Genomic DNA, 57,671 nt, shown 5'->3' with positions numbered 1-57,671 from the left:
GAAAGCCAAGCACGTTGTTCACCTGATTTGGATAATCCGAGCGGCCCGTTGCCATGATGACGGTATCGTCGCGGGCAGCTTTCGCGCTCTCATAGCTGATCTCCGGATCCGGATTCGCCATCGCGAAGATGATTGGATCCGAAGCCATCGATCGAACCATGTCGGGACTGACAATGCCACCAACAGACAGCCCGACGAAAACGTCTTTGCCCTCCATAGCCGTCGAGAGATCGCCACCCGGAATGTCGCGCGCAAACTCGCGTTTGTATGGGTTGAGATCCTCGCGCTCGACGCGATCGGTGGTGATGATTCCCGTCGAATCGCACATCGTGACGTTCTCGGGACGGACACCCAGCGAGACGTAGAATCGAGCGGTCGAGATGGCGCTCGCTCCAGCGCCAGAGATGACGATTTCGAGCTCCGAAAGCTCCTTTTCAACCAGGTCAGACGCATTCAACAGCGCTGCACCAGTGATGATGGCGGTGCCGTGCTGGTCGTCGTGGAACACGGGGATATCCATTCGCTCGCGGAGTTGGCGTTCAATCTCGAAGCATGCTGGAGCAGTGATATCTTCTAGGTTAATGCCACCGAAGGTGGGCTCCATGGCCGCGACGGCGTCAACGAACGCCCCAACGTCGGTCTCTGACAGCTCGATGTCGAACACGTCGATGTCGGCAAAGCGCTTGAACAGCACGCCCTTGCCCTCCATCACGGGTTTCGAGGCCTGCGCGCCGATATCACCCAGCCCGAGCACGGCAGAGCCGTTCGAGACGACCCCAACCAGATTCCCCTTGGCAGTGTACTGGTAGGCTTCCCGTTCGTCCGCTGCGATTTTGCGACACGGCGCGGCGACGCCTGGCGAATACGCCAGACTCAGATCGTGCTGTGTGCTCGTCGATTTCGTCGACGAAATCGCCAACTTTCCGGCCGGTTCCTGACTGTGATAGTCGAGTGACTCCTCTTCGAGTCCCATGGACTCCGATAGGAAGCAATCACCAAAAAAGTATGTCCGAATAACACCCTACGAGTGGCCAATCAACACCGAACGATCCCAGTCGATGATTAATTTCCCTTATTATAGGTAAAGTAAATTAAAATATATTTATTTGATAGTAAGAGAGAACTTGCGTAGGTTTCGCATGACACAGAGCGAACACGCAGCTGAGACCGAGGTGGTTTACGATATTGAGGACAAACCACCGATCGGAGAGTCGCTGGCGCTTGGTTTCCAGCACGTACTCTCGATGATCCTGGGCAACGTTGCAGTTCCGTTGATACTGGCCACGACACTTGGTCTATCAGACGGCGACACAACGTTTCTTGTCCAGATTGCACTGATAATTGCCGGGGCAGCAACGCTAGTACAGGTGTATCCAATCGGACCGATCGGTGGCAAGGTACCGATCATGATGGGAACGAGTTTTGCGTTTCTGGGAACGCTGACGGTGATTGGTAACCAGTACGGACTCGCTGCCATCCTTGGTGCAGCACTTGCTGGATCGGTCGTACAGCTCACCATCGGCGCCACCTACGAGCGGTTTGAGGTGCTGTTTCCACCGCTCGTCAACGGCGTCGTCGTGATGCTGATCGGGCTCACGCTCATCCCAACGGGGATCGACTACGCCGCAGGAGCTTCGGGGGGGCCTGCAACCGTGAGCAACTACGCATCGATGACGGCACTCACAATTTCGGGGACCGTGTTTCTCGTGACGCTGGTGTTAAACCAGTTCTTCCGTGGCATCCTGCGGATAGCAAGCGTCTTCTTTGGCATTCTGATCGGCTATGTGATGGCGCTTTCCTTTGGAATCGTCGATTTCGCACCGGTCGCCAACGCCGGTTGGATCGCCATTCCGGTTCCGATGCAGTTCGGACTGGAGTTCCATCTTGATGCCATTCTCGCGATCGCCGCGGTCTATCTGATCGTCTCGATGGAGACCGTCGGAAATATCTCCGCGACGATCGCGACGACGGGCCGATCGGCAGAAACGAGCGAGCTCCGTGGCGGCGTCTTCGCAGACGGTGCAATGAGTGCGATCGCCGCGCTGTTCGGGGCATTTCCGAACACATCGTTCGCACAGAACGTTGGGCTCATCAGCTTTACTGGCGTCGCTAGCCGACACGTGGTTGGCATCGCCGGGAGCATACTTCTCATTGCCGGGTTCGTTCCGAAGGTTAGCGCGCTCGTGACGACCATGCCCGCGCCAGTACTCGGTGGGGGCGCGACGATCCTGTTTGCAATGATCTTCACGAGCGGGCTACAGATCATCGACCGGGAAGTTCCACTGACGAACCGCTCGTTGACGATACTGGCTGTTTCAATGGCGCTCGGACTCGGTGTGACGTTTCGGCCGGAGCTGCTCGCGAACTTCCCGCAGATGGTTCGAACGTTCTTTGGGTCGGGCGTCGTCACTGGTGGACTGGCCGTGTTGGTTCTCAACCTGCTCATTCCTGAGGATGAAGGGTCACCCTCGGAGGCCACGATGCAGGACGGAACGGTCGCTACTGACGACGACTGATCGATCCAAAAAAACGCGGTTCGGTTCCTTAGCTTCCCCGATACGTGGTGTAGCCACCCGGAGACAATAACAGCGGTACGTGATACGATTCGTCTGGCGCGTCGATGACGAATCTGACCGGAACTGTCTCCAGGAACGACGACTCGTTTTGTTGTTCACGGTAGTACGGGCCGACCTCGAACAGCAACTGATACTGTCCGGCGACCATTGCATCCCCTTCGAGCAGGGGAGAATCCACACGACCGTCGTCGTTGGTGACGGCGGTGGTGATCGTTTCGGGTTGGCCGTCTTCCTCGAGTCGCTGGAGCGTGATCGTGACGCCAGCGGCTGGGCCTTCACGACCCGTATCGAGCACGTGTGTCGTTAGATCACCGCTCATTATTCGTCGTCCGATAGGTCATCGTGAGTCATTGAGAACTGCTGGAATCCGGTCGGGCGTGGTGGCTCTTTGAGCACGCGCGCGTTGCCCTCCAGGTCGTCCCGTTCGGCCAGCCACGTCCGGTTGTTCGCCTCGAAGCTCACGGACTCAAGCTGGTCGAAGCGCTCGAGAACCCGCTGGCCGATCTGGTAGAGCAGATCCTGAATCGAATTGGAGTTACACTCATCGAACACCACGTGGGCGATGTCCCGAACCTGCTCTGCAGGAACGTACTGTCGTGGGGATTCTCCGAGTGCCTCGGACTCGTCCTCGTACGTCCAGAAGATGTCGAGCGAGATGTACAGCGTCCGATCTTCGCGCTCGGGCAGCGTCGTGTACTCGTCCTGGACGTACTCGGTGAACGAGCTCCCGGACACCTTGACCAGTTCGAGGCCAGTGACACCGCTGGTCTGCTCAACGATGGTGGGACCGTCATCCCCGCGGTCGAGCCGAATCTGGCCGTAGCCCGACTCGTCGTCGGAAACACGGAATACGAGTTCGCTCGGTTCGAAACCATCCTCGGTCGGAACCTCTCGCTCATCGAATGGGAACTCCGTTGCAGAAACCTCGATCGCATCGACGTGTCCGTACGTCTCTAAGAACTCCGTGCCGATGAACGAACAGAATCCCTCCACTGTTGCGCCAGTGTACTCACCAGCGTGGTGGAGGACGAAGTTTTTCATCGAATCCGTCGCAACGACCTTGCTGTTGTCGCCTTCACTGAACGAGGGCAAAAACTCCTCGCCCTCTAGCTGAACACGAACATCCAGTCCGAACAGGGTGTTGTTTCGGCCGTCGAACGACGACTCGGGAATTTCTCGAATTCCCGTCAGCGGCGTCGCATACGTCCGATAGACCGCCACTTTCTCTTTGCCGTACGTCATCGTTCGATCTCCGCCGTCGTGTGGGGGCGTCGGCTGGCTCATCGGTCACACACCCCGCGGAGCGAGCCTCGACTGTTCGTCTGCCATACACTATCGGCTGGTTGCGCTATCGATTCCATCCGTTCCTCATTGCTTCGTGGAATGTTATAAGGATTGTCATCATTGGTGATTTTTACCGCTATCAATGACAGCCACAACGGATCGTGTGGCGTTACTCGGTTATGCCAGTTTCGAGCCGGAGTTTTGCGATCGTGTGGACCTGCTCCAGTGCGGTCTGGAACTCCTCCGTTGGATCGTTTTCGACGCGGTCGGCCATAGCGCTCTCTATCGTATCTGGGTCGGCATCCCGCACGGCCATGATAAATGGAAAACCGAATCGATTGCGATACCGGTCATTGAGTCGCTGAAACCGTTCGTACTGCGCTTTAGAGAGTTGATCGAGGCCAGCCGATTCTTGTTCTGCCACGGATGCGTCGGTCATTTCGGTCTGCGCACCGAGATCCGGATGGGCACGCAGTAGTTCGCGTTGTCGATCGGTTGATGCCGAGTCAACCACTGACTGCATCGCCTGGCGAAGTGCAGAGGCAGACTCGAACGGTCGTTCTCCGACTACTCGCTCTGCAACCCACGGCGATGATTCATACACGTCTCCAAATTCCTCAACAAACATTTCTGCATCCATCCGATTGCACTGTTCGAGGGTACACTCAACCATTCGATGTGACAACACCATTCCTTACAGAAAAAAGTTCGCATTCTTACAAAATTATCCACATCCCTGGCGGTGTGAATGGATGGTTGCGCACACGAAAGCACGAACACAGCAAATGTTTGGAAGATCATTCAGTACATCCCCAGATCGGTTGTTATTCACGGATGGGTTAGCAAAATTCCGTCCAGATCCACAGGGTGCCAGCAGCGAACCGAGTAGGTGAGGGACTTTCGAAATGCGAAACGATGCCATCACTATTGGAAATTGAGGGTTACGACAGAGACCATGACAGATGTACAGCTGTCATCCCAGCCTTCAGCATCTCTCTGACCCACGGAGAGCAGCGCTCATATTCGACCGAATAATATAATTTTTTATCTCCATCAACAGTGCCGAAAGCGGATAGCTCCGATAGGAGCTTGCCTCCACAGATCAAAGCATTTGATATCCACCAGTCAGTCAACAACGAGTCCAGAGACAGCTGGTAGCCGCCAGTTACGCCCAATCGCAACGAATCGAACAAATACAGTAGTCCCGGCACAGACTGCGGCTGGAACGGTCGTACTGGCGGTGAATCCCGACACGATCCAGAAGCTAATACCGCCGAGTACCGCACAACTCGCATAAAAGTCTTGGAACAGTATGAACGGTTGTCGGTCGAGACAAATATCAGCGAGCACACCCCCACCCACCGCATTGATTGTCGCAATTGTTACCACACCGAACGCCGATACGCCCGCCTCACTCGCAACAATTGCCCCGGTCGTGGCAAATGCAGCCAATCCGGCGGCGTCTGCACCGACAGTGATGTGATGTTCGTCGGGAACGTCGATCGCATACAGAAGCCCAATCGCCAGCACGACGCCACTGACGCCAAACAGCACGTTCCAATGTGTCTGGAGCACAAGCGGCATTCGATCGACGAGAAGGTCTCGCGTAGTACCCCCACCGAACGCGGTGAGCAGCCCAACGATAAGCACTCCAAAGAGGTCGAACTCCTCACGCACTGCCTTGCTTGCACCGACGAGTGCAAACGCAACTAATCCGATCGCGTTCACCACCTCGAACACCGGATTGAGGATCATCATTCGGAGGTGATAGAGCCGGTGTGATAGCCCCGTTGATCCGGACTGAGAACGATTCCGGTCGTCGGTTATACAACAGTTCGGTCCGTACAACCACACCAACAATGGGTATCAAAAACAAGACGCTGCTGTGGACCTCGCTGGTCGGCGTCGTGGTATCTGGCGGGCTCTTGCTCGCGGTCGGTGGCTATCTGGCACTAATGGTCGGATTGAGCATCGCAAACGGCGCGCCAATCGTGGAGACGCTCGTTGATATTGCCCCACCTGCGATTTTCGGATTCGGCGTGTTGTTCGTCATATTCGGACTCTCGGCCGTCGGATTGCTGTGGTCGATCGTGAAGATGGCCTCGCTCCCAAAGAGCGAACGACTGGCCACGCTGTTCGATTTCGCCGAATCACACAACAGTACGATCCGATCGCTCGGACTCGCCGATCTCCTCCGGCCACCACAGCCAACACCCGAAGAACGAACCGAACAAGCGATCGCAGAGCTCAAACAACAGTACGTGAACGACGAGATCACCGAAGCGGAGTTCGAGCAGAAAGTGAACCAGCTCGTCGATAGCGAACGGATCGACGATACGACGGCAACACGCACACGACAGGAGACGATCGAAACCCGCCGCTAAACAGTTCATACTGTTTACACCGTGAGAACAGTCTGCTGCACCGAGATCAACCTGACTTGATATAGTCCAAAATAGATGGAGTTTAAAGTACACTGGTCGTAACCTCAAGTATGCCGGTCGAACAGCAACAGCGAGCGACATCGACGCTTTCGGCGTCGTACACGGAAATGAGCGAGATACTGATGCCCAACGAGACGAACAATCTCGGTCGTGCGCTCGGTGGGGCCGTGTTGCACTGGATGGATATCTGTGGTGCGATTTCTGGGCGACGGTTCGCCCGGGCACAGGTCGTGACCGCCTCGATGGATCACGTTGATTTTATCGCACCCATCGAACTCGGTGATATCGTCACGATCACTGGCTACGTGTTCGACACCGGTCGAACCAGCCTGGACGTGACGGTGACCGTTTCGGTCGAACGTCCAGCAAGCGCCACAACCGAACAAGCTGCACGCTCGTTTTTTACCTTCGTGGCACTCGACGGGGCCGAAAACGCACAGCCGGTTCCAGCCCTGGAGTGTCCCACAGAAGCACAAGAGGACCTCCGCCAGGAAGCACTCGATCGACGGCGTTCGAACAGGCGTGATCGCGAAGATACCGAGAGTGAATAACTAAAACAAACTTACTTGTACTATTGCAACTCAATTGGAGAAGGCTTAAGGTGTCACCGTTCCCCTGCACAGCTATCGGCTGTCCCAGCGACCCCCGATATGTAGGGGTCGTGCGCGCCGTCGAGTATCACATATGCACTGCCCGGACTGTACACACGAACGGACTCGAGTCGTCTCGACGACGAGCACGTCCGACGGGACGACCGTCCGTCGGCGCCGTGAATGTACGGCCTGTTCGTTTAGGTTCACCACCTACGAGTATCCCGAGTGGGACGCCCTCCAGGTACGAAAACGAGACGGGACGATCGAGCCGTTTCAGCGCGAGAAAGTCCGCACTGGAATCGAGCGGGCCACCGAGAAGCGATCGATAGCATCCCCAACGATCAGCCAGTTGATCGACGAACTCGAAGCGTCGCTGACCGAAGACGGAGCTCGCGTCGTCTCAACCGACACGATCGGCGCGCACGTTGCAGATCAACTGTACGAGCTGGACCGTGTGGCGTACATCCGGTTCGTCTCCGTCTACGAGAAGTTCGCCGATCCGGTGGAGTTCCTCAGTGAACTCCAGGCAGTGCTCGACGACGAAACGGTGTGGCAGGCAGACGATGACCGAAACTCACCATGACTCAGGAAATAACCACCACCGAGATCGAATCAATTTTAGAACGAGCCTGTGCGGACAGTGACGCCACAATCTCCGACACAGAACGCGACGAACTCTGCGAACGAATCCGGCGCGAGAGCTACGCGGGAGCTTCAACCGACGAACGCTATCAGGCAATCATTCAGACGCTTACCGAACGCATTGAGCGCGACCCACAGTACAGCAAGCTCGCTGGAGCAGTGTACAGAGAGCGCTACTATCGGCGGGTCATTGGATCGTTGCCAGAGGGGGCGGATTTCGAGGAGGCGTACCGGGCGACGTTTGTCGCGAACGTAGAGCGAGCCATTGACGCCGACCTGCTCGATGAGCGCCTGCTCGAACGGTTCGATCTGCACGAACTGGCAGCGTCTCTCGAAATCGACCGCGACAATGTGTTCGACCATATGGCAATGTCGACGCTCACGCAGCGCTATTTCCTCCGGGTAGAGGAGGGTGGCGAACCACTTGAGCTCCCACAGGCGTTTTGGATGCGAGTGGCGATGGGGCTAGCGCTCGAAGAGGACGAACCCACCACCCGAGCCTTAGAGTTCTACGACGTGCTCTCGAAGCTCGAGTTCACGCCCTCGACGCCCACCCTGTTTCACAGCGCAACCACCCGTCCGCAGCTCTCCTCGTGTTATCTCACGACGGTAGAAGACGATCTCGGCGACATCTTCGACGCCTACAAACAGCACGCACAGCTCTCGAAATACAGCGGCGGACTCGGTAACGACTGGACGAATCTGCGGGCAGCAGGATCACTCATCGAATCGACCGGCGTCGAATCGACTGGGATCGTTCCGTTCTTGCGGATCAGCAACGACGTAACAGCCGCGATCAACAGATCCGGCAAGCGTCGGGGAGCCGCATGTGCGTATCTCGAGTGCTGGCACCTCGATTTCCAGGCGTTTTTGGATCTCAAGCGAAACACCGGCGACGAACGTCGACGCACCCCGGATATGAACACGGCTGCCTGGATTCCGGATCTGTTCATGAAACGAGTCGAAAATGACGAACAGTGGACGCTGTTCAGTCCGGACGAGGTCGACGATCTACATCACCTCACAGGATCGGCGTTCGAGGCCCGCTATCAGGAGTACGAAATGAAGGCCGACGCCGGCGAGCTCCGACAGTTCGAGCGCGTCGAGGCATCGACACTCTGGCGTCAGCTACTCACCCGACTGTTCGAAACCGGCCATCCGTGGGTGACGTTCAAGACGCCATCGAACGTCCGCTCGCCCCAGGACCACGCCGGCACCGTCCACTCCTCGAATCTCTGCACGGAGATCACCCTGAACACGAGCGAAGAAGAGACCGCCGTCTGCAATCTCGGCTCAATCAACTACGTTACGCATATCGAGGACGGCGAACTGGACACCGACCATCTGGAATCGACTATCGAAACCGCAATGCGGATGCTTGACAACGTCGTCGATCTCTGTTTCTACCCGACGGAGCAGGCAGCCACCTCGAACCGTCGTCACCGACCCGTTGGGCTGGGAACGATGGGGTTCCACGAGGCACTGATGGAACTCGAGATACCGCTGAACAGCGAGGCGGCCGTCGAAAAAGCCAATCGCTGGCAGGAGTTCGTATCGTATCACGCTATCTACAATTCATCAAAACTTGCCGCAGAGCGAGGTGCATACCCCTCGTTTGACGGTTCGAAATGGGACCGTGACCTGTTGCCCCAGGACACGGTTGACCTGCTCGAGGACGAACGTGGCGCGTCGATCCCGACCGACCGCGAGCCTGCGCTCGACTGGGAGCCCGTTCGCGAACGGATCGAAGCACACGGCATGCGCAACTCCAACACGATGGCTATTGCACCGACAGCAACGATATCGACGATCAACGGGACGACACCATCGATCGAGCCGATCTACTCGAACCTCTATGTGAAATCCAACATGTCTGGAGAGTTCACCATCGTAAACGAAGCACTGATCGAGGATCTCAAAGCGCGTGATCTCTGGGACGAGGAGATGCTCGATCGCATCAAGTTCCACGACGGATCGATTCAGGAGATCGACGCGATCCCCGAATCGCTCAAAGAGCGCTATCGCACCGCATTCGAGATCGATCCTCGACACCAGTTGCGATTGACTGCACACCGACAGACGTGGATCGATCAGTCGGTTTCACACACCGTGTTTTTCCCCTCGACCGACGGCTCGTTGCTCGACGACGTCTACCGGACGGCCTGGGAGCTCGGGTTGAAAACCACCTACTATCTCCGCACACTTGGTGCCTCACAGATCGAGAAATCGACGCTCGATATGGCTGAATACGGAAAGACTCAGCACCGTGATGGGAGCAACGGGGTCACCGAAGACGACGAGCTTTGCACTGTCGAAGATCCGACCTGCGAGGCCTGTCAGTAGCGCATTCACAACAACACAATCCAACAGACAGCTATGGCACTCATCGACCACGACGCCGAACACGATCCGAACAAGATACTGCCGATCGAGTACGACTGGGCCCGCGAATACTACCGGGCGGGCGTGAACAACAACTGGGTTCCAGAAGAGATACCCATGCAAGACGACATCACCCAGTGGAACGGCGACGGGCTCACCCAACCAGAACGCCAGCTCGTCGAGTGGAATCTGGGATTTTTCTCCACCGCCGAATCGCTAACGGCAAACAACATCGTGCTTGCTCTGTACGAGTACGTCACCGCTCCGGAGTGTCGACAGTATCTCCTCCGACAGGCCTACGAAGAAGCAATTCACACCGATACGTTCATCTACTGCTGTGACTCGCTTGGCTTCGATCCCGACTATCTCTATGGAATGTACGATACAATTCCGGCCATCGAACAAAAAGACGCCTTCGTCGTTGATCTCACACAGGCGATCGACCGGCCGGGATTCACCATCGACACCGACGACGATCTCCGGGCGTTTCTCCGAGATCTCATCGGCTTTTATGTCATTATGGAAGGGATCTTCTTCTATGCCGGCTTTGCGATGATGCTCGGATTGAAACGACAGCAAAAGATGGTCGGCATCGGCCAGCAGTTCGAGTATATCATGCGCGATGAATCGCTTCACGTGGGCTTTGGTGTCGATCTCATCAACGAACTCCGCACAGAACACCCCGGAGTGTTCACGGAATCATTTGAGGACGAAGTGATCGCGTTGCTCAGAGAAGCGGTCGAGCTCGAACAACAGTATGCACGTGCGGCCTGTCCGGACGAAATACTCGGAATGGGCCCCGAGCAGTTCAGTGAGTACGTCGAACACGTCGCCGATCGACGATTCGAACAGCTCTCGTTGCCGGCACAGTACGGCACTGACAATCCGTTCCCCTGGATGTCAGAACAGGTCGACCTCAACAAGGAGAAAAATTTCTTCGAAACGCAAGTAACGGAGTATCAGAGTGGTGGTTCACTGGATTGGTAAAATTTTGAACCTAATAATTTGAAACAATTCATTAGTAAGCGTGCACCGAACGGTGAGTAATGGACGAGCCGGAAGACGAGTCAGAAGACGCGTTCCGTGACGTGTTCGAACGGTCGCGGAGTGGTGCGCCAGCAGCGGGACGGGTCGTTCGGGATCGATTCTCCGCTGATGAGGTGTTTCAACGCATCGTGGCCGCTGCTGATGAAGAGATCACCTCAGGGAGTCGAGAACTATTTTTCAGCGCGCTGGCAGCCGGCTTTGCCATCACGATCACGTTTTTGTTATACTCCTCGATGACGGCACAGACCGGCGGCGATCCGGTGTTAAGCACGATACTCTATCCACTCGGATTCATTTATATTATTATCGGTAATTATCAACTCTATACAGAGAACACGCTCCCACCGGTCGCATTGACGCTCGATCGGTTGGCGAGTATGCCGGCGTTGTTGCGACATTGGTTCATCGTCCTCATTGGAAACTTCACTGGCGGTGCGATGGGTGCCATGACGCTCACGTGGGGGGGCGTGTTCTCACCCGGAGCCGCACAGGCTGCCCTCGAGCACGCCGAAACTGGCGTTCACACTCCGGTTAGTTCCTTGTTTTTCAAAGCGGCGTTTGCAGGGCTAATCGTCGCCGGTGTCGTTTGGATCGTCTACGCCGTCCAGGATACGATCTCTCGGCTTGTCGTCGTCTATCTGGCGTTTCTTGCAATACCGATGGGAAATCTGTTCCACGTGGTCGTATCGTTTACAGAGATGATCTATCTCGTGCTTGGGGGCCATCTCGCGCTGTCGGAGGGGGTCATACATTTCGTGTTGCCGGTGTTACTCGGCAACACCTTCGGTGGAATAGTGCTGGTAACCGTCGTGAACTACTTTCAAACGACCGAACACCGCCTGGAGTCCGCCCGGTTTGACGGCGCGAATCGGCAGCTTTCACTGCGGGAATGGACGCTTGGGGGGTTCGTCGGCCGATCATACGTCTCGATGATCGACACCGCCGGAGAAACCGTCCGTGATGATGATGCGTATCGGATCTTGCTCCCGATCTATAATCCTCGTACTGAGACACGAATCGCCAAAGTGGCCGCGATCATGGCCACGAATCGACTTCCCGCAACGATTCACACCGTTCACATCGTAGAATCACACCATGGCGGTTACGATCAGGAGCAGTACGAACGCATCATTGAGCGCTCGACCGAGCAGATGACACACATTCGATCGACGATCGAGGAGTATGATATTCCGTATGAAACCTCGACGATTGTCTCTCACCGCTCGTTCGAAGAGATTTACGACGCGGCCAACCGAGAAAATTCGAACCTCATCGTGATGGGCTGGGATGAAAACCGGCCTAGAGGTAGAACGAACACCGAGCGGACGTTCGATGAGCTCACCGGAAAGCTCACGAGCGACATCGTGATCGTCCGCGACCGGGGGCACGACCCAGACTCCGTGCTGGTGCCAACGTCTGGTGGGCCCTCATCAGATCTCAACGCAGAAGTCGCATTGGCGTTCGAAACGGTCACAGATGCGAATATATCGCTGTTGCACGTCGTTGATGGCCCCGAACACCGCACAGACGGCCAGGCGTTTCTCGATTCGTGGTCGAGTAAACACGGGCTCGAATCGGCAGACCTCATTGTCGACACCGATGGCGACGTTGAACGCGCAATCAAACGTCGTGCTCCGGACTATGAGCTGATTCTCATCGGAGCGAGCGAAGAGGGCCTCTTGACACGGCTCGTGACGGATTCGTTGTACTCAGATGTGAGTGAGACCGTCCAGAGTTCTGTGATACTCGCCGAACGACCATCGGGACGGACCCTTCTCGAGAAGTTGCTTGGTGAAAGCTGAGTGCTGTGGCCACCGTCAAGGCGAGATCGGGTCGTTCAGTTCGGTTCCATCGCGTCCAGTTGTTCGCCAGCGGACGGTTTGCCAGCTCCATCAGTCCCGTTCGTATCTGAAGGGAGCACGTGCACGTCGCGTTGTGGAAACGGAATTTCGATGTCGGCCTCGTTCAGTTGTTTGTAGATCGCACGGTTCAGCTCGTGTGTGGCCTTTGGCCCACGCGTCGGTGAGTGGACCCAACAGAGCAGTTCGTACTGTAGCGCCGATCCACCAAACTCGCGAAATCGCATCCGGGGTTTTGGACTGTCGAGGACGAGAGACTCTTCTACGGCGATCTCTTCGACGAGTGATTCGAGTTTGTCGATATCCGTTCCGTAGGCGACGCCAACCGGCACCCGAATCCGTTTTCTCGAATTCGGCGCGGACTGGTTGCGGACCCGAGCAGCGTTCAGCATCGAGTTCGGGACGGTGATCAACACCTCATCGCGTGTCATCAGAGTCGTAGAGCGCACGCCAACCGCAACAACCGTGCCCCGTTCTCCCGTTTCGAGCTCGATGAAATCGCCGAGTTTGTACGTGTCATCGAAATACAGCGCGATGCCGCCAAAGAAGTTGGCAACGGCGTCTTTGCCGGCAAAACCAACGGCCACACCCGCAATCCCTGCCGCACCGAGCAGCGGAGAGATATCAACGTTCCAGATCCGAAGCACCGTTGCCACCGTTCCCAGGGTTACCACGAACGTCCAGACGTTCGAGAAGATCGGTGCAAACTGGAATCGGGTCGTTTCGTCTTTTACCTCGTCGACAAACCGATTGATGATTCGATTGGCAGCCAGCGCCCACGTCCCAACGATGATGGTCAGTGCTGGGTTACCAAAGAAATAATCGAGTTGTTCGGGTCCCAGCACCACACTGTCCGTTATCGACTTGACGTTCGTCAAGACGAAAATTCCGGCCAGCGCCGCGGTAACCACCAGTGGAATCCGAAGCTCTCCAACGACGATGTAATCGAACTGGGTTCGGGTGCGGCTCGTGTATTCGAGCAACGCACGGAGAACCACGAACTCCAGAACGATCGCTCCACCGATCGAGACCGTCAACAACAACAGGGTTGATTCCCAGACGCCAAGACTACTCACCCACCGAGACACCATTCCATCCAGTATGAAATTCATTGCCAGTTACAAACTCACCAGACCAGTAAGCGTTTGCTACACAGAGTTGCCCACTGATCACACATCACAGCGCAGGACTCCAGTTAAAATATGAACATATATGCATTGGATACCAATTATATTCAATACACCACACTATGCAGCCGTCATCCAGAAATTTTTCAGCAGGATTGCTCACGATCGTAGCGGTCGCCGTTATCGGCGTCATTCTGATTTCAGCAGTGCTTTCCTATCACCAGGTTCCCGAGGGCCACACCGGCGTCGAAACGGAGTTCGGTGCAGTCACTGGCGCACAGTTCGCTGCTGGTGCTCACCTCACCGCGCCGTGGAAAGCAGTGCAGACCGTCGAGTGTCGTCCTCGAACGTACACGATGTCCGATCAATCAGGTGAAGGTGAAAAGGAGATACAGAAGGACGCGGTTGTCGTCCAAGCGGTAAACGGCACCACGCATCGAGTCGACATCACGATTCGCTATCGCGTGAACTGTGCGAACAGCTCGGCGTTCGTTTCAGAGTGGAACGACGAACAGCAGATGGAAGAACGGTTGATCAGACCAACCGTTCGTTCACAGCTTCGCGATGAAGCCTCGAGCATTCGAACGTCGCAGATCTACACGGCCACCGGCAGAACGAAACTACAGAAATCGGCACAGAGCGCGCTCACCGAGGAGTTCGTCAGTCAGGCCATCGTCCTCGAAGCGGTGCAGATCCGAGAGGTGACACTCCCCGAAGGCTACCAGAAGGAGCTCACGAAAAAAGAGAACTCGAAAGTGAAGATCAATCGAAAAGAAAACCAGATCGAGGTTGAAAAGAAAGAGGCAGAGCGAAAACGGGTTGAGGCCAATGCTGACGCCGAGGTGATTCGAATCCGCGGAGACGCCCTCGATAACAACTCGATCGTGCTCCGGGACCGGTATATTGACGCGATCAAGTCCACTGACAAAGTGATCACCAGCCCAGATCAGGAGCTCATCATCGACGCACAGAACGACACCAGCAGTTCGGAGTAGCCGCGAACGCTCCGTTCAGAGATGGAGTTGACGAGCAAACCGTCCACACCGGCCGTACACAATCAGTGTGGATTCTGTCGGTCCCAATCCGTCGAATAGTCCGCGGGAGGGACCGTTATCGATCGCCACGAGAACGAGCACCGAGTCCATATCCCTATCGCACGCAACGTCCAGCGAGCGTTGAACGAGTGCCCGGCCGATTCCTCGACCACGATGGGTGGGTTCGACAAACAGCGCCCAGAGATACGCCGTCGATGGGTCGTTCGCGACGGTGGAGTCAAGCACGTCAACGAACACCGCCCTGGTGGTAGAAAGCACCACCGTACCGACGATCGTCGACCCATCGCGGGCAACAACCACCGTATCGTCTGGGGTGAGTTCGGATTCGACGTGCTCGAAGCCGAGCGAGCCATCGAACTGCGAAACCGTTGTCACTGAAAGCGAGATCGCAGGGGGCACTGTGGACACCGACGTTGGGCTGTCACACGAAAATTGGTACTGATACATCACAGCGCCGCTAAAGCCAAGGCGCGCAGTGGCGTCGTAGATGGCCTTTCCAGGACGCTGTCGGAGTTTTGCGAGCCAGTCCATTGACATACCGAGTGCACTGATAGCCAGCGCCTGAGCGTGTGTATTGCGGAATATGTTGCTGGCGTCTGTGGCGGTCTCATCCCAGACTCACGTCAAGATACAGCATGACGACGACGCCAGCCACGGTCCCAAGCGTCGCAATCCGTTCGTTGCCCATGGCGTGGGTTTCTGGGACGATCTCGTCGCTGATGACAAACAACATTGCACCCGCCGCAAAGCCCATGGCGTACGGTAGCAGTGTCGATGAAAGCTGGACGGCACCAGCTCCGATCACCGCGAGTGGAATTTCGACGAGGCCGGCACGGATCCCAGTGAGTACGGCGTAAAAGCGTCGGTTGAGCCCGGCGTTGACGGCGGCGACCGACACCGCGAGCCCCTCAGGGACGTTCTGAATGCCGATCGCGAGCATCAGCGGGATCGCCGTGGTGAGATTCCCGCTGCCAAAGCTGACACCAACAGCGAGTCCTTCGGGCATGTTGTGGAGCGTGATCGCAAAGATAAACAGGATGGTTCCCTCGATTCGGGTGTCAGCCACTGGAAGCCGTCCTGCAGCGCCACCATCGTCCTGTCGTTGTTGCCCGGTGAGCAGAAAATGAGCGTGCGGAACGAGAGCATCCGACTGATCGAGAAAGACCGCCCCCAACACTACACCGATCAACACGGGGATCGGATTCCCGTGTGCGTACTGTTCGATCCCCGGAATGATCAGGCTGGTAAAGCTCGCTGCGAGCATCACCCCTGCGGCAAATCCAAGCGCCCCATCGATCGCGCAACGGGACGGATCGCGCCAGACGAACACCAGCGTAGCCCCTAGCAGATTGAACGCCGTGATGATACACCCACCGATCAGTCCCTGAACGAGCGGCTCGAATCCACCGATCCACTCAAACACGGCGGTTACGACCACGCCGAATCACCCCTATGATCCGACGGCCGCGGAGACGAATGCGTGTGGTGACACCACGAGGAGCCACTGTCGGCCAGTTCGAACTGCACACCAGCCTTTCGAAGACAAACGGTATGAACGCTATTTCAGCCGTTAATACTGTTCAGTTAGAAACTATTCTATCATCGCTCGGTCATCACGCAGACACCACAAAGCGTATTACTATGTGTGATCTTCTGTACGGTGAGTTTGTTCTTTGAACACACAAATATTACAAGAAACCGTCAATTCCACGCAGCAATCATCCATCATACCCATTACAGCCGTACTATCGTAAACAGCGACAATACTGACAGGGGTTTCTCCGCAGCTCCCCCCGGATACAGGAATGCTAGGGGAGTCGGTAGTTTCGCTCCACGACCGACTCAATCGTACGAGACGTTGAGTTCGATGATGTTGGCAGCCTGTTTGAGTCGGTTGGGAATCACCTCACGGTAGCGGTCGCCAACAAACCGACTTCGCGGGCCAGAGACGCTGATCGCCCCCTCAACGGTGTTGTCGTTATTGACGATTGGGACCGCAACACACCGGAGCCCCCCAACGCGTGCCTCATCGTCGAACGCAACACCACGTTCACGGATGCGTTCGAGCCGCTCGAACAGCACATTGCGGTCAGTGATCGTCTTCTCGGTCGTCGCCGGCAACCCATGTTCGTCGACGATGGCTTCGACACGATCTGACGGAAGGTGTGCCAGGATGGCAGTTCCAAGCGCCGTATTGTGAAGGTACACGCGTTGACCGACGTACGAGTCGGTCTCGACGGCGTCGTCTCCATACGCGCGCTGGAGATAGATCCCTCGTCCGTGCTCTTCGACGAGCAGATTCGCCTGTTCGCCGGTTTGATCGGCCAGATTCCTGACGTGTGGTTTCGCAGCGTGATACAGCGCCGTCTTGTGTCGTGCGTGGCCACCGAGGCTGAGAAATCGGAGTCCAACTCGGTACGTATTCCCCGATTTGACGACGTAGCCCTCTGACTCGAGCGTGTTGAGATAGTTGTGGATACTACTCGTCGATAGCTCGAACGACTCGCTCAGTTCGGTAACCGTGGCCGATCCACGACGGCGGAGCTCGTTGAGGATCGTGAGTGTAGTCCGAGCCGACTTTACGGTGGGGCGATCGGTCATCACACTGGTGTATGGTTCAGTAATGATAAAGATGTCCGTGCAATTTGGTAGCCGATCAGAATACAGGCTTGTCTTCTCACCAGGAGGTGACTGTGGTATGACCCAGTGGTTCTGCGAGCGGCACGTCCACGGTCGCACCCAGGTGATGAGAAAGATAGAATCCAACGAGGATCTCGAGCGAGCGAACCGCCGCGCGTCCCGGAGAACGATTGGTTTCTGTCCCATCGAGAAGCCCCACAATGTGTTGTGTGGCCGTGGTGAACGAAGCGGTATAATCGTCTTGCCAGGTCCACGATCCGTCGATTCCTGGCAGCTCTCGTTCGACGTGTTCGCCGTCTTCCAACGACCAGTACCGCCACTCACCATCGTCGTTGTTCAGATACAGCTTCCCGTTGGCTCCGACAAACTGCAATGTCATCGATGAGTGTTCACGAGGGATTGTACAATCAACCGTGACAAACGTTCCATCGTCCATCACGACATAGCCACCGCCGGCACTGTCACTGAGGGCTACGTCAACGTCGAGCGAATCGACCGCTTCGTTCTCATTGATGAGGTGGCCACTCACCGAAGACGCTCGCACGTCAAGGAGATACACCAGGGTGTCAAGCACGTGGGTCGCGTTGCGCAACAGTTCCATACGGTACTGGGTGCTCACAGAATCGACCGGTCCAAGCAGCGATTCGGTGTGAATCAGTTCATAGAGCTGCTGTAGTTTCTTGGTGAACCGAAACGAATGGTTGACACAGAGTTCCGTGTCGGTTGCATCACACACCGCAATCATCCGCTCGGCCGAATGAACCGAGGAGGCAATTGGTTTCTCACACCAGATAACGTCCGGGTCGGCAGCCGATCTGGCGGCGTCTATCGTGTGTTTGTGGTGGAGATACGACGGCGAACAGATCGAGATCACATCGAGTGATTCCGATTCGAGCATCGCTTCATGGCCAACATAGCGTCGTTCGGGTGGTATCTTCCAGGCGGTGCCAAACGTATCCAGCGACTCAGCGTCCACGTCAGCGACCGCCACGAGTTCGATTCCGTCCGTCGATGCGTAGCCTCCTGCGTGACTCGCCTCGATTTTTTCCTCGCCGATCTGTGATTCGTCGTGCATGCCGAGGATTCCCATGCCCGCAATCCCACCAGTTCCGATAATGCCGGCTCTGTAGCTCATTGGATATCACTCACCCTCATGGCGACCACCGAGGTCTGAGCGCACTGCTATCGTCGACACGAAGGCGATACAAAAGCTCGCTTCCACAACCAGTTAAGCGTTGAGTATGTGTCAGTTGCTTCCAACACGGCGGCCAGTCAGCTATCGACACTGATCAGTCCACGAACGTTCGTGTTAACTGACCATCGTCGAACGTCATCGGCAAAGGATCCTCGATCACCCGGAGGTCATCGCGATCGGCGAGTACATCCTCGTGAACGACATCGGCCGAGCCCACACCCATCGCGTTGCCGTGCATGGCGTCTGTCAGCCCCCGAACGTAGATCCGATCGATCGACGGCGTCGACGGTGCGGGTTCGTTCAGCGCAAACTCTCAACGGCCAATCACGTTTGTGTCGATCCCCTGTCCGCTAATATCCTTTCCCTGTCGGTCGAAAACGACCACATCCAGTGTCGAAAACGGCAGCGTCGGCAACATTTCGTAGGCCCGTTCCAGCAGTTCTTGCTCACGATCCAGAAAGCCACTCGGTGGAACACCCTCGATTTTCGATGTGTCATCGTATTGGCCTTCAAGGATCGCGATTCCGCCGGCGATCGGAAGCTCCGCGAGCAGAACTCGCGTAATCTCTGGAATCATGTTGCGAAACGACCAGTCAAGTGCCCACTCGTGTGCAATATTCGCACCCTGCTGTTTTCCCATTCCGATAACGAGCATTTTCGAGAGGCCACTTTCGACGGGCCCATCGAAATCGGTGGGAGGCTTGATTCGATTGATCGGCACGATCGCATCCGCCGCCACAGCGTTTGTATCCGCCACAACCGGAACGTCGCGGTCTGACGTCCGGCCAACTTCTGTGACGTCCATGCTCGAGCGGATCGGACAGCCCAAGCGTGTTTTCAGCAGTCATAGTTGGGTAATATCAATAGTCGTATGTTCAGTACCAGAACGGTCGGTGTGTCTTCGTCGCCCGGCAGAGCCCCTCAACGAAGAAATAATCGCCCCAGATCGTACACTCATCATAGTCGTCCTCTGGGGTGTTGTACGCACCATCGGTGAGCAATCCGTTCGAGGTGGCCGGCGTGGTGTAGGACGCCGCGAGGCTATCGAGCGTCGCAAGCGCAGCGTTACGATACGCTGTCTGTTGCTCGGATGCCAGCGCGAGCACGCGTGAAAGGGTATCTAATCCACAGACAGCAATCGCGGCCGCAGAGCTGTCACGAATTCCGGGCTCCGCTGGGGCGTCGAAATCCCAGTGTGGAACGTGATCTTCGGGGAGAGCATCGAGATAGTAGTTCGCGAGTTTGCACGCGAGCGTCGTGTAGGCCTCCTGGCCGGTGTGCGCCGCCGCGATCGCATAGCCGTACAGCTGCCAGGCCTGGCCTCGCGACCAGCACGACTCAGTGGCGTGGCCCTGGTGGGTTCCGCCCATGAGCGGTTCGCCAGATGCAACGTCGAAATCGAACGTGTGAAAGGTAGACCCATCCGCTCGAACGATCGTCGCCGCGTTGGTGCGTGCATGGGTATCAGCGATGCGTTGATAGTCGTCGTTCCCTGTCGTCTCGCTTGCCCAGTACAATAACGGGAGGTTCATCATCGTGTCAGCGATCATTCGTCCCTGGTTGTCGGGATTGCGGGGATCGTCCATCGAATCCCACGCCTGGATCATTCCGGGGGCAGGCAAAAATCGATCGCACAACAGATTAGCGGCCGACAGTGCGGTTGAACGGTACGCCGGCGTTCCAGTCAGCTGGTGGCCAGCGACTGCCGACAGCGTGTAGAGAAACCCAAGATCGTGCGTGGCTATGGCTCCCGATTCGAGCCGGCGATCGAACGTTTCGAGTTGGGCCTGAGCACTCCTCCGAAACCGCTCTGTGCCAGTAATTTCGTAAGCGAGCCAGCAGAGTCCCGTCCAAAAGCCCTGTGTCCAGCCGTTGGTGTTTGGAACCGTTCCGTACCGATACTCAGTGCTCGACGGTGTCGGAAAGCGATCGCAGTACCCCTCAAGATTCGAATCGATCGTTTCGACCGCAGTCGAACGCGCCTCCTCAAGCCTCCGTCGATCGACAGCGACCGGTGTGGAATACCGAGACGGAACACCCTGATCGGACACAGCAGCCGCGACTGCTCGTGGTAATCGGTCCATATGGCCACATTTCAGCAAAGACGAGTAATAAGTCTACTGACGGTTCACTCCCAGGGAGCACCGTCTCGAGTGATAAACCGCTCAGTTCGTTCGATCGAATTAATCTGTTCGATCTCAGCGTCGGTTAACTCAAGATCCAGCGCATTTAAATTGTCTCGAAGATGGGACTTGCTGCTCGCTTTCGGAATCACCCGAACGTTTGCTTTCGAGAGCAGCCATGCGAGACTGACCTGTGCTTCGCTCACGTCGTGGGCGCTGGCGATCGCCTGCAGTTCTGGGATTTCGAATACCGCACCACGGGCAAGCGGTGAGTAGGCGACGAGATAGTGATCGTGTTCCTGGGCATACTCCAGGAGCGTAGACTGATCGAGCAGAGGATGCATTTCGACCTGGTGGGCAAACAGCTCGGCATTCAACTGTGCCCGGGCATCATCGAGAAGCCCAACGGAAAAGTTGCTGAGACAGATCTCCCTGATCACGCCACGGTCGCGGAGTTCATCGAACGCCGCCATGGTTTCGGCTGGATCGTAGTCACCGACCGGCCAGTGCACGTAGAGCAGATCGATATACTCCACTCCCAGTCGCTCCAGACTGGCCTCTGTACCCTCAATGATCGCCTCGTACGTGAGGCCAAACCGTTCTGCGTGGACCTTCGTCCCGATCGTTAGCTCATCGCGCGGAACGTCCGCCTTGGCGAGTCCCTCACCAACGTGTTGCTCGTTCTCATAGAAGTGGGCCGTGTCTACGTGTCGGTACCCCAGTTCGAGTGCGGTTTCGACACTCGAACGACAGTCCGCAGGATCCGTATTCTGCCACGTACCCAGCCCTATCTGTGGTAGCTCGCTCACAGCAAACTGATTTACTGTTGGTAGTAAAATATTTTTGGACTGGTATCCATCTCGAAAACTGAGGCCGAACCGTTCAGTAGAGACCCTTATGATGGAATATATACAATAAAACAATCATCAATTCATCAATAAAGCACTCACGCTTTCGGCCGAATATATAATTTCACCTCTTTCCGTGTAATCACCATTACTGTCCGGAAACAATCTGCTTGTGATTGAGTCAAGACATTCTGTTCAAACGGCGGATTTATGCTCAAACACAGTATATAATAAAACAGTAGAAACTGTTTGTACAGTATACACTGCTTTTACTGTTCTAACAGTAATAATATGATCACAGTGCCATTCGATCCCACAAACGACAGATCACCGTGAGAACTATTGTCGTGTTAGGCGGGACGCCAGCGGATGAGCACGAGCGGGTGCAACGGATTCGCACCGATCACGGTCACTGGCCGTGTGTTTGCCATACCAGTTTGATGATAAACCAGCACAAATTGGTTCTGGCACCCTTCCCAACCAGCAGTATCGGTGGGGAGACACTCTGCTTCGACGCCCATTTGTTCGTTGGGTTCGAACAGTCTGCAGCAACCAGTAGTCCATTTCCATCAAATGAGATCGATCATTCCGAGTGAGCGAACGCGTCTCGCAATTATCGTCTGGAGTGTCCTGGTTTCGCAGGTACTGCTCTATCCAGGACTTGACGAGACCGTCAGCGCGCTTGGTGGCGCTGACGTGGCCTTTGCAGAAACGTTGTTTCTGGTGACGGAGTTTGTGGCGTTCGTCGTGTTCGCGGTCGCGTGGGGAACTGCGAGCGACGTGCTTGGCCGACGGACGCCACTCGTTGTGGTCGGCGGCGCTGGAGGAACGCTGAGCTATCTGGCAGTTGTGAGCGCACCGTCGATCGGCCTTGGCTTCGAGATCGTCCTGCTCTGTCGATTCCTCGGTGGGGCGTTCACGATCGGTGCGTTCTCGCTGTCGATCACGATGTTGATGGATCTCACCGGTGGCCACGGCCAGAACATGGGCGTCGCCGGCACTGCAATCGGACTGGGCGCAGCTATCGGCTCAGTGGTCGGCGGCCAGCTCGCCACTATTACGCCGCTGACACCGCTGTACGGCGGTGCTCTGTTGCTCGCGCTCAGTGCGCTCCTTGGAATGACGATACCGGACCACACACCCGAACGCGGTGGTGACATGAGCGCGCTGTTCGAACGACTCCGAGACAAGCCAGTGTTCGCGGTTCCGTACGCCTTTGGCTTTATCGACCGGCTGACAGCGGGCTTTTTCGCGTTGACTGGCGTCGCATTCTTCCGGGATACGTTCGCAATCGATCCCGCACAGGCGGGGCTCACGCTCGCATTATTTTTCATTCCATTCGCATTGTTACAGTATCCCGCCGGGCTGCTTTCCGACAGCATCGGTCGGTTCATCCCGGTGGTGGTTGGTTCGATCATGTACGGACTCGGAATCATCGCTGTTGGAATGGCCCCCAGCTATCTCGTTGGGGCAACGCTGATGGTTGTCGTTGGCGGATTCGGCGCGCTCGTCTCACCAACGACAATGGCGCTCGTCACCGACGTCGCCGCAGCAACCGAACGCGGTGTGGCAATGGGAGGATTCAACGTCTTCGGAAGCCTCGGAATGTTGAGTGGATTCGTGCTGGGTGGCGTTCTCTCGACGACAGCCGGCTATCTTCCGGCGTTTCTGGCAGCGGGTGGCCTTGAACTCCTGATCGCAGTGATCGCAGCGCGGCCAGTTCTCATGCTTGCCAACCAAACGGCTCCGAGTTCTCCTTGAACGCAGCCCGCGGTCATCGCCGTCGTTCGATGAGACCACCAGAGACCAACCCGAAGCAAAACGAGAGACCCAGCAGAGGGAAAAACAACACAAATAGACCGGCAACGAGAAGGGCACACGCCGCAATAGAAAACTTGATTGGCGGTGCTGGACGGCGTCGTTCATACTCTGTTCTCTGTTGTGAGGGGTCATACCGTGACATGTGTTCGAGCGGTGCTCCCAACCTGCTGGGAGCGAATCTGAAAATTCAAACGCGATGCGGCCACCGCCAGGGCAACTACGGATCCGAAAATTGCCGTGCTGGAGAGGAGATCAGCGATCCATTGGGATCGACGCAGGTATGTGCGATTTGGGAGCCATTACGTGCGTACTAACCAATCCTATCCACAAAACGATGGTTCGACACTGCGAACCAGTATCACAGAAGAGTGACATAGTTCAAATTTGGGGCAAAGGACCAGCATAGCTATTCGGCAGGTCACCCCACTGCATGTATGGGATATATCGACTGTACACACTCACTCGAAACCGGAATGCCCGTCTATCCAGACAGCCAGCCTGTGTCGCTCTCGACGACAGGAACGGTTGCTTCGGAGGGGGCACACACCACGGGCATAGCACTAGAAAGCCATGTTGGAACGCACGTCGACGTTCCCCGGCATATGGAACGGGACGGCCCCACGCTCGAGGCGTACGACGTCTCCGAATGGGTGTTCGACACGCTTGTGATCGATTGTACAGACACCACCGACCGCGAACCGATCACGACCGCAGCACTCCCAGCCCCCACGGATCACGATCTGTTGTGCTTTCGAACCGACTGGTCGAAGTACTGGGGAACTGACCGATATCGGGATCATCCGTATCTGACGGCCAATGTAGCAAAGTGGTGTGCACAACACGGCTACAACGTCGGGATCGACGCGTTCAGCCCGGATCCAACGCCAAGCGTCGATCCCGAGCGTCACAGTGGCACAGAACCGGACGGATTTCCGGCACACAACGCCCTGTTCGATGCCAACCGACGAATTGTTGAGAATCTCACGAATCTAGCAGCGCTACCGGAGACGTGTGAACTTCACGTACAACCGCTACCGATTCGCGGTGGCGACGGCAGCCCTGTGCGCGCAGTCGCACACACGTCGGATTAATCGAGCAACGGCTCGAGTGCGGCCATCGTTTTGCGCCTGTCTTCGGGGTCCATTCCTCGAACGAATCCGACACGCACGCCGTCAACACCCGGAAGATCCACAAACTGTGAGACGCGTTCCCGAACTGTTTCGGGGGTACCAGCCGCTCCAAGTCGGTCCATGAGTTTCTCGGGAAGTGCCGCGGTCATCGCTTCGGTGTCACGGTCATCCCAGGCCGACCGAATCGCTGTGACTTCGGCCTCGTATCCCTGGTTTGCGACTGAATTGCCGTAATACGGTCCATACGCGCCGATCAAAAAGGCGAGGGTCGAACGCATCGCCTCGCGAGCGCGCTCGGGATCATCACTGGCGAAACAGCGCACGAGTGGCATAACCCGAATCGACTCGACCGACCGATCACCTAGTTGACAGCCGCGCTCAAGGTTGGTCAATCGATCGAGGAGCCCATCGGGCGTAAACAGCTGTGGCACCCAGCCATCGGCAAACCGGCCGGTCAACTCCGTTGCTTTCGGGCCGAGGGCAGCCACATCGATCGGCGGCGGTGAATCCGGAACTGGCCTCTCATAGGAGAGCCCACCAAGATCGTACACCGAGCCGTCGTAGCTCACAGCACCACCCTCGTAGACAGTTCGAATCACTTCGATCGTCTCGCGAAGCCGACGGAGGGGAGATTCAAACGCGTCGCCGTGCCAGCGTTCGGCGATGGCTGGAGAACTCGTACCGAGCCCGAGTCTGAACCGGCCGCCGGTCAGTTCATGCATAGTGAGCGCCGTCTGTGCGAGCACGGTTGGTTTGCGTCCGAACGGCGAGAGCACATCCGTTGAAATGCCGATTTCCTGCGTGCGATCGCCGAGCATCGCAAACGTCGTAACCATATCTCGACCGGTCGTTTCACCAGCAGAGATGCGAGCAAAGCCAACGCGTTCTGCACGATGGGCCAGTGCTGTGAGTTCGTCGAGCGAATCGTACTCGTCAACAGGCAAGACGAGATCGAGCGTTGTCATCGAACAAACAGACACATAGCAGAGGATTAATCGTTGCCCCATCGACACACCGCAAACCAGAAAGCCCAATCAGTCGCCTGTGGTGTCGTCGTCCGCCTGAATCGGTGCGACCGTGGGCGACGACTCCGGTCCAAGCCGGTCGAGGAGTTTGCCAACGGCCACCGAACAGCCATACAGCGCGACGGCAACCAGCACGATAACACCACCCGCCGTCGCCTCGGCGTAGTAAGCGACGCCGATTCCGAGCAACACCGCCAGCTCGGCCAGTGCAATCGAGACGAAGATCGACTCTCTGAAGCTCCGAGAGAGCTGTGTTGCTCCAGCCACCGGAACGACCAGCATCGCCGCAACCAGAATCACGCCCATGATCTGCATCGCACCCACAACGACGAGTGCGGTCAACATCACCATAATGCGGTTGTACCAAGTGACCGAAAATCCGGCAACCGCCGCGGCCGTCTCATCGAACGTCACATACAGCAGCTGATTCCGCGTTATGGCCACCGTAACGACGATGATCGCGAACAACACCAGCAAGATGACCGCGTTGTCAGCAGAGACGGTAGAGAGATTCCCAAACAGATACTGATTGATGCCAACCGCAAGCCCACCAGCATTGAGGGAGATGAGCGTTGAGCCGAGCGCAAAGCCCGTTGAGAGCACGATCGCCATCGAGACATCGTTGTACGCATCGGTCGTTTCGGATATCAGTTCGATACACAGCGCAGCAATGACAGCAACGACGACGGCAGTCAAATACGGCGAAACGCCGATCATGAGCACGCTGTTGAGAAATAGCCCCACCGCGACGCCGGCAAACGCCGTGTGTGCAAGCGCGTCGCCAATGAGTGCAAGCTGACGATGAACCAGGAACGTCCCAATCACGGGAGCCATCACGCCGATACAGAGTCCAACGAGAACCGCCCGGTGCATAAACGTGTACTCGGGACTGATCATCTCGAGGCCAGTCACTTTCCACGCCTGGGTCATCACCCAGTACCAGAGATCAAGCAGCCCGTACAGCAGACCGGTAGCCGCTCCAGCCTGAAGGGTTGATAGGATCATTTCACGCTCACCGCCCCGAACGCCCGATCGAGCGCGTCGCTCTGGACGAACGTCTCAGCTGGTCCATCGAAGTACACCGTTCGATTCAGGCAGATAACGCGATCGACGTGATCAGTGACTGCACTCAGATCGTGTTCGATCAAGAGAATCGTAATACCCTCAGCAGAGAGCAGGTCGAGGAGATCGTAGAACGAGGCGACCGATTCTGCATCCACACCGACGGTGGGCTCATCAAGTACAAGTAGTTCGGCTTCCCCCGCGAGGGCCCGAGCGATAAAGGCTCGTTGTCTCTGTCCCCCCGAAAGCTGTGTAATCCGACGATCTGCAAACGCGCTCATACCGACCCGTTCGAGGGCGCGATCAACGATCTCCCAGTCGGTCGTCGATAGGCCGCTAAAGCCGACATGGGGGAATCGGCCCATCTTCACCACTTCGCGCACTGTGATTGGCATTGCTTTTGTGGCACTGGCGTGCTGTGCGACGTAGCCGAGTCGCTGGCCATCATCGAACGACGCTGCGGGGTCGCCGAACAGCCTGGCGCTTCCATCATCAGGAGACAACAGTCCGAGTGCGAGCTTCATCAGCGTCGATTTACCAGAACCGTTCGGGCCGACAACCGCGGCGTACTCACCGGCATCGACGGTAATCGAGATGTCTTCGATCACAGGCGTCTGTGTGTAACCAAATGTCACACCGTCAAGGTCGACGACTGGCGTCTCTGTCATTCGTAGTTCCTCCATTGATCAGCCCAGCCGTCCGGTCCCGCCGCCGGAGGGGTTTTGTTCCCAAGAACGACATTAAACGTCGGTATATTGATATTATAAGCGATCTCCTCGTATCCCCAGCCCTGTTCGACCCACTCCTTTCGAACGCCAGCGTAGGGTGTCACTGGAAAATAGGCCTCGACAGGAGTTTCTGCAAGCAGCTGTTCGGCCGGTTTTCGGGTTTCGAACACGGCTGCTGCGATGTATCTGATATCGTTTGTCTCGATTACGCGTTTGGCTTCAGTGATGTCCGAGGGTTTAACGTCGCCACTTGCAGCCAGATTGACGACGAGCGGGCGCATTTCGATATCGTATCGAACGCCGAGATACTGGAATGCGTTGTGGGCAGCAAGCTGTGTCACTCGCCTGGGTGGATCATCGAAGACAGTCTGATAGTCCGCATGAATTCGGTCTAAAATACCAGATTTATATTGTGTTGCGTTTTCCGTAATCGTTTGTTCGTGTGCCGGTGCTAGCTCGGTTAGTCCCTGCGTGATGTTATCGACGGCCTGTTTCGCCCGCAGCGGATCGAGCCAGAAGTGTGGATCTTTCGCTCGGTTGTTCCCCACACCCTCTTCATCCCGGTCGAGGCTTGCAGCGAGATCGACCAGTTCGATCCCATCCCTGACGTTGATCAGCTGAGTATCGACGCCGTCGTCTTTGACCGTCTGTATCGCCCGATCTGCCCAGGGTTGAAAATCCTTACCAACGTGAATGAACGCATCCGCCTCGATAATGTCCTGTGTGATCTTCGCATTTGGCTCCCAGCCGTGACCGTGAAGACCAGTCGGAATCAGATTCCGGACCGAAATTGGCGTTTCTCTGACAATCTTTCGCGCGAAATCGTAGAAGCTAAAAAACGACGCGACCGCGACCAGTCCCGAATCGTCCGTCGAGGTCCCTCCAAACGTCCCGGAGAGACACCCAGTCAGCCCGGCCGTTACAGACACACAGCCAGCTGCTAGTGCCTTCCGACGTGTCAGGGTGACACTCGACCGGTTAATTTGTGATACATCGTCCATATACCATCGCTGGCATCAATACATATAATTGTTATTATCTAATCCTATTTTTAGAGTGGTCTAATTCGTCTGACGCTGGGATTCGTACTTCGAACGGAGTGCAAAAACCATCCATCAAAAACAGAATAAAAATCAGATTATCGATCGTGGCGGTCGTCGCTGTAGTGATGTCCCGGCGGCATGAAATCCCAATCGGACTCATCAGTGGAATCGTCATTCCAGGGACTGTTACCTGGATGGTCATCCCAGGGTGGTCTTCCAGGGTGATCATCATCCCAGGGCGGGTGTTCAGGATGGTCACCGCTCCAAGGCGGCCCATGGTGACCCCCGTCCTCATCCGGTTCGAACACGTAGAGACAGTCGTTACTGTACGACCGGCCCAGTTGATCTGCGTCTTCACAGCAAAGAACCCGGCCATCATCCATCACGGCGATGTTATCCACATTGATCAGCGCATCGTCCGCGATGGCCGCTGGATCGCTGGCGTTCGGGCCGACGATCACGGGTTCGAGCGTGGAAACGTTGTACCGATGATCCAGTATGCCACGGTAAACGACACCGCCGTCGACGCGTTCCATTGCTAGATCACCACCACTGGCCATATCGTCGTTGAGTTCTGAGATCGCAAAGTAGATCGGATCACCAGGGCCAGCGGATGCGTGGCTGTCAACACCCTCTGCCTTGTTGAACTCAATGGTAGCGCCGATCTCTTTGGCGGCCGCACGTGTCTCCAGGAACGGAACTTTACGAAGCTCGGGATCAACGGTGCCCTGTTCGTGCTGTCGGGCCCATTCGACGATCTCCTCGTTGGTGATATAGTTCTGATTGCCCTGTTCGATCACCGTTCGATCGGCTTCCTCAAGGAGTTCGTCCGTGATCGGATCGCCGGTCGAGTAATCCTCCGTGTGTGCACGCAGATACGCAGCCTGTGTGACCTCATCGAATGCCTCGATCCAGGATGCAACCTCACGATTGCTCGCGTGGCCGAGTTCGAGCCACTCGATTGAGAGCCCCACGGACGCCGGCGACCCGCCATTTGCGGCGTCTTCGTTGGTGATTTTTGGTGCATACAGCGTGCCAGCGATCTCCATCGGGTCGTCGTAGCTCTGAATCGGTCGATCCGCGACGAACTTGTAGATTCCCTTGCTGTCGCCGTCCGAACAGCCGTACACCGTTCGACCGTCGGTTTGTATATCCGGTGCCTCCCAGGCAGCCCGGCCCATCACATAGTATTTTACGGGCCTTGGAACATCGGCTGCGGGCTCGCGAATATCAACGAAATAGCCGTACCGATAGGGGTTCGGGAACTGATCGTCGATCGGCTGGCTGGAGTCATCAGGAACGTCAGCACCGAGATAGTAGGCCAGAAACTCCACGCCATCCAGTGCCCACCATCCCTGTACAGTCCAGGCGTTTTCGCCGTAGTACGAATCGATGGCCGACTGGATTTCCGTCGGATTCGGTCGGTTCCAGAACTGAGCACCCCCAATGTGGCCGACACCAGTGCCGTCGGCAACGATGTCACCGACCGTGCTCGTGAGTGAAACCCGCGTGTGGGCGTAGTTCTCCTCTGCGGAGATCATCGTCTCCCAGGGCGTCAGATCGCCGTAACAGTTGATTCGCGTGCCTCCAATCGCACGGAACGGTTCCGTGTTCGCGAGATTGATCGCGTCATCGAGCCGTGCTTCAAGCTCGCCGGCTGCAGTCCGCTCAATTGGGATCCGAGAGATGTTACCCGGACTGTTCTCCCAGTTCGTGAATAGATAGCCCGCCGATCCGTCAGACGCGGTGGGAACGAACTGATTGCAGTCCGGATTTGATCCCGGGGTGCCATACTGGGTCCCCGTGAAGTTCGACCGGGTGATATCTGTTCCATCAGGGGTTTGTGTGACGCCAAGCCGCTCGGCTCCGTCGTTAATCGACTCCCCACCAACGCCGAGTAGCTCGTAGGACCCTCGAGCGGATCGAACCCGCTCTCGTTCGGTGCTCGTCGAAGGCGGTGATAGCTCCTCAAAATCGTCGTTGGTTCCCGTCATCGAAAACTGAAACCCACTGAAATATCCCACACCGCCGCGGTCGAACGGCGCTTGGTTCTCCGTGCTCGGATGCTGCAAGCTGTACAACAACGTGCCATCATCGAACACGAACGGGCCGGTGACCTCCGCACCAAGTGCCGTCGAAGAAAAGCGCTTGAGTTCGCCACGTACGAGTGGTGCATCGTCGTCAGTTGATGCCGACGACACACCGGAAACGCTCGCACCGACTGCAGCTGCCGCTGACGTTGCAAGCAACTCGCGCCTCGTGAATTCCACCATGCAACCGTTACTCAATTTGTTGTTAGATTAATTCTTTCTAATAGGATATTGATAGTATTGCATTGGTTATTGTCCACTATATTCTCAACGTAGCGCTCCATAGTGGTCGGGGGAGAGGCTAGTGGCCAAGTCGTGACGGTCGGCGGTCCCGATCTGATGCTTGAGTGAACGTCCGTTGCGTGTCGTAGGCCATCGCGAGAGGATAAAAGAGAGCTCTTCGGTGAGATCACTTCTGAGCGGACTGGCGTTGGAACTACTCCGTTTGGGAAGCCCCGTGTGTTTCGATCCGTGTGCGGATCTCCGTGGCTCGTTGCTGGACGGCTTCAATATATCGATCAATTGCCTCGGGGGATTTTCCGAAATACGACGCCACCCAGTTTCTATCGAGAGCTTCATGCGTCAAAAAATACGCCGCGAGGGTATCTCGACCGGCCTGGATAACCTCTGGCGGAACGCCTCTGCTCCCAGTTTCTGCCTCAACGAACCCGTTCGTATCGAAATACACGTCCGCGTACAGTTCGGCCGGCATTGCCGTTGGCCAGGACCTCCCAACGTGTTCCGGTGCCACGAACTGATACCGGTCGGCAGCCGGAGCCTCTGAATCGACGACGATCGAAACACCAAGTGGGTACGATCGATGAGCAGCCGAACGATCGCCCGAAGCAGGAGTATTTTCTGATTGCATTGAAATATTCGTCTCACCCTTTCGTTGGGCGCGTTCCGAAAAACTGCTACTATGTGAATTATATAGACGTTCATATACTGTGACATCATATGGGTTCTGTTTCCCGATTAAATTTTAATTTATGCAGTAATCTTCCAATATTACTCCGTTCACAGACAGAGCAGACACCGATAGCGACCCACCCATAGATTTATTTCGTTCAATTAATACTCTCTACTGGATATGTCCGCACTGTCAACACTGGATTGGATCGGCCTGGTCGGTCCGTACGCCGTCTACTTCGTGTTGTTGCTCGGCTACTACGTGCTTGAGGGACGACGCGAACGAACGCTTCGCTCCTCGTACTCGGAGGAAATAAATGGCGAGTAGTGCGATCGCCGGCGGTGCGAGCAACTGGGTGCTGATAACGTTCGGAGCGTATCTGCTGGTGTTGCTGGGCGTTGGGTTGTACGCCACACGGTTTATGGACACTGTTGGCGACTACGTTGTTGGTGGTCGGCAGATCGGGCCCGTCGTCACGGGATTTTCAGAGCGAGCCTCCGAGATGAGTGGCTGGTTGACACTCGGTGTGCCCTCCGATGCGTACAGTTCGGGGATTATGGCATTTTTGAACGGGCTGGGAATGATACCTGCGGATCTGTTCTCGTGGGCCGGCATTGCAAAACGGCTCCGAAAATACTCGGAGATTGTCAGGGCAGTGACGCTGCCAACGTTTTTCGAACATCGTCTGGGTGATGACACCGGGCGTGTCAAGGCAACGAGCGCGCTCGTATTGCTTATTTTCGAGGGGGGATACGTCGGCGCACAGATCGTGGCAGCGGGCGAACTTCTAGAGATTCTCACTGGAATGGCACCCTGGATCGGCATACTGATCGGCGGTACCATCGTGCTTGGATACACCTTCCTCGGCGGATATTTCGCGGTCGCCTGGTCCGATTACGTCCAGGGAGCAATTATTCTACTAGCGTTCATCGCGCTCCCGATCATTGCCTTCCAGCAGTTCGGGCTGCCGTTCGATGAACTCGCAACCGCCGGCGATGCGACGGTGAGCATCACCGGGGGCACAACCGGATGGGCGGCCGTGTTCGGAATTATCGGCTATGCGGCGATCGGACTCGGCGTCCCCGGAAACCCACATATTATGGTCCGGTTTATGGGAATCGACAGGGTGAAAAACGTTCGAACCGCCGCACTGGTCGCCCAGCTGTTCATGTTCGTCGCCTACATTGGGGCCGCGCTCGTGGGGCTCTACGCGATCGTTCAGTTCGGTGGCGGCGCGATCGAAAACGGGGATGCTGTGATGCCAATGCTGACACTGGAGCTGTTCCCCAGCGTCATCGCCGGAATCATCCTCGCAGCGGCACTGGCGGCGATGATGTCGAGTGCGGATTCACAGTTGCTTGTCGCGACGAGTGCAGCCATTGAGGATGTCTATCACGGGTTCGTAAATGAGGATGCGACTGAAGCACAGCTCGTTCGATACGCCCGCCTGGCCACACTCGGGATTGGTATCGCCTCGATCGCCTTTGCCTACTTTGCCAGGAACACATCGATCTACACGCTCGTGCTCGATTACGCCTGGGGCGGACTCGGAGCTGCGATCGGGCCGACGGTGATCGCAGCCCTCTGGTGGAAACGAACCACTGCCGAGGGAGCCGTCGCCAGCATGATCACCGGTGCGGTGACGATGGTCGTCTGGACACAGCTTCCTACCCTTCTTGGCTGGTTCAACGCAATGCCATCCGAATCCGCTGGCTTCTGGTACGGGCTTGTGACGGTGTATGGCCTGTTCCCGGCGTTCGTGCTCTCGGTTTGTGTATTGATCCTGGTTTCGTTGCTCACCGACCCTCCTGAGGGAGTCGATCGTTCGTTCGAGTTGTTCGATAAACCACTCTCTGCGGTGCTCGAAGACGACCGGGCCGAGGAGTTTGCCCCAGACGGTGGTATCGTGGCCCAATCGGGGCAGGCCCACTCGACGATTGCCACCACCACCGATCGCATCCAACAATCAGTGCTCACGCGACTCGACAGCAATGTACAGCGTTCAGTGCTCGAGCAAATCGAGACGACCTCGCGTTCGCTCGGGATCGTCGAACCGTCGATATCCCGGACAGCGGTGAAAGATTCGCCCGACGAGCCCGTTATCGCGGTCGCCTATCCTCACCAGTGTTTTGACGTGACGACGACCATCGAACGGCCTGTGGGCTCGAGTGCGCAGAACGAGCGCATCGTCGCCGTCGATACTGTCCGCTCGATCCCACTCCGTGCGGACAGCGTCCCCGAATTTACCACGGAATCGGTCGACGAGGTAGTAGTGATGCGTCCATCGATCACTGACAATCGTGCCACAGAAATCGCGAAAGACGCCACATTCCGGTGGGCAATGAGAAAGACGGTGCTGTTGGATACGCCCGAAATCGAGATCAAGCGCCAGACTGGTGGCTACAAGCTCTACTGGCTCGTCGAACGAAACGGCGAACTGATCGCAATCGACTCGGTTCGTGGAACCCAGCGGAGCCTGTGAACGACTAGATGTAGCTCCTTACTCCTCGAACCCGTCGCGGTGAAGTACGGTGGCAACGTCACGTCGTGGGAGTCGGTCGGGCTCGTCACCGCCACTTGGACCCAGCGCAATGAGCATCACTGGCACCATCGAATCTGGAACCGAGAGGAGCTCACAGATGCCCTCGGGATCGAATCCGATCATCGGTGTGGCAGAGAGCCCACGAGCGTGTGCAGAAAGAAGGAGATTCTGGGCAGCCAACGATGCGTTTCGAATCGCATAATCGCGGCCCATCTGTTCGTCATCGTACATCCCGACAGATTGTGCCTTCGTCTCGGCTGCAGTCTCCTCGTCCATATGACCTGCCTCAACCCACTGTTCGAAGACGGTATCGGCGGTCAATGCCTCCGTGTGACCGAGCACGAAGATGGCCGTTCCAGCATCCCGGATGTGTTCCTGTCCGTAGGCGAGTTCGACGACAGAATCGAGCAACTCCTCGTCCTGGACACAAAGAAACTCCCACGGTTGGAGATTGTACGCCGATGGCGCAAGTGTGGCGTCCTCGATGATAGCCTCAAGAGTTTCATCATCGACGTTTGATTCTGGATCAAAGTTGTGGCCAGAACGGCGGGTGTGGATGGCCTCGATCACTGCTTCGCTGCTGAAATCATCGGTAGTCGCGTCGCTCTCTGCGTTCGATTGCATGTAGCCACACTAGAAAATGGACGAATATATCCGTTCGCTATTGGAATCCTGTAGATGGGCTGTGACCACAGCACACACCGGATCGACGAGGGTTATGGACAGCCGTTTGTCGCATGGCCAGAACGGAGTGCTTCGCGTCGTGTCCGGGAAAGCGCGTCCGAGAGATACGGTTCAAGGACAGAAAGCGATCGGAGTCGTTCGTCTGGCCACTCAGTGCGCAGCCGATCGATCGCTCGATTGATCTCACACTGAGTGTACATATCCGATTCGGATCCCCCCTGAACGGGGATGTGTTCATCAACGAACCAGACTACAGCCTCCCAGTCGGAGAGTTCGACGATCTCAACGGCTATCGTCGACAGGTCGGCCTTGCGCGCCGCGTGGTATCGACGGTGGCCCCCAACGATCTCATAGTCGTAATCTGAAGCCGACACCGGACGAACCGTTGGATAGGTCAACAGATGGCCACGCTCGCGCGTGAGCTTTACGAACTCGGCATGATCAACGTCGTCAGTCGCTCGGACGCTGTACGGAGACGGAGCAACCGTTGAGAGTGGCACTTCTTCGATCGAGAGTCGCTCATCAAGCCGTTCGACTGACTCCGGCGTTGATACCGTTACGGCCCCAAAGCGCTCGCCATCGTCGCGTTCTGCATCGTACACCAGAAACGCCTGGTCGCTGTAGTTCCACCGACCACCCCATCCCTCGTACATGTGGTGGTCCGTCGTAACTCGGACACGTACCCCTCGGAATGTGTCATTCAAATCATCAATAAATGGATTGCCCATCTAACGTTCACCGTTAGAATTCATTCTCAGGCCAACCCTCTTGTATGTATGGGTAAACCACTGACAGCTGGCAAGAATTATCAACGATAACGTGAATATGTGATGCATAACCACTTATAACCAGATATATTTGCTATTATTTATAGATTTTATTTATACGAAAAATAATTCATATGAAATCGTTGCCAAAAATTGCTGAACGGGATAATCCAACAACTATTGAAGATAGATCAGGCCAGATCCTGTTCGTCGATCAGTTCCCAGACTGTTTCGCCGTTGTCAGTAATACCGTAGATACGGCCTTTCTTTCGATCCTCGGGGACGAGTAGTTCGACGAGCGATTCGTCGCGGAGTTCCCGTAAGGCGCGTGAAACGTGTGAGATCGACAGATCCGATTCGGATGCCAACTGAGAGGGTGTCGTAGAGCCGTCTGCGAGTCTTCGCAAGACGTCCACCCGATACGTCGATGCGAGAACAAAGCTTACCTCGTCCCATTGTTCCGTCATAACACATCGTATTCGTTCGGCTACTACGCACTTGAGTACACGGGCCATATACCACGCTGAACTGGACAAACCATCGGTACAGAATCTGTTGAGGGTTCACCAAAGGACAGTCAGTAGCTCTCACCACAGGAGGCCGGACCGCGAAAGACGGAATACAACACGACGAAGTAGACGGTGATGAATGGAAGTGTCACCACAGCTACCAGCGTTAACAGATTCAGCGCAAGCGGAGAAACGACGGCCTCGGAGACGGTGAGACCCACCGCCCGGTCGATCATGGGATGCATCACGGTGACGACGACCCCGACAAAACCGTACACGAGACCAGCAACCGACAGAAAGGCTGTTCGGTACTGTTCGCGGCCGAGTGCAACGACGTAGACGCCAGCGAACGCAATCGAAAGAACCACCAGACCGATGACGATCGGCGAAAATACGACCGAAGAAAGCGGCGTGACGGCGACATAGAGATAGCCCAGCGTGATTACGACGCCAGCGAGGTATCCGACGATTGCACGGCTTCCATACCGGGCCAGTGACGGTCGCAACGTCGGTGCTTTGAATCCAAGATACGCAACACCATCGACCAGACAGAGCAAACAGAGTGTGAGTCCGACGACGAGGCCTGGGAGCCACTGAAGTTGTTGTGCACCGATCAGCCAGTTTGCAGCGAAGACGCCAAGCAATAGCGGGCTCGCAATCGAACCGACGACGAACGCACCCTGCCAGAGTCGAGTCCATCGGGTGCCAGATCGTGCCTCAATGAGTTCGGTCGAGAGCCCCCGCAGTATCAGTGCCAAAAGCACTCCAAACATGAGTAGATAATACCGACTGAACAGATTCGTATACACACTCGGAAAGCCTGCGAACAATGCACCACCGAACACGACGAGCCACACCTCATTGGCATCCCAGAACGGCGACACCGCTGTGAGCAACTGTTCACGAACCGCCCCATCACGACGGAGGCCGTACAGCATGCCGACGCCGAAATCAAAGCCATCAAGTAACAGAAATGTCCCGAGCAGAACAAACACCAGGATGAACCAGAGATCAGCAAGCGGGAGACCAAACCAGGGTTCGGTTCCCAGCCATCCATTACTCATCGTTGCTCTCCTCCATTTGTCCAGTAATGTCCGTCTCCGGGCCTCTCTTCGGTGGGGCTGTATCGAGGATTCGTCGAATGACGACGGTGTAGACGATGAGCAGTGCCAGATAACCAAGGACAAATCCCGTGAGCGTCGCCTCTGTCGAACTGAGCCCTGGTGAGACCCCAGAACGGGTCTTCATCAGCCCCTGGACTACCCACGGCTGTCGGCCGACCTCCGTAACGATCCAGCCGAGTTCAACCGCAAGGATACCAAGCGGTGCACTCACCTGGAGGGCACCGAGCAGTAGCCGGTCCCGATAGAGGCCACCTCGCCAGAGTCGCACTCCACCCCAGAATGCGAGCAGGACGAACCAGAAACCCAGCGCTACCATGATCCGAAACGCCCAGAACACGATCGCGACCGGTGGGTGGGGTGTTGGAAACGAATTGAGGCCACGAATAACCGCCTGCGGATCGCCGCCGCTGGCCAGCCACGACGCACCGCCAGGAATGCCCAGGCCGAACAGCCGTTTAGCGTCCGGCGTGTGCAATCCCTCAATGCTCGTCGGAAAGGCCACGATGTATTCGGGGACGTATCGTCCAGTCTCCCAGATCGCCTCCATGGCGGCGAACTTCTCGGGCTGGGTGTGATAGACGTGTCGTGCGTACAGATCTCCCTGTATCACCTGCAAGGGGGCGGTGATGAGCAACACCACAAGGGCGACCTTCAGCGTTGCACGCCAGAGCAAAACACCTGAGTCATCACGCGCGCGCTTCGAGAGCTGATACGCTGCAATCCCCGCGAGCAACAACGCGACCGACTCTACCACACCGGTCTGCATGTGGACGAACATCCAGACGAACCGCGGATTCAGATACGCCGCCAGCGGATCCACAAGTCTGATAACTTCCTGTCCACCCGTCTGGACGACTTCATACCCACGGGGGGTTTGCATCCAGGAATTGGCGATGAGAATCCAGACCGCAGAGAGCCAGGATCCAAGTCCAACTGCGACCGAACTCAGAAAATACGCCCGATCACCCACCCTGTCACGGCCGAACACGAAGATTCCGAGAAATGAGGCTTCGAGCATGAACGCAATCAGCCCCTCAAACGCCAGCGGTCCAGCGAACAGTTCGCCGGCAAACGAAGAAAACGCCGCGAAATTCGTTCCAAACTCGAATTCAAGGACGATCCCGGTCACCGTTCCAACCACAAAGGTGATCGCGAACACGCGCGTCCACAGCCGTCGGAGTTGTTCGTACACCGGCGACTGACTCCGAATCGATTTCCAGGTGAAATAGATCAAAAACGGCCCTAGACCCATGGAGATCACCGGAAAGACGATGTGAACGATCGTCGTTACGGCAAACTGTAACCGACTGGCAATGACTGGATCTAGCATGTGTAGCGACGAACTCTCACCGGCCAACGCCGTTGAGCTGTCTACGCAGTTCACAGCCAATAGTAAATACAGTTGTCCTACCGTTCGAATAAAAATGTGAACGCGACGTCAGGGCGGCGTTCAGAGAATTGGTAGGAGGATTATGAGCGATCACCAGCAGTGGACTGAACGGTCTCGAGAACCCGATCGAAACGCTCTGTGACGTCACGGATGAGTGGATCGAGATTGTCCGAATCAACGATCGATAGGAGTGTCGACGGATCGACAAACGAAAGCATCACGTCGCCATCAGTTTCGTACACTACGACATTACATGGAAGCAAGACTCCGAGATTGCGTTCTGCCTCGAGTCCCTGGTGTGCCAGTTCGGGATTGCACGCGCCGAGAATTCGGTAGTTGGGGTATTCCGAAAGCCCGAGCTTCTCACTAAACTTTGCGCTGACATCGATATCGGTGAGAACACCGAATCCTTCGTCTTCGAGTGCTTCGATCGTTTCTGAAACGACTGTTTCAAAATCGTCGTCGATTCGCTGGCGGTTGTAGTACGACATGGCAGTCGATTGCTCCACGGCCGACTTAAAAATCGGTATCACGGCAGTCTAATCAGTTTGGCACAGTCGATGTGAACCGAACAAGGGGGCCATTATTTCGGTAGTTGAGATAGTACAGGCACTCCTAACACTATTCGTAGAAGCGGTAGTACGGCCATAAAAATGGAATGGACAGCAATATTTGATATCACTGGGGAAGGCCCTACTGGCGACCCGGCATACCCCACACCCCCTGTCCTCTTTTATTCATTCACTGTACGTCAGCAACGTCGCGACGAACCGATTGCCGCGAGTATCACCGTTCGTTCTGCCTTCCGGAGGTGTGTGTACGCCGTAGCCGTCGTACAGCCGAGCGCATCGGCGACGGTCGAAAGCGACGCAGATCGAGAATCGTCAAAATAGCCACCCTCGATGGCCGCTTTGAGTGCTTCAAGTACGGCCTCGATCGAAGGCTGTTCACCGGTTATCCGTGCAGCAAAGCCATTTTGTGGTGCTGTTCATCCAGTGACTTCGTAAGCATCTTTTCTTAGACGATAGTTCACACGAGGGCACACTCACACAGCAATTTTCCCGAGTTATTCTCTGTTCGGCGGTGGCTGATCACTCACTAGTAGTAGGCTCTCCACGGTAACTATATAAAATAATGTTGATAATACTATAAATAACTCAGGAAAGCCGCTGTTCAACTGGGTGTAGTCTTCGACTTTCGGATTTTGCTAGTGTTAGTTAGTATTTCCTATACCAATAGATATAATACTATATTAGACGACTCGTCCTCGACCAGAAGAGACCATTCTTCAGCCTAGTGATTGACTCAGGAAAATCGCTGTGTTCGAGTACGTACAATCCGATCTACCCCCGTTTCGAGTCGATAACTCAGGAAAACTGCTGTGTGAGAGATGCATGGCTCAGGAAACTCAAGAAACTCAGGAAAATATAAGGTGAACCGATACGTCAAGGTTCACAAAATGGAAGATCCCGATTCGATCTTCGCCGACGAGGTCGACCTGATACGGGACGCCGCAGTCCTCGAAGAGGACTACACGCCCGATCGAATTCTCTGCCGAGATGAGGTGCTCACTCGGTATACGAGTGTACTCAAGCCGATCTATAAAGGACGTCCACCACAGAATGCCTTCCTTTACGGCGACACAGGTGTGGGAAAGACCGCCGTAACGAAGTACCTCCGACGGACTCTCGAACGCGATATCGAACAGAAGAACGAACAGCTACCGCCCAGCGAACAGATTTCCCTCACTGCCCTTTGGATCAACTGCGAGAATTTCACGACGAGCGACCATACAACCTCTTCATACCAGGTCGCTGTTGGAATCGTCAATCGGCTCCGAGAACCGGGAAACCGGATCAATGCGACAGGTTACGCTCCCCAGGACGTGTATGACCTTCTCTACGAGGAGTTGGACACTCTTACCGGAACGGTACTGATCATCCTCGACGAAATCGACAAACTCGGATCCGATGACACCCTCCTTTACGAATTGCCTCGCTCACGGGATATTGGGTACCTCGAAACCGTCAGAGTCGGCGTTATCGGGATCAGCAACGACTACACGTTTCGCAAGAACCTCTCGCCGAAAGTGAAAGACAGCCTCTGTGAGACCGAGATCAAATTTCCAGCCTATGATGCAGACGAGCTCGCGACTATTCTTCGTGATCGAGCTGAACGGGCCCTCTTCGAGGGCGCATACACGCAAGAGACGATCTCCCTGTGTTCGGCACTCGCCTATAAGGAAGCCTCGGGGAGTGCTCGACGTGCAATTCGTCTGCTTCGTCGCTCTGCGGAGGTTGCTGAGGAGGATGGGTCCGAACAGATCAAACCACCTCACATCCGACAGGCTGATAAGGATCTTGAATACGGGAACATTGTGGAATCAATCGTCGACCAGGACCAGGAGAAGCTTTTCATCTTGGCGGCAATCGCCCATCTTGATGAAGCGGGTCTTACGCCGGCCCGAACTCGAACGATCCACGCTGCGTACTCACGTGTAGTTCGTGCCTACAACACGACGAGTGGAAAAGAGCCACTCACCCAGCGTGGCATGTTCAATCACCTCTCAAAGCTGGTTATGTTCGGTTTCGTGCGAACCATCGACCGCAATAAGGGAGCTCGTGGCGGACAGTGGAATGAACATGAGTTCAGTGACGAAATTGACATCCAGAAGGTACAAGAAGCCATTCAGGAGCACGGTCGAGAATGGGAGTCGATCGAACTCCGTGGTGTTGTAGAATAAGACCTTGGATTTCACTGTTTCACAGCACGCTTGATATTGTAGACGAGACACATCAGGACGATTTCGCGGAACGCACTGTACCATTCGCTCGGACGGCAGAGACATACGAGCGTACGACCGAGGAGTTCACCATCTCTGACATTGAGCGCTGGTTGTAGAGATCGTTGTCGATTCGTTCGCTGTGAGTATGATCGTACGGTGTGAGGACGCAATGTTTCACAAAAGGACCTATACCCATCTCTCGGAGAGTGTCACGTAACGGCTAGCTATCATAGCCTCTGTCGGCAGCGAGAGTCTGCAACTCGTCCGCTTTAATGGATCCCTTCAGTGTCGTTAACTCCTCTGTCCTCATTTTATTCACTCACAGGGTGTCAGCAACGTCGCGACGAACCGATCGCCGCGAGTATCACCGTTCGTTCTGCCTTCCGGAGGTGTGTGGACGCCGTGGCCGTCGTACAGCCGAGCGCATCGGCGACGGTCGAAAGCGACGCAGATCGAGGATTGTCGTAGTAGCCACAGTCGAGCGCCAATCTGAGTGCTTCGAGCTGCCGGTGAGTGAGGTCGTTCTCTGGTGTCCATCTTTTCTCGATGCCTGAGCCAATTCGATCGACCGAGATCGAAATCTCCGATGGAAACGCACCAATCATCGCTTCTAACGCGTCAGTCGTTCCGACGACAGTGAACTTTACGGTTGCCGTATCGACGTACGTGAGCGGTCCCACGAGTACAACTCGATCCTGGTCAAACGACCGAAAGAGCCGCCGATCCGTGTCGGACATCTCCATCTCCGCATACACTTCGAACTGGTCTGCAGTCGTAGCTAGTATCTCGTATCTGATGAGTGGATCAAGTTCTGCGATTGCGGCCTCGATTGTAGACTGCTCGCCGGTTATCCGAGCAACAAAACAGATTTTGCGTCGCTGTTCACCCAGTGACCACGCAAGCATCTCCTCTTTGACCGGACCAACCGAGAGTTCCTCAGGAACCGAAAGCTGGTATGCCGGTCCCAACCTGATCGTACAATCGAGCGTACGCATACGATAGTTTCCTCTTGAATGGGCTTATCAGTTCGCCAGAACGACCACATAACTCCGATCCGTCGATTGAATCGATGACCGCTTCCAGACAATCCCCAAAGAACACACAGAGTCCGTTTTCCACCACGATCACAGCCAGCGAAAAACCACCCGCAAGTGGTGGACTGCCAGTTGTTGGAAACACAATCGAATTTCTCACGGGGGGACTCGATGCGCTCGAACGGTTCAAGGAGTACGGTAACATCGTCCGATACCGTGCCGTTGGAAACGAGTTTGTCGTCATATTCGATCCTACGCTGGTTTCTGCGGTACTTCTCGAACAGAACGACCTGTTCGAGAAGGGACCGTTCGAAACTGAATTTCTCGAACTCCTTGGCCCGACGAACGTCGTCGCTGCCTCGGGAACCGAGTGGAAACAGCTCAGGGAAGCGATGGGGCCCGCCTTTCGACCGGAACAGCTAGAGAACCACCGCAAAACAATCAGAGATACCACACGTACGGCCCTCAATCGCTGGATTTCTGCGGATGTCGTGGATTGTTACACCGCTGCGACGGAGCTGACGCTCACAATACTGTGCAATACGTTGTTTTCCATCAACCAATCAGACGAACGACACACGGTCATTCGCTCGGTCGCAAACGCAATCCACAAACGATCGAATCTAGGTGCGCTCGGAAATTTGCTCCCAGACTGGATGCCAGCTACGCCCACCGAACGACGGTACAGGCAAACAATGGCCGTTTTTGACGACCTCGTAGCCGAGATTCTCGAGGAGCGACGAAACGCCACAGATCCACCCGAGGACGTGTTATCAGCGCTGCTTGCCGAACCCAACATCGATGACTCGACAATTCGGGATCAGTTGACTGCGTTGTTGTTCGCTGGCCACGAGACAACCGCCATAACTCTCGGCTACGCACTCTGGCTGATCGCTGGCACACAATCAGTCGCGACAGAGATCCGATCTGCAGTACCCGAGACCACGGCTCCCATCGAAAACGCAATTACAGAAACGCTCCGACTGTATCCACCGATTCATTCGCTGTATCGAACGCCATGTCAACCCGTTCAGTGTAACGGATATCGACTGCCAGCTGACACCACCATTCAATTGCCAGTATACTCTTTACACCGCGACAATCGATGGTGGACAAAGCCCGACGCGTTCATGCCGAATCGATGGACAGATCGATCCCCACAGGAGTGTTCCGCGTATCTGCCGTTCGGACGCGGGCCAAGACACTGTCTTGGAATGCGGTTTGCAACGACGGAACTCACCGAAATTCTCCGTGTCTGTCTTGCCGAGGCTACCTTCGAGCGTCGGACTGTTGATCCGAAAACAGAGGCCAAAGCGTTTCTCACACCCGATCGACTGGACTGTGTAGTCACGCCCGTCGGCACCGACTGAGATCATCTCTCAGGAAAAGAAGGGAAACAAATGCTGACGACTCTCAAGACAGGGTCACATTCGACAGTTTGGACAGCTAATACTGTTCACACTGTAGAGAACGTGGGCACAGTATAATTCAACAGCGCGTCGCCGGGTGTGGCTTTAAGCATCCGCTTGCATACTAGTGAACTATGCGAGGAATCCGGATCGGATCGGTGTCGTCCATACCGATCAAGCTTCACTGGTCGTTCCTCATCGTTCTCCCGTTGTTCGGCGCGCTCATTGCCTTCGATGTCGAGACGATCGCGACGCTGCTCAAACAGGAACTCGGTGCATCGATCACCCCAGGAGATATCGCACGCGGGAACACACCATGGATCGTCGGATTCACTTCGGCAATCGGACTGTTCGTTGGGGTGTTGTTACACGAACTTGGCCATTCGGCTGTCGCCAAACGATTTGGGTACGAAATCGACTCGATTACGCTCTGGCTGCTCGGCGGCGTAGCAAGTTTTACAGAGTTTCCAGAAAACTGGCGCCACGAGTTGCTTATCGCCGTGGCAGGTCCGATAGTGAGCGTTGTGATCGGGATTGGCTGCTACATCGTATTTTTGCTTTTGGGCCCTGGAATGCAAGCAGCGCAGCTGGTGATGGGCTATCTTGCAGTACTCAACGTGATGCTCGCGATCTTTAACCTGCTGCCGGCATTTCCGATGGACGGCGGCAGAATCCTGCGCGCACTGCTTGCGCGCTCTCGACCGCATGCAAAAGCCACACAACAGGCCGCCGAAGTGGGGAAGTTCTTTGCGTTTTTGCTCGGGATTATCGGGATTTTCACCGACTGGTTTCTTATTCTGCTGGCATTTTTCATCTACATCGCTGCCTCGGGAGAAGCCCAGCAAACCAGCCTCCGTGCGTCGTTCGAGGGAGTAAGCGTAAGCGACATCATGACGCCGCGGTCGGATCTAAAAACGGTTCCTGAAGATATTTCGATAACGGAGTTGATGGACCGAATGTTCGAAGACCGGCATATGGGCTATCCAGTCGTCAGAAACGAACAGCTCGTCGGCGTGGTGACGCTCTCTGATGCCGCAGAAATAAACGAAATCGAACAGGACGCCTATCGAGTCAGCGAGGTAATGACACGGGACGTTGAATCCACGCGGCCCAAAACGGATGCCATGGCGGCCTTCGAACAGATGCAATCCACCGGCGTCGGGCGATTGCCCGTCGTTGCAGAGGATGGAACACTCATCGGAATTATCTCGCGGACGGATCTAATGCGGGCATTCACTATCATTAAGTCCGGTGGCGAACCGCCGTCGATGAGTAACCCAACACGGCCGTAGTCCTCACTCGAACTATGACTCGCGTGTCTCGTTTTTGGCCAACCGAGGGCGACCGAATCGATTGGAACCAGTCGCTGTCCCAGTGATCGTTCCGTTAAGAGATACGAATTCGGCCGATCGCGGTGGCAGATACGTCGAGCTGCCATCACAGTCGCTCACACCGGTGCAAAAATCAATCCACGGTGTGATCGTCCGCACGGTCGACCCGGATACGGAAATCGGGAGGGTGAGCTGAGTGGTGTGGGTTCCATTTTCCGAACGATCAACGGATGCAGTGATCGTGAGCACTGTCGAGTTCCCAATTGGGAGTCGGCGACGATCGGTTGCGTTCTGAACCATAGCGCCGTCAGCTGTGATCGAAACAGAAAGCGTCCTGGGGAGTCCAGAATCGGAGACGGCAATCGTGCGATTGGTATCAGTCCCAACGCGGACGGTTACATCATCAGCTTCATCTGAAATCTTGAGATCGGTTTCTAGTGAAATGGTTTCACCACGAATCCTGTCGACGCGCTGGAGCCCACTTTCAGTGGGAGATCCACCTGCGGGATTCCAGGGTCCACGGTAGCGATACCGGTAGACAGTGCGGTTGGGAAACGAGGACACCGACTGAAGCGGCGCACCATCAGTGGTGTACACGACAGCCCCGTCGAAATTCGGCGTATTTCGCAGATACTGAAACGGATGGTTAAGCCAGTCGCCATAGGTTCGCGGAAGCAAGACGAGCGCATTGTCGAGTGATCGTTCTTCAAATGGTTCGTACGCACGCTCGTATGAGTCGGTTACTTTAGCATTCCGGTCAACCGTCGTCGAAACGGTAACCGCCGTGATTGAACCGGCACACAGGGCCAGCACAAGCAGCCCGATACTACCCAGGATTGTCACACTCTGGCGATCAATTCGGTCTGTAACCGTTCGCCATCGATCGACCACGATCCACAGCCCCCAGGCACCGAACACTGAAAGGGAAAGAAGCAGATCGAAATGGTAGTATGGACCCAGATACGCGATCAAACCATCGCCACGCTGGGCGAGGGAACCAATCAGGTTGTAATTTCCCCAGAAAAAGACGTTTCCACAGACAACCGATCCACAAACACCCATGAGAAGGAGCCGACGGTCGTTTCGCTCAATAACTGTCTCTACCATGCCGACACCAGCAAAGAAAATACCAACCAATCCCCCTACAAACCAGGAAGTGCCAAATGATTCGAGGACGGTAGCGTTGGCGGTGACCGCAAGCGACGGCGTATATTCGAGTTCGTGGTTCAGCAGTTTTTGCTGGCCAAAGCCAAGGCCATCTTCCGGAGCGAACGCTTCGAATGGAAACACCAGCGGATCGCCAGTAAGAACGCTGTTATACGCCAACGCGGTTGCTACGCCAGCAAGTCCGCCACCGGCGATGAGACCAAGCCACGAGAGTGACGATCGATCCCGGAAGAGGATCCACACAGCGTGGATCACAAACGGGACTGCAAACAGAACAGCCGTGTAGGGCCTAGAGAAAAATGCCAATCCAATCGCTAACCCTCCGATTATCGCCCAGTAGTTATTGCGTGTTGAATTGGCGCGAAGATAGCTGTAGGCGAATATCAGATTCAAAAGCGACGTTGGTGCGTACGGAAGAAACACGGAAGTTGAGAAAATAAATAATGGCGAACAACCACAGAGCACTGCTGCCAAAACGCCCGTTCGATGGTCGAACAGCTCCGAGCCGATCGCACCAATCAGTACGAGTACGGCGATACCAATTAGCACTAGAGACAATCGAGGGACTCCCACTCCCACCCCAATGGCAAACATCGCAGCGGGAACGGGAGCGTATTTCGGGAACAGCTGTGATCCATCGACGACGAAAAACCACGGTCGAGTCAGCGTAGGCAGATCCGGAGTAAGTGTGATGTTTCTTTCCAGTAGCATTGTGGCCTGCTGGAGATAGACGCCTTCATCGTGATTGATTGAATGATACGGAAAAATCTCTGAAGCAACCACCCATACGGTTAGTCCGCCTAAAAGTGCGATCAATCCAAGGAGCGTCCTGTATCGTCTAGTATCCATGAGATTACTCAATCAAAGTTTGGCCCGTATTCTAAAAGCCGAGAATCGATCAGACCGAACGCACGGAGGCAAAGACATCTGCCAATCCAATCCACCATCGCAACATCCAATCCGCATATCATTTGGTCGTTGTACCCTATAAAAACCCCTTTGGTTGGTACTGCAACGATGCTCGACAGACAATCGCCCAATGCCCAGAACGTTCCAGTAGCGTGCCGGTAGCTTTACAGGCGATTTTGTCGTTATACCATCTACCCCTGTCGAAGGAAGGACCATTCGGACGGTGATCACAACCACCGCTACGTTTGGATATATGATTGCCAAATAATGACAAAAACGTACTACGAAATACTGGAGGTCAGCCACGATGCGGATCCAACCGAGATAAAAGCGGCATTCGAACGAAAAAAGGCCGCGCTGGAAGAATCAGACGACACCGGGATAAGTCGAAAACAGCTCCAGGCTGCCAAAGAGACGTTGCTCGATGAAACAGCGAGAGCACGTTATGACCGGCTACACGGCATTCAGACGGATTCGACAGCAGCTGGTGACACCACAACGAATGAGACGAGCCAACGGACACAATGGTCCATTGGACCACAGATGGTCTCGGAGTGGCGTCGAACGCTCACAGGGGCTAACACCCGGGGACTCATCGGTCTGATGTGCGGTCCAACTGCCGTCCGATTGCTCACAACCGTCTGTATCGCAGTCGTGCTTACTACCGCACTCAACAGCGTTATGGCCGTTTCACCATCATTCCAATTATCAATACTTGTTGGAAGCCTCTGGATGAGCTACGGAGCCTACGAAGTCATTTACATGCGCCAACGAACAGCTGATATCAAGGAATTTTCACAGAGTAGATTCGTTCTCTGGCCTCTCATGGCTATTCATCTTTTTGGCCTGGTACTGCTGTGGATGGGAGCAATTGCCGGCACGCCAGATGGTGGTGCTCGTTATGGAACAATCGGTATCACATATACGATTATTTCAGTATTACTCATTGGCATCGGAGTTGGAATTATATTATCGATCCTGGTCCTATTTGGGTATTTCGAGGAATCACCTAGCAGGCGTTCGAGGAGGATATTTTTAGGTATAAGTATAATATATATAGCTTTTGGATACACACGAATGGGTGGTGTTTTTTCCTTTGAGACACTCCTTACCACCTCTTCAGCAGCAACATCTTCGCCATGGGTAGACCCCCATATATTTGGTCCAATTTACATTGGAAATCTAATAAATGTCTGTATTGGATCAGTAATGATTATCAGTATATTTGGCGGTGCAGTAGCCCAAATCTGGGCATTGACTGTGATTCCATGGCGTGACCGGTTCGATCACGGATATCACATTCGTCCAGGGATCTGGAACGTCGCCATGATGACGCCGCTGGTCGTCGCGGGAGGGCTGTTTGCCACACAATCACGAGTCGATCTCGGTGCTCATATTCCCGTAGTAATCTCACCGACCACAGTCGTCAGTGTAATGGTAATCTACCCAATGATTCTCTGTGGTCTTTACCTCTGTCGGCGCAAGGTAGCTGAACGAATCCAATCCGCTAGCACCGACCAATAAATTACATCCGACTGTAACAACTTATCGGGCCCTTCATATTCCGTGAAGAATATAGAGCGTATATCGGAGGCATATCTATGACTGCAGATTCACACACACCAGATCAGCTCTCATCAGCCGAACGGACGCTCTACATCGGTGAGTCGACTCCAATTCGAATCAGTGCTGGCCATAGATTGCTCCACCACGACGGGAAATGCAGTCAGCCACACGGACACAATTATGCTATATCTGTATCCATAACGGGAAGGTTGTCAGACACTGGCTGGGTGGTGGACAAAGGTGACGTAACTGATGTAATCGACAGGTGGGACCACAAATTCCTGCTCGAAGCCGGTGACCCACTCATCGATGCGTTTGACCAAAGCGGTGATGGAGACGCCGTCATCGTGCTGGACGATCCACCCACAGCAGAGATAATGAGCGTCTATCTCGAAAGCTCACTCAAAGCAGAACTCCCCGATCGAATCACGGATATCTCGGTGCGTGTCCGGGAAACGTCACAGCTCTGTGCAACGGGCCACCACTGATGCCGGTCAGCGATGCTGTTTGTGAAAAAATCAGTGATGAAGACACAGATACGGGACTACCCATCAATGAACTCTTCTATTCATTACAGGGAGAAGGAAAGCTGACCGGTACTCCGAGCGTCTTCGTTCGTACCAGTGGCTGCAATCTCCGGTGCTGGTTCTGTGATTCATATCACACTTCCTGGGAGCCGGTGTATGCCCACTGTTCAATAGAGACGATCGTTGATAAAATTCGATCGTATGATTCTGCTTCACACGTCGTTCTTACCGGAGGGGAGCCCCTGATTCATCCGGAATCGGTCGAATTGCTTGAACGGCTTAAAGATTGTGGCTATCACACCACTGTCGAAACGAACGGAACGATCTATCGCGACGCACCAATCGATCTCGCAAGCATCTCTCCAAAGCTCCAATCAAGCACTCCAACTCAAGAGAACGCACCAACCGACGACGTCGATGGCTGGAAAACTAAACACGAGACAGAGCGAATCAACGTTGACGCACTCGGACAGCTTGTGGATTCGTATTCCTCCCAGCTTAAATTCGTTGTGACAGACCGTGACGATCTCGAAGAGATCCACGAGCTTGTCGATCAAATTCGCTCAAACTGTACCACCACAATCGATAACGAGGATATCCTCCTCATGCCCGAAGGCACGACACGAGAACAGCTCGCTGATCGACAACAGACCGTGGCCAAACTCGCTATCGAATATGGATACCGGTATACGCCACGACTGCACGTCGATCTGTGGAACGATGCCCCAGAAACGTAATCCATGATAAGACACCACCGACACCCCATGGTAGTTGGATCGCCACAAAAATTCATTCCCAACGGTGAGACAGATGCGTGAGCGCGCCGTCGTACTGGCCTCTGGCGGTATGGACAGCGCAACCGCTACCGCAGTGGCCGCCGAGCGGGGATACGATCTCTTCATGCTCCACACCTCGTATGGCCAACAAACTGAATCAAAGGAGTTTGAGTGTGCACAAGCACAGGCAGACCATTTTGACGCTCGTGATTTCCTCCATCTGACGACCGATCACCTCTCAAAAATCGGCGATTCGAGTCTCACTGACGAGCAACAGCCAATCGAAGATGCCGATCTGGACGACGACGACGTTCCAACTTCCTACGTTCCGTTCAGAAACGCGAACCTCCTGGCTATGGCAGTATCGTATGCGGAAGCAAACGACTGCGAAGCTGTCTTCATCGGTGCTCACTCCGAGGATTTCTCGGGGTATCCCGACTGTAGACCACAATTTTTCGACGCGTTTCAGAATACGGTTACCACCGGGACAAAAGAGGACACGACAATTTCCATTGAGGCGCCGTTTACAGAACAGTCGAAGACCGATATTGCCCGGCGAGGGTCCGAACTTTCGGTTCCGTTCGACCAGACATGGAGTTGCTATCGGAGTGGGGCACCCGCCTGTGGAACCTGTGATGCGTGTGCCTACCGGTTACAAGCGTTTCAGCGGATCGGAATTCACGATCCGATCGAGTACGAAACTCGCCCAGATTACGGACAAAAATTGTGAATTTTCAGCAGTAACTGGTGAGTACCGTTAATCTATCGCTTCCCGATAACGGTGTATGCGAGCGATCGAAGTCCCAGAGTATGGCGACGCGTCAGTGCTCACTTCGACTGATAAAGAGGTCCCTGAACCGGGGCCTGGAGAGCTCCGAATTGCTGTTGAGGCCGCGGGAATAAATTTCGCAGATATCATGCAGCGACGGGGACAGTATCCAGGCGGCCCCGAGCCCCCCTACGTTCCCGGGATGGAGGCCGCCGGCAGCATCGACGCAATCGGTGACGGCGTGGATCGATCCGTCGGCGACCGAGTCGTTGCCATGACAACTGGAGGGTACGCCGAGTACGCAATCGCACCCGCAGGTGCTGTTTTCGACGTTCCGGTTTCGATGAGCTCCGAGGAAGCTGCTGGCTTTCCCGTCCAGTTTTTGACCGCGTATTCTGCACTGTTCACGCTCGGTGACCTGACGGCTGAGGATAGCGTTCTGATTCACGCAGCTGCAGGTGGAGTTGGTACGGCTGCAACCCAGCTTGCAGCAAATGCCAGCGCCACTGTGTTTGGCACCGCCAGCACGAGCGAAAAGCTAGAGCTCGCCGACAAACTCGGAGTCGACCATCCAATCAACTACACCGAAGTAGCGTTCGATGAGAAAATTTCGAATCTCACCGACCAGCACGGTGTCGACCTCATCCTCGACGGCGTTGGGGGAGAAACCACCACAGAAAGCTTCGATTGTCTCTCTCCGTTCGGCACGCTCGTCGCGTTTGGCGCAGCCAGTGGCCAGCCCGGTACCGTCGATACCGGGACGATACTGTTCAACAACGCCTCCGTCTATGGTTTTCATCTCGGTCAATCGATGCAACACGACCCCGAACGCATACTCCAGTCCGTCCCAGAGCTGACTGAGCTACTACTCGATGGGAAGCTCTCGGTGATCGTGGGCGAAACGTTCGATCTTAGCGCGGTGGGAGCGGCCCACGAATACATCGAAGACAGGCGCTCAGTTGGCAAAGTCGTCTTACAGCCCTAGTTCAAGCGAACTTTGTCGGGGAATTGGAGATATGACTGTGTAGACAGTGTATACTGTGTTTACAGTACAGGCTGATCAAACTGTGTAAGATGTTTGTTGATAGGATCTGCTGTTATTGCAACCACAGCAAGTGAGCCTCGAGTCTGCTCCGATACTGGATGTCCCCTGGGACGTGCATTACCGCTTTTTCTCCCAGGAGGACCGTCGGAGGGGTCCAAACAAAATGTTTGTGCTGTAAGCACAGTATCCACGGTAGCAACAGTAGAGATATTCTAATTGGTGGATACGGCTCTTTGAGCGTTCAGCAGACAGTATTAACGGTGCAAACAGTATAAACAGTGTGAATATGAGACTATATTCATCACACCTGTGGCCCTATCGACCAACAGGTTGAATCTATAATACTGTATAGACAGTGTAAAATTCGTATACAGTCTGATATTGAGAATATCACAGCGATGCTAATCTTCGAACAATCTGTGCAGTCGTAACTGTTTGAGCACCCTGTACTCCATACACAGCTAGTACAGTATACACAGCCTTTACTGTATATACTGTTCAAACAGTGATACAGTCTGTAATGTGTGTACAGTGTACTAATAACGAACAGTATAGACTGTGTATACGGTACTCAATAGATACATGGATCGGACGGTGAATGCAGTGAGTACAGTAACACAGTGTATACTGTATACACAGTTGCAACCGTAAATACCTATTACACAGTATTTGCAGTGTATACAGTAGATCACCCAGCCGAGTTGAAGCGATTCAAAAAGAACAGTTTATACAGTTAAGACTGTGTATACAGTTGATTCACAGTGCAAACCGTAGATACCGTAGTATCTGCCCACACAGGACTCTAGTTCCTATCCAGCATGGAAAACCGTAAAGTAGAGAGTGTATGAACGTTATACCGTTGCAACAGTATATAATGTTAAAAATTTATAGACAGTGTGCACAGTATAGTCGTTATATCTCAGATTAATAGCCATGTCTGATGCCGTTGGGACTCAGACCGATTGATCCGTCTAAATACTGTATATACAGTATTCACAGTGCTACAACAGCACTTGATTGGGACTGAAATACCAACACGGCCACTGCCTCTCAGGACATCATTTCAAACAGTTAGAACAGTGCATCCATTTTGAACTGTATAAACAGTATATACAGTGGATAATCGTGGGTAATCCTCATTCCAATAGTTCAGGCAACGCTCATACCGTGCTATCAAATTATACTGTTCACACAGTATATCTCGTCCAGACAGTGTACAGCTCATATACTGTGTATACAGTAAGATATACTAAATCAGTGGCAACAGCGACCAAATCAGGAAGTAATTTCGATAATCCTTATGCAACCAATATTATACTGTATGTACTGTGTAGACAGTATACACATTATTGAACTGGACCGGGATTATTATGATGTTCCCACTTTATACACCGTTTGTACAGTGCACTTCGTGTAGCCACTGTTCAGACAGTCGACTATGAAACCACAGACAACGAAAAATGGCGTCGTCGCAGTGTGTATACTGAAGGGCGGAATGGGAAAATCGACGATAGCGATCAATCTTGCTCACCGCTTACAGGAAAAGCACGGCGACACAGTGTACGTGGATGTCGATAAAAACGGACACGGAACGGAATTTCTTGGCTTTGGTGATGCGTACAACCAGAACGGACAGCTCGAGGAGGTGATTTTCCGAGATCTTCATCCAAAGGAACTGGTCATCGACACCGAATGGGGATTCGGCGTGGTACCAAGCTCCACGGAGATGTCTACCATCAACGATCGGATGAAAAATCAGATGAACGCGGACGTAATCCTGAAAAACGAAGTGGTCGATCCACTCCGAAACGACGGCTATGACTACGTCGTCCTCGACACACCTGGTGATCCGTCGAAAGTCGCGGACAACGCTCTCGTCGCAGCCCAGAGTTTCATCGTCCCGGTTATCCCGGGACAGGGATCGATCAGTGGCCTAGAGCGTATTATGGAAACCCAACTGTTGCCAATCATCGAGGCAACAGAAGGAGCCGCAGATATATTGGCAATCACGCCGAACATGCTGAGTGAGTCCATCCGGCCAAACAAACCGGATCGACGACTCCTCGAAGACCTCAATCGCAACTGGGCGGATTACCTCCCACCGTACGCCAGAATCACCGACGAACAGTGGGAAAAGATCGACCAGAACGGACGAGGAGACATTCCGTTGCCGGGAATTCGAGAGCGTGATGCGCTTTCGGATTCCTTCTCGAACAATATGCCGGTTGGGGCATACAACGCATCGTGCGACCAGATAGACCACTTCGACACCCTGGCAGATATCGTCGCGGAGCGTGCCTAATATGGACAGTAGCAATCTGAGAAATCAGCTGGATCAGGTCAAAGAAGGAGCAGCACCGGACGACGAACAAACAGAAGATCACGAATCCACCCCAACACCACCAGAACCATCAGTTGAGGAAGCTCCCACAACGGAGAACACAGCCTCCGAGGGTGGACCAGCGTTCACCGCAAGTGAGAGCAAAAAACTCTCCATCTATCCAGAAGCACAAACTGCTCGACGCATCAAACTTCTCTGCAACAGCGTCGAAAACGAACTCCTTGGGCTCGGATACGACGACTTCGAAGTGCGCGAGGCACACGACGCTATGGTTCGACTCGCTCACGAAAACCACGAAGAGATCACTCGACTCGTCCTCGAAGCTCGCGATATATCACCCGAAGCGCTCGAGAACGACTAATAACGGATATCTATTTTGCGACGGCTTGCAGAAGTTGTACAGCGTCAGCACAGTGATACAGTTCAAACTGTTCAGACAGTATAGAACGTACACACTGTGAAAGAAGTTCTAACAGTGCTTACGGTATCAGAAGTGTGTCGCCAGTGTTCATCACGTGTATCATAGCAAGTGGCGACAACCAGTATGTCAGGAAGGATGTTGATGTTTGATCTGTTCGGCGATTGTTCCTGGGACGGGCGTACCACAATCAGAACACCGCCATGAGGGCGTTGTCTGTGTTCGTTCCTGTTCGAGATCCTGTCGATATCGTAGTCTCAAGCCACATTGACAGGTGTAGGTTACTGGAGCCATACCACAGTCCGGTTCAACCAGTCCAATAGCTGCTTCGATAGAAATGAGTAACTGAAAACGTGCAGAATCATCCGGAAAACTTCCGAATCGACATATCAAGTGTTTGCAGGTCAAGAATCGGCGCATACCCAACATCAGGAACGATGCCTTGTGATTTCTGATATGAGGTCTGTTGTTGCCAGCAGCCAGTATTGACCGAGATAACCTTATTGTACGATCCATACCCGAACTTGTGCAGGTGACCGGTGTGGAACACATCGGGGATCTCATCCATCACCAGATAATCTTGCTCCTCTGGAGCAAGGCGAAGCTGGCCGCCATACTGCGGCGCGACGTGGCGTTTTTTCAGGAGATTGTACATCGCCTCGTGCGGTTTATCGAGTTCCAATCCCGGGGTGTCTATAATGACCTCAAACAGCGACACCCCGTGATACATGAGCACTGAAACTCCATCGATCGTAACCGTAGAGGGATTCGCCGTGATGTGGGCATCGTGTGCGCTCATGATCGAGCGAAGTTCCTCATCGAACGCCGGCTGGGGCTCAGCCAATCGAACGGCGTCGTGATTACCGGGGATCATCACGATCTCCATCTCACCGGGCACGTCCTTTAGCAGTTCAGCAAAGCGTTCGTACTGATCGTAGATATCGACAATAGTGAGTTCTTTATCCTGTTCGGGATAGACGCCAACGCCCTCAACCATGTCACCGGCAATGAGGAGATACTCCACGCGCGCGGCAGCTTCGGTGTGGAGCCAAGAAGTGAACTGATCCCAGGCAGCACCGTGAAATTCATCACTCCCAACATGAACGTCGGAGATCAGTGCCGCCTCGACCGGACGATCAGCTGTCGATGGTGAGAAGGTTCGGGGAATATCAGGGAAATGGATTGAATCGACAAAGCAGATCTCTCCATCGTTCGAGAGCGTTCCTTCAATACCAATACACTCATCGAAGCAGAGTTCAGACACAACATCCGCAATATCGCGATCTTTCATCACGAGACAGGGGAACGTCCCCGTGGTGTCCTCAAGTTCGATAATCCAGTGTCCGTTCTTGGTGGATTGAATGTCGTTGACGAGACCGATCATCGCTCCATCGGACCCACCTTCCATTGACGCCAGGGTTTCTGCCGGACGATGGTTCAATCGACCGCGCAACATGCCCGAAAGCCGTTGATACCGGTCCTGAAACGTCTGTAAAAACGTCTCGAACGTCCCCGTCCCGGTGCTATCACCGGTGACATCACCGTCGATCTCGAGCGATTGTGACGGTTGGGACGGCTGTTCCGTCCCAACCCCAGCTGTCGACGGGTCTGACCGTGTCGTGGAAGCGGCGGCCACAGCAGACGACCCATCTCCCCCAGATTCTGTGCCACCGTGAGAATCTGGAACGTTATCCGGATCGATAGACACCGGCTCCGGTCGAGAAACGTCTTCGAGCGAGTCGAGTGCTGATTCTACGTGTGCAACTGTGAGACGAAGCGTCCCCGCTGGAACTGCTGCTACCGTTTCCTGTATGACTTTCGCGGGCGTTTCAGTCGAGGCTATCAGCGACACAGCCGCTCGATCGGCGTTGTATCCCTGCTTTGCCAGCGCCCGCACGACCTGCATTCGCCCGTTCAAGGATATACGTACTCTCGCGGATCCGGCCCAAAAGAATTTGGATCGGGGACCATCGTGCTACGACACCCCGCACCTAACTATCCGTCGGAGGACTCACCGGTTCGCCGGGGAAGAAACAGATACAACACCGTCCCCACGGCTGTGAGTCCACCGAGTCCATATATTGCAACGGTTTCGTATCCGTGATCGAAAAAGAAGCCAACGACCGTCGAACCGGTTGCACCGACGAGAAAGAACACAGTTCGCAACAGTCCCCACACAGTCGCTCGATTGTCAGCGGGGAGCGAGTCGATAAGATAGGCGTTACTCACGGAGTTTATCGCCAGTCGGCTAGAGAGCAGTACCGTGACGATTGCAAGAGGGACTCCCCCGCTAACGGAGGGAAGCACAAACAGTCCCAGCGATGCAACTACTGTTACCCCCATGAGAACGGTGGGATCACCGAATCGGTCGGCAAGCGTGCCACCCAGCGACTGAAACACGGCACCACTGGTGAAAAACAGTGCGTACAACAACGCTGCAGTCGATTGCTCTACACCACCGGCCCGAACGTAGTAAACGGGAAGAAACGCGGTTAACCCCTGTAATACGAACAACAGCACCGTTGCTGCAGTTGTACCCACAATTACTGACCGACGAGTGAGTGCTCCAAGGAGGGTGGACACAGTTAGAGCTGTGGATTGGCGATCTGTGGCGTGCGCCGTTGGTGATTCGATCACACACCAGATTCCACCACCAACGACACCAAGTGGAACGACGAGCCCCAAAACCACAGTTCGCCAGTGGAGTGATGTGAGCAGATGGCTTGCAACCAGTGGAATCACAGCTGATCCGATCGAGCCAATGGCGAGTACGACGCCGATCGCCGTGCCGTCGAACGAGCCGAACGTTTTCGAGAGCACGGTTCCACGTGCTGGCCCATACAGCCCGCTCGCTAGCCCAAACAGCCCACACCCAACGACGAATCCACCAAACGTTGGTGCGACACTCACCCCTACAATTGCCCCGGCAGCCACAAGGAGACTCGTCGTAAGCA

At 54.9% G+C, this 57,671-nt stretch carries 51 protein-coding genes and 3 pseudogenes (2 of these 54 cut by a window edge); 22 read left to right on the top strand and 32 right to left on the bottom strand.

What is annotated here, in order from left to right; translation table 11 throughout:
* A protein-coding gene (locus JXQ78_RS17400) for an NADP-dependent malic enzyme (protein WP_330633110.1) crosses the window boundary here: on the bottom strand, positions 1-973 show its start. 1,283 nt of this gene lie to the left of the window's left edge; only the first 973 of its 2,256 coding nucleotides appear in the window; its start codon is at positions 971-973; its stop codon lies off the left edge, out of view.
* Between the two features lie 166 nt (positions 974-1,139).
* On the opposite strand from JXQ78_RS17400, the gene JXQ78_RS17395 reads away from it, so the two are divergent.
* The gene (locus JXQ78_RS17395) at positions 1,140-2,516 is read left to right on the top strand and encodes a uracil-xanthine permease family protein (protein ID WP_330633109.1); all 1,377 of its coding nucleotides are present in this window, start codon (positions 1,140-1,142) and stop codon (positions 2,514-2,516) included.
* 28 nt (positions 2,517-2,544) lie between these two features.
* Here JXQ78_RS17395 and uraH read toward each other — a convergent pair whose 3' ends face one another.
* From uraH to JXQ78_RS17375, 4 genes are all read right to left on the bottom strand, one after another.
* Positions 2,545-2,895: a hydroxyisourate hydrolase gene (uraH, locus tag JXQ78_RS17390; RefSeq protein WP_330633108.1), complete on the bottom strand. Its 351-nt coding sequence runs from the start codon at positions 2,893-2,895 to the stop codon at positions 2,545-2,547.
* Complete coding sequence (pucL, locus tag JXQ78_RS17385; protein WP_330633107.1) at positions 2,895-3,860, bottom strand: factor-independent urate hydroxylase; 966 nt, start codon at positions 3,858-3,860, stop codon at positions 2,895-2,897. Before pucL ends, uraH begins: the two co-directional genes overlap by 1 nt.
* Before the next feature lie 169 nt (positions 3,861-4,029).
* Positions 4,030-4,533: a 2-oxo-4-hydroxy-4-carboxy-5-ureidoimidazoline decarboxylase gene (gene uraD / locus JXQ78_RS17380; RefSeq protein ID WP_330633106.1), complete on the bottom strand. Its 504-nt coding sequence runs from the start codon at positions 4,531-4,533 to the stop codon at positions 4,030-4,032.
* Between the two features lie 452 nt (positions 4,534-4,985).
* The gene (locus tag JXQ78_RS17375) at positions 4,986-5,615 is read right to left on the bottom strand and encodes a trimeric intracellular cation channel family protein (RefSeq protein WP_330633105.1); all 630 of its coding nucleotides are present in this window, start codon (positions 5,613-5,615) and stop codon (positions 4,986-4,988) included.
* Between the two features lie 104 nt (positions 5,616-5,719).
* Between JXQ78_RS17375 and JXQ78_RS17370 the strand changes: the two genes are divergently transcribed.
* The 6 genes from JXQ78_RS17370 (at position 5,720) to JXQ78_RS17345 (ending at position 12,770) form a co-directional block, all read left to right on the top strand.
* Complete coding sequence (locus JXQ78_RS17370) at positions 5,720-6,244, top strand: SHOCT domain-containing protein (RefSeq protein WP_330633104.1); 525 nt, start codon at positions 5,720-5,722, stop codon at positions 6,242-6,244.
* A 110-nt stretch (positions 6,245-6,354) separates the two neighbouring features.
* Complete coding sequence (locus JXQ78_RS17365) at positions 6,355-6,855, top strand: acyl-CoA thioesterase (protein ID WP_330633103.1); 501 nt, start codon at positions 6,355-6,357, stop codon at positions 6,853-6,855.
* Between the two features lie 133 nt (positions 6,856-6,988).
* The gene (gene nrdR / locus JXQ78_RS17360; protein ID WP_330633102.1) at positions 6,989-7,480 is read left to right on the top strand and encodes a transcriptional regulator NrdR; all 492 of its coding nucleotides are present in this window, start codon (positions 6,989-6,991) and stop codon (positions 7,478-7,480) included.
* Entirely contained in the window at positions 7,477-9,882 is a 2,406-nt protein-coding gene (locus JXQ78_RS17355) for a ribonucleoside-diphosphate reductase subunit alpha (protein ID WP_330633101.1), read from the top strand. Before nrdR ends, JXQ78_RS17355 begins: the two co-directional genes overlap by 4 nt.
* Positions 9,883-9,915: 33 nt before the next feature.
* Positions 9,916-10,908, top strand: coding sequence for a ribonucleotide-diphosphate reductase subunit beta (locus JXQ78_RS17350; protein ID WP_330633100.1), 993 nt, complete (start codon positions 9,916-9,918; stop codon positions 10,906-10,908).
* Positions 10,909-10,967: 59 nt separating this feature from the next.
* Positions 10,968-12,770 carry a formate/nitrite transporter family protein gene (locus JXQ78_RS17345; protein WP_330633099.1) on the top strand — a complete coding sequence of 601 codons (1,803 nt, stop codon included), beginning with the start codon at positions 10,968-10,970 and terminating at the stop codon, positions 12,768-12,770.
* Positions 12,771-12,805: 35 nt separating this feature from the next.
* Here the strand turns inward: JXQ78_RS17345 and JXQ78_RS17340 are convergent, their stop codons facing one another.
* The gene (locus tag JXQ78_RS17340) at positions 12,806-13,939 is read right to left on the bottom strand and encodes a mechanosensitive ion channel family protein (protein ID WP_330633098.1); all 1,134 of its coding nucleotides are present in this window, start codon (positions 13,937-13,939) and stop codon (positions 12,806-12,808) included.
* A 137-nt stretch (positions 13,940-14,076) separates the two neighbouring features.
* Between JXQ78_RS17340 and JXQ78_RS17335 the strand changes: the two genes are divergently transcribed.
* Positions 14,077-14,949 carry an SPFH domain-containing protein gene (locus JXQ78_RS17335; protein ID WP_330633097.1) on the top strand — a complete coding sequence of 291 codons (873 nt, stop codon included), beginning with the start codon at positions 14,077-14,079 and terminating at the stop codon, positions 14,947-14,949.
* 15 nt (positions 14,950-14,964) lie between these two features.
* On the opposite strand, the gene JXQ78_RS17330 is transcribed toward JXQ78_RS17335, so the two are convergent.
* From JXQ78_RS17330 to JXQ78_RS17300, 7 genes and pseudogenes are all read right to left on the bottom strand, one after another.
* Positions 14,965-15,546 (bottom strand): GNAT family N-acetyltransferase, encoded by a 582-nt coding sequence (locus tag JXQ78_RS17330; RefSeq protein ID WP_330633096.1) that lies wholly within the window; start codon positions 15,544-15,546, stop codon positions 14,965-14,967.
* A gap of 70 nt (positions 15,547-15,616) precedes the next feature.
* Complete coding sequence (locus JXQ78_RS17325; RefSeq protein ID WP_330633095.1) at positions 15,617-16,447, bottom strand: ZIP family metal transporter; 831 nt, start codon at positions 16,445-16,447, stop codon at positions 15,617-15,619.
* A gap of 404 nt (positions 16,448-16,851) precedes the next feature.
* Entirely contained in the window at positions 16,852-17,610 is a 759-nt protein-coding gene (locus JXQ78_RS17320) for an IclR family transcriptional regulator (protein WP_330633094.1), read from the bottom strand.
* 76 nt (positions 17,611-17,686) lie between these two features.
* Positions 17,687-18,784, bottom strand: a complete 1,098-nt coding sequence (locus tag JXQ78_RS17315; protein ID WP_330633093.1) for a Gfo/Idh/MocA family protein — start codon at positions 18,782-18,784, stop codon at positions 17,687-17,689.
* 229 nt (positions 18,785-19,013) lie between these two features.
* A pseudogene (locus JXQ78_RS17310) lies at positions 19,014-19,670 on the bottom strand (DUF362 domain-containing protein); the annotation flags it as partial.
* Between the two features lie 49 nt (positions 19,671-19,719).
* Complete coding sequence (locus tag JXQ78_RS17305) at positions 19,720-20,928, bottom strand: glycoside hydrolase family 88 protein (protein WP_330633092.1); 1,209 nt, start codon at positions 20,926-20,928, stop codon at positions 19,720-19,722.
* Positions 20,929-20,972: 44 nt separating this feature from the next.
* Positions 20,973-21,776, bottom strand: a complete 804-nt coding sequence (locus JXQ78_RS17300; protein ID WP_330633091.1) for an aldo/keto reductase — start codon at positions 21,774-21,776, stop codon at positions 20,973-20,975.
* A gap of 612 nt (positions 21,777-22,388) precedes the next feature.
* On the opposite strand from JXQ78_RS17300, the gene JXQ78_RS17295 reads away from it, so the two are divergent.
* Entirely contained in the window at positions 22,389-23,576 is a 1,188-nt protein-coding gene (locus JXQ78_RS17295; RefSeq protein WP_330633090.1) for an MFS transporter, read from the top strand.
* Positions 23,577-23,589: 13 nt separating this feature from the next.
* Here the strand turns inward: JXQ78_RS17295 and JXQ78_RS17290 are convergent, their stop codons facing one another.
* On the bottom strand, positions 23,590-23,778 hold the full coding sequence (locus tag JXQ78_RS17290) for a hypothetical protein (protein ID WP_330633089.1): 189 nt from the start codon (positions 23,776-23,778) through the stop codon (positions 23,590-23,592).
* A 292-nt stretch (positions 23,779-24,070) separates the two neighbouring features.
* On the opposite strand from JXQ78_RS17290, the gene JXQ78_RS17285 reads away from it, so the two are divergent.
* Positions 24,071-24,727 carry a cyclase family protein gene (locus JXQ78_RS17285; RefSeq protein ID WP_330633088.1) on the top strand — a complete coding sequence of 219 codons (657 nt, stop codon included), beginning with the start codon at positions 24,071-24,073 and terminating at the stop codon, positions 24,725-24,727.
* Here the strand turns inward: JXQ78_RS17285 and JXQ78_RS17280 are convergent.
* From JXQ78_RS17280 to JXQ78_RS17255, 6 genes are all read right to left on the bottom strand, one after another.
* Positions 24,724-25,731, bottom strand: a complete 1,008-nt coding sequence (locus JXQ78_RS17280; RefSeq protein WP_330633087.1) for a TIGR04024 family LLM class F420-dependent oxidoreductase — start codon at positions 25,729-25,731, stop codon at positions 24,724-24,726. The genes JXQ78_RS17285 and JXQ78_RS17280 overlap by 4 nt on opposite strands.
* Positions 25,732-25,800: 69 nt before the next feature.
* A complete protein-coding gene (locus JXQ78_RS17275) occupies positions 25,801-26,796 on the bottom strand; it encodes a metal ABC transporter permease (RefSeq protein WP_330633086.1) in 996 nt (331 codons plus the stop codon).
* On the bottom strand, positions 26,793-27,536 hold the full coding sequence (locus JXQ78_RS17270; protein WP_407934063.1) for a metal ABC transporter ATP-binding protein: 744 nt from the start codon (positions 27,534-27,536) through the stop codon (positions 26,793-26,795). The genes JXQ78_RS17275 and JXQ78_RS17270 overlap by 4 nt, the downstream gene beginning before the upstream one ends.
* Entirely contained in the window at positions 27,518-28,582 is a 1,065-nt protein-coding gene (locus tag JXQ78_RS17265) for a metal ABC transporter substrate-binding protein (protein ID WP_330633084.1), read from the bottom strand. Before JXQ78_RS17265 ends, JXQ78_RS17270 begins: the two co-directional genes overlap by 19 nt.
* 137 nt (positions 28,583-28,719) lie before the next feature.
* Positions 28,720-30,897: an alkaline phosphatase PhoX gene (locus JXQ78_RS17260; RefSeq protein ID WP_330633083.1), complete on the bottom strand. Its 2,178-nt coding sequence runs from the start codon at positions 30,895-30,897 to the stop codon at positions 28,720-28,722.
* A 253-nt stretch (positions 30,898-31,150) separates the two neighbouring features.
* The gene (locus JXQ78_RS17255) at positions 31,151-31,582 is read right to left on the bottom strand and encodes a hypothetical protein (protein WP_330633082.1); all 432 of its coding nucleotides are present in this window, start codon (positions 31,580-31,582) and stop codon (positions 31,151-31,153) included.
* Between the two features lie 222 nt (positions 31,583-31,804).
* On the opposite strand from JXQ78_RS17255, the gene JXQ78_RS17250 reads away from it, so the two are divergent.
* On the top strand, positions 31,805-31,951 hold the full coding sequence (locus tag JXQ78_RS17250) for a hypothetical protein (protein WP_330633081.1): 147 nt from the start codon (positions 31,805-31,807) through the stop codon (positions 31,949-31,951).
* Positions 31,941-33,527: pseudogene (locus JXQ78_RS17245) on the top strand (sodium/proline symporter); the annotation flags it as partial. The gene JXQ78_RS17250 and the pseudogene JXQ78_RS17245, both read left to right, overlap by 11 nt.
* A 597-nt stretch (positions 33,528-34,124) precedes the next feature.
* On the opposite strand, the gene JXQ78_RS17240 reads toward JXQ78_RS17245, so the two are convergent.
* The 7 genes from JXQ78_RS17240 to JXQ78_RS19140 all read right to left on the bottom strand — a co-directional run bounded on the left by JXQ78_RS17240 (position 34,125) and on the right by JXQ78_RS19140 (position 39,577).
* Positions 34,125-34,790, bottom strand: coding sequence for a nitroreductase family protein (locus tag JXQ78_RS17240; RefSeq protein WP_330633079.1), 666 nt, complete (start codon positions 34,788-34,790; stop codon positions 34,125-34,127).
* Positions 34,791-34,882: 92 nt separating this feature from the next.
* Complete coding sequence (locus JXQ78_RS17235; RefSeq protein ID WP_330633078.1) at positions 34,883-35,503, bottom strand: ParB/RepB/Spo0J family partition protein; 621 nt, start codon at positions 35,501-35,503, stop codon at positions 34,883-34,885.
* Between the two features lie 305 nt (positions 35,504-35,808).
* Positions 35,809-36,084 (bottom strand): winged helix-turn-helix domain-containing protein, encoded by a 276-nt coding sequence (locus tag JXQ78_RS17230; RefSeq protein WP_330633077.1) that lies wholly within the window; start codon positions 36,082-36,084, stop codon positions 35,809-35,811.
* 110 nt (positions 36,085-36,194) lie between these two features.
* Complete coding sequence (locus JXQ78_RS17225; protein WP_330633076.1) at positions 36,195-37,190, bottom strand: cytochrome d ubiquinol oxidase subunit II; 996 nt, start codon at positions 37,188-37,190, stop codon at positions 36,195-36,197.
* Positions 37,183-38,580, bottom strand: a complete 1,398-nt coding sequence (locus tag JXQ78_RS17220) for a cytochrome ubiquinol oxidase subunit I (RefSeq protein ID WP_330633075.1) — start codon at positions 38,578-38,580, stop codon at positions 37,183-37,185. The genes JXQ78_RS17225 and JXQ78_RS17220 overlap by 8 nt, the downstream gene beginning before the upstream one ends.
* A gap of 140 nt (positions 38,581-38,720) precedes the next feature.
* Positions 38,721-39,131, bottom strand: coding sequence for a DUF302 domain-containing protein (locus tag JXQ78_RS17215; protein WP_330633074.1), 411 nt, complete (start codon positions 39,129-39,131; stop codon positions 38,721-38,723).
* Positions 39,132-39,391: 260 nt separating this feature from the next.
* Positions 39,392-39,577, bottom strand: a complete 186-nt coding sequence (locus tag JXQ78_RS19140) for a helix-turn-helix domain-containing protein (protein WP_407934089.1) — start codon at positions 39,575-39,577, stop codon at positions 39,392-39,394.
* A 522-nt stretch (positions 39,578-40,099) separates the two neighbouring features.
* Here JXQ78_RS19140 and JXQ78_RS17210 point away from each other — a divergent pair.
* A complete protein-coding gene (locus JXQ78_RS17210; protein WP_330633073.1) occupies positions 40,100-41,383 on the top strand; it encodes a Cdc6/Cdc18 family protein in 1,284 nt (427 codons plus the stop codon).
* Between the two features lie 11 nt (positions 41,384-41,394).
* Here JXQ78_RS17210 and JXQ78_RS17205 read toward each other — a convergent pair.
* Both JXQ78_RS17205 and JXQ78_RS17200 read right to left on the bottom strand, forming a co-directional pair.
* Positions 41,395-41,693 (bottom strand): annotated as a pseudogene (locus tag JXQ78_RS17205) (IS5 family transposase); the annotation flags it as partial.
* A gap of 61 nt (positions 41,694-41,754) precedes the next feature.
* Positions 41,755-42,420 carry a helix-turn-helix domain-containing protein gene (locus JXQ78_RS17200; protein ID WP_330633072.1) on the bottom strand — a complete coding sequence of 222 codons (666 nt, stop codon included), beginning with the start codon at positions 42,418-42,420 and terminating at the stop codon, positions 41,755-41,757.
* 74 nt (positions 42,421-42,494) lie between these two features.
* Here JXQ78_RS17200 and JXQ78_RS17195 point away from each other — a divergent pair, with 74 nt between their 5' ends.
* Complete coding sequence (locus tag JXQ78_RS17195; protein WP_330633071.1) at positions 42,495-43,829, top strand: cytochrome P450; 1,335 nt, start codon at positions 42,495-42,497, stop codon at positions 43,827-43,829.
* 173 nt (positions 43,830-44,002) lie between these two features.
* Positions 44,003-45,160 carry a CBS domain-containing protein gene (locus JXQ78_RS17190; RefSeq protein WP_330633070.1) on the top strand — a complete coding sequence of 386 codons (1,158 nt, stop codon included), beginning with the start codon at positions 44,003-44,005 and terminating at the stop codon, positions 45,158-45,160.
* Between the two features lie 12 nt (positions 45,161-45,172).
* Here the strand turns inward: JXQ78_RS17190 and JXQ78_RS17185 are convergent, their stop codons facing one another.
* Positions 45,173-47,215 carry an ArnT family glycosyltransferase gene (locus tag JXQ78_RS17185; RefSeq protein WP_330633069.1) on the bottom strand — a complete coding sequence of 681 codons (2,043 nt, stop codon included), beginning with the start codon at positions 47,213-47,215 and terminating at the stop codon, positions 45,173-45,175.
* A 327-nt stretch (positions 47,216-47,542) separates the two neighbouring features.
* Between JXQ78_RS17185 and JXQ78_RS17180 the strand changes: the two genes are divergently transcribed.
* From JXQ78_RS17180 to JXQ78_RS17150, 7 genes are all read left to right on the top strand, one after another.
* Positions 47,543-48,799, top strand: coding sequence for a J domain-containing protein (locus tag JXQ78_RS17180; RefSeq protein WP_330633068.1), 1,257 nt, complete (start codon positions 47,543-47,545; stop codon positions 48,797-48,799).
* A gap of 77 nt (positions 48,800-48,876) precedes the next feature.
* Positions 48,877-49,329, top strand: coding sequence for a 6-pyruvoyl trahydropterin synthase family protein (locus JXQ78_RS17175; protein ID WP_330633067.1), 453 nt, complete (start codon positions 48,877-48,879; stop codon positions 49,327-49,329).
* Complete coding sequence (locus JXQ78_RS17170) at positions 49,329-50,105, top strand: 7-carboxy-7-deazaguanine synthase QueE (protein ID WP_330633066.1); 777 nt, start codon at positions 49,329-49,331, stop codon at positions 50,103-50,105. Before JXQ78_RS17175 ends, JXQ78_RS17170 begins: the two co-directional genes overlap by 1 nt.
* Before the next feature lie 73 nt (positions 50,106-50,178).
* Positions 50,179-50,874 carry a 7-cyano-7-deazaguanine synthase QueC gene (gene queC / locus JXQ78_RS17165; RefSeq protein WP_330633065.1) on the top strand — a complete coding sequence of 232 codons (696 nt, stop codon included), beginning with the start codon at positions 50,179-50,181 and terminating at the stop codon, positions 50,872-50,874.
* Between the two features lie 55 nt (positions 50,875-50,929).
* Positions 50,930-51,898 (top strand): quinone oxidoreductase family protein, encoded by a 969-nt coding sequence (locus JXQ78_RS17160; RefSeq protein WP_330633064.1) that lies wholly within the window; start codon positions 50,930-50,932, stop codon positions 51,896-51,898.
* Positions 51,899-53,396: 1,498 nt separating this feature from the next.
* A complete protein-coding gene (locus JXQ78_RS17155) occupies positions 53,397-54,260 on the top strand; it encodes a ParA family protein (protein ID WP_330633063.1) in 864 nt (287 codons plus the stop codon).
* A 1-nt stretch (position 54,261) separates the two neighbouring features.
* Positions 54,262-54,660, top strand: coding sequence for a hypothetical protein (locus JXQ78_RS17150; RefSeq protein WP_330633062.1), 399 nt, complete (start codon positions 54,262-54,264; stop codon positions 54,658-54,660).
* A gap of 418 nt (positions 54,661-55,078) precedes the next feature.
* Here JXQ78_RS17150 and JXQ78_RS17145 read toward each other — a convergent pair whose 3' ends face one another.
* Together JXQ78_RS17145 and JXQ78_RS17140 are read right to left on the bottom strand one after the other, a co-directional pair.
* A complete protein-coding gene (locus tag JXQ78_RS17145) occupies positions 55,079-56,641 on the bottom strand; it encodes a DNA-directed DNA polymerase II small subunit (protein WP_407934088.1) in 1,563 nt (520 codons plus the stop codon).
* A gap of 71 nt (positions 56,642-56,712) precedes the next feature.
* Positions 56,713-57,671: the 3' portion of an MFS transporter gene (locus tag JXQ78_RS17140; RefSeq protein ID WP_330633060.1), read on the bottom strand. Its footprint extends 262 nt past the window's final position; the window shows 959 of its 1,221 coding nt (coding positions 263-1,221); its start codon lies beyond the right edge, outside the window; its stop codon occupies positions 56,713-56,715.

Source organism: Halocatena halophila (genome assembly GCA_027563145.1).
Lineage (GTDB): Archaea > Halobacteriota > Halobacteria > Halobacteriales > Haloarculaceae > Halocatena > Halocatena halophila.
This window is presented reverse-complemented; position numbering and strand designations above follow the sequence as displayed.

Excerpts from the sequence above, each read along its gene's own strand:
- uraH (WP_330633108.1), bottom strand. The coding sequence starts at position 2,895 with ATGAGCGGTGATCTAACGACACACGTGCTCGATACGGGTCGTGAAGGC.
- JXQ78_RS17150 (WP_330633062.1), top strand. The coding sequence starts at position 54,262 with ATGGACAGTAGCAATCTGAGAAATCAGCTGGATCAGGTCAAAGAAGGA.
- JXQ78_RS17240 (WP_330633079.1), bottom strand. The coding sequence starts at position 34,790 with ATGCAATCGAACGCAGAGAGCGACGCGACTACCGATGATTTCAGCAGC.
- JXQ78_RS17340 (WP_330633098.1), bottom strand. The coding sequence starts at position 13,939 with ATGAATTTCATACTGGATGGAATGGTGTCTCGGTGGGTGAGTAGTCTT.
- nrdR (WP_330633102.1), top strand. The coding sequence starts at position 6,989 with ATGCACTGCCCGGACTGTACACACGAACGGACTCGAGTCGTCTCGACG.
- uraD (WP_330633106.1), bottom strand. The coding sequence starts at position 4,533 with ATGGTTGAGTGTACCCTCGAACAGTGCAATCGGATGGATGCAGAAATG.
- JXQ78_RS17215 (WP_330633074.1), bottom strand. The coding sequence starts at position 39,131 with ATGTCGTACTACAACCGCCAGCGAATCGACGACGATTTTGAAACAGTC.
- JXQ78_RS17155 (WP_330633063.1), top strand. The coding sequence starts at position 53,397 with ATGAAACCACAGACAACGAAAAATGGCGTCGTCGCAGTGTGTATACTG.
- JXQ78_RS17255 (WP_330633082.1), bottom strand. The coding sequence starts at position 31,582 with ATGCAATCAGAAAATACTCCTGCTTCGGGCGATCGTTCGGCTGCTCAT.
- JXQ78_RS17290 (WP_330633089.1), bottom strand. The coding sequence starts at position 23,778 with ATGTCACGGTATGACCCCTCACAACAGAGAACAGAGTATGAACGACGC.
- JXQ78_RS17235 (WP_330633078.1), bottom strand. The coding sequence starts at position 35,503 with ATGTACGAGGGATGGGGTGGTCGGTGGAACTACAGCGACCAGGCGTTT.
- pucL (WP_330633107.1), bottom strand. The coding sequence starts at position 3,860 with ATGAGCCAGCCGACGCCCCCACACGACGGCGGAGATCGAACGATGACG.
- JXQ78_RS17170 (WP_330633066.1), top strand. The coding sequence starts at position 49,329 with ATGCCGGTCAGCGATGCTGTTTGTGAAAAAATCAGTGATGAAGACACA.
- JXQ78_RS17270 (WP_407934063.1), bottom strand. The coding sequence starts at position 27,536 with ATGGAGGAACTACGAATGACAGAGACGCCAGTCGTCGACCTTGACGGT.
- JXQ78_RS17260 (WP_330633083.1), bottom strand. The coding sequence starts at position 30,897 with ATGGTGGAATTCACGAGGCGCGAGTTGCTTGCAACGTCAGCGGCAGCT.
- JXQ78_RS17190 (WP_330633070.1), top strand. The coding sequence starts at position 44,003 with ATGCGAGGAATCCGGATCGGATCGGTGTCGTCCATACCGATCAAGCTT.
- JXQ78_RS17395 (WP_330633109.1), top strand. The coding sequence starts at position 1,140 with ATGACACAGAGCGAACACGCAGCTGAGACCGAGGTGGTTTACGATATT.
- JXQ78_RS17320 (WP_330633094.1), bottom strand. The coding sequence starts at position 17,610 with ATGACCGATCGCCCCACCGTAAAGTCGGCTCGGACTACACTCACGATC.
- JXQ78_RS17210 (WP_330633073.1), top strand. The coding sequence starts at position 40,100 with ATGGAAGATCCCGATTCGATCTTCGCCGACGAGGTCGACCTGATACGG.
- JXQ78_RS17285 (WP_330633088.1), top strand. The coding sequence starts at position 24,071 with ATGGGATATATCGACTGTACACACTCACTCGAAACCGGAATGCCCGTC.
- JXQ78_RS17375 (WP_330633105.1), bottom strand. The coding sequence starts at position 5,615 with ATGATCCTCAATCCGGTGTTCGAGGTGGTGAACGCGATCGGATTAGTT.
- JXQ78_RS17185 (WP_330633069.1), bottom strand. The coding sequence starts at position 47,215 with ATGGATACTAGACGATACAGGACGCTCCTTGGATTGATCGCACTTTTA.
- JXQ78_RS17315 (WP_330633093.1), bottom strand. The coding sequence starts at position 18,784 with ATGAGCTACAGAGCCGGCATTATCGGAACTGGTGGGATTGCGGGCATG.
- JXQ78_RS17330 (WP_330633096.1), bottom strand. The coding sequence starts at position 15,546 with ATGTCAATGGACTGGCTCGCAAAACTCCGACAGCGTCCTGGAAAGGCC.
- JXQ78_RS17305 (WP_330633092.1), bottom strand. The coding sequence starts at position 20,928 with ATGGACCGATTACCACGAGCAGTCGCGGCTGCTGTGTCCGATCAGGGT.
- JXQ78_RS17295 (WP_330633090.1), top strand. The coding sequence starts at position 22,389 with ATGAGATCGATCATTCCGAGTGAGCGAACGCGTCTCGCAATTATCGTC.
- JXQ78_RS17335 (WP_330633097.1), top strand. The coding sequence starts at position 14,077 with ATGCAGCCGTCATCCAGAAATTTTTCAGCAGGATTGCTCACGATCGTA.
- JXQ78_RS17180 (WP_330633068.1), top strand. The coding sequence starts at position 47,543 with ATGACAAAAACGTACTACGAAATACTGGAGGTCAGCCACGATGCGGAT.
- JXQ78_RS17280 (WP_330633087.1), bottom strand. The coding sequence starts at position 25,731 with ATGACAACGCTCGATCTCGTCTTGCCTGTTGACGAGTACGATTCGCTC.
- JXQ78_RS17195 (WP_330633071.1), top strand. The coding sequence starts at position 42,495 with ATGACCGCTTCCAGACAATCCCCAAAGAACACACAGAGTCCGTTTTCC.
- JXQ78_RS17220 (WP_330633075.1), bottom strand. The coding sequence starts at position 38,580 with ATGCTAGATCCAGTCATTGCCAGTCGGTTACAGTTTGCCGTAACGACG.
- JXQ78_RS17355 (WP_330633101.1), top strand. The coding sequence starts at position 7,477 with ATGACTCAGGAAATAACCACCACCGAGATCGAATCAATTTTAGAACGA.
- JXQ78_RS17350 (WP_330633100.1), top strand. The coding sequence starts at position 9,916 with ATGGCACTCATCGACCACGACGCCGAACACGATCCGAACAAGATACTG.
- JXQ78_RS17345 (WP_330633099.1), top strand. The coding sequence starts at position 10,968 with ATGGACGAGCCGGAAGACGAGTCAGAAGACGCGTTCCGTGACGTGTTC.
- JXQ78_RS17160 (WP_330633064.1), top strand. The coding sequence starts at position 50,930 with ATGCGAGCGATCGAAGTCCCAGAGTATGGCGACGCGTCAGTGCTCACT.
- JXQ78_RS17250 (WP_330633081.1), top strand. The coding sequence starts at position 31,805 with ATGTCCGCACTGTCAACACTGGATTGGATCGGCCTGGTCGGTCCGTAC.
- JXQ78_RS17370 (WP_330633104.1), top strand. The coding sequence starts at position 5,720 with ATGGGTATCAAAAACAAGACGCTGCTGTGGACCTCGCTGGTCGGCGTC.
- JXQ78_RS17275 (WP_330633086.1), bottom strand. The coding sequence starts at position 26,796 with ATGATCCTATCAACCCTTCAGGCTGGAGCGGCTACCGGTCTGCTGTAC.
- JXQ78_RS17225 (WP_330633076.1), bottom strand. The coding sequence starts at position 37,190 with ATGAGTAATGGATGGCTGGGAACCGAACCCTGGTTTGGTCTCCCGCTT.
- JXQ78_RS17265 (WP_330633084.1), bottom strand. The coding sequence starts at position 28,582 with ATGGACGATGTATCACAAATTAACCGGTCGAGTGTCACCCTGACACGT.
- JXQ78_RS17230 (WP_330633077.1), bottom strand. The coding sequence starts at position 36,084 with ATGACGGAACAATGGGACGAGGTAAGCTTTGTTCTCGCATCGACGTAT.
- JXQ78_RS17200 (WP_330633072.1), bottom strand. The coding sequence starts at position 42,420 with ATGCGTACGCTCGATTGTACGATCAGGTTGGGACCGGCATACCAGCTT.
- JXQ78_RS17365 (WP_330633103.1), top strand. The coding sequence starts at position 6,355 with ATGCCGGTCGAACAGCAACAGCGAGCGACATCGACGCTTTCGGCGTCG.
- queC (WP_330633065.1), top strand. The coding sequence starts at position 50,179 with ATGCGTGAGCGCGCCGTCGTACTGGCCTCTGGCGGTATGGACAGCGCA.
- JXQ78_RS17175 (WP_330633067.1), top strand. The coding sequence starts at position 48,877 with ATGACTGCAGATTCACACACACCAGATCAGCTCTCATCAGCCGAACGG.